This window comes from Bacteroides sp. 90-K9/2 (assembly GCF_047310725.1).
Taxonomy (GTDB): domain Bacteria; phylum Bacteroidota; class Bacteroidia; order Bacteroidales; family Bacteroidaceae; genus Bacteroides; species Bacteroides vicugnae.
This window is the reverse complement of the sequence record NZ_JBCGVL010000006.1, coordinates 150,119-207,789: the sequence shown is the minus strand read 5'-3', so window position 1 is coordinate 207,789 and position 57,671 is coordinate 150,119. Positions and strand designations below refer to the sequence as shown.

At 41.4% G+C, this 57,671-nt stretch carries 37 protein-coding genes (1 of these 37 cut by a window edge); 27 read left to right on the top strand and 10 right to left on the bottom strand.

All coding sequences use genetic code 11. The features are described 5' to 3' along the window. Together ahpF and AAHJ11_RS15365 are read left to right on the top strand one after the other, a co-directional pair. A protein-coding gene (ahpF, locus tag AAHJ11_RS15370; protein ID WP_148365588.1) for an alkyl hydroperoxide reductase subunit F crosses the window boundary here: on the top strand, positions 1-1,449 show its 3' portion. The gene continues 102 nt to the left of window position 1, outside the view; only the last 1,449 of its 1,551 coding nucleotides appear in the window; the start codon falls outside the window, past its left edge; the stop codon is at positions 1,447-1,449. A gap of 135 nt (positions 1,450-1,584) precedes the next feature. Further along, positions 1,585-3,411, top strand: a complete 1,827-nt coding sequence (locus AAHJ11_RS15365) for an endonuclease/exonuclease/phosphatase family protein (RefSeq protein ID WP_167511800.1) — start codon at positions 1,585-1,587, stop codon at positions 3,409-3,411. A gap of 67 nt (positions 3,412-3,478) precedes the next feature. On the opposite strand, the gene AAHJ11_RS15360 is transcribed toward AAHJ11_RS15365, so the two are convergent. The 10 genes from AAHJ11_RS15360 to rbsK are packed head-to-tail and all read right to left on the bottom strand — an operon-like array spanning position 3,479 to position 19,204. Continuing rightward, complete coding sequence (locus AAHJ11_RS15360; RefSeq protein ID WP_148365586.1) at positions 3,479-4,456, bottom strand: fibronectin type III domain-containing protein; 978 nt, start codon at positions 4,454-4,456, stop codon at positions 3,479-3,481. Between the two features lie 24 nt (positions 4,457-4,480). After that, entirely contained in the window at positions 4,481-5,488 is a 1,008-nt protein-coding gene (locus AAHJ11_RS15355; RefSeq protein ID WP_009001002.1) for a GRP family sugar transporter, read from the bottom strand. Positions 5,489-5,506: 18 nt separating this feature from the next. Continuing rightward, positions 5,507-7,027: an alpha/beta hydrolase gene (locus AAHJ11_RS15350; protein ID WP_148365585.1), complete on the bottom strand. Its 1,521-nt coding sequence runs from the start codon at positions 7,025-7,027 to the stop codon at positions 5,507-5,509. A gap of 1 nt (position 7,028) precedes the next feature. Next, positions 7,029-8,624 (bottom strand): alpha/beta hydrolase, encoded by a 1,596-nt coding sequence (locus AAHJ11_RS15345; protein ID WP_148365584.1) that lies wholly within the window; start codon positions 8,622-8,624, stop codon positions 7,029-7,031. A gap of 11 nt (positions 8,625-8,635) precedes the next feature. Next, a complete protein-coding gene (locus AAHJ11_RS15340; RefSeq protein ID WP_148365583.1) occupies positions 8,636-10,183 on the bottom strand; it encodes an ADP-ribosylglycohydrolase family protein in 1,548 nt (515 codons plus the stop codon). Positions 10,184-10,189: 6 nt separating this feature from the next. After that, a complete protein-coding gene (locus tag AAHJ11_RS15335; RefSeq protein WP_259021670.1) occupies positions 10,190-11,797 on the bottom strand; it encodes an ADP-ribosylglycohydrolase family protein in 1,608 nt (535 codons plus the stop codon). A 10-nt stretch (positions 11,798-11,807) separates the two neighbouring features. Further along, positions 11,808-13,772, bottom strand: a complete 1,965-nt coding sequence (locus tag AAHJ11_RS15330) for an ADP-ribosylglycohydrolase family protein (RefSeq protein WP_320975075.1) — start codon at positions 13,770-13,772, stop codon at positions 11,808-11,810. A 19-nt stretch (positions 13,773-13,791) separates the two neighbouring features. Continuing rightward, on the bottom strand, positions 13,792-15,321 hold the full coding sequence (locus tag AAHJ11_RS15325) for a RagB/SusD family nutrient uptake outer membrane protein (RefSeq protein ID WP_148365581.1): 1,530 nt from the start codon (positions 15,319-15,321) through the stop codon (positions 13,792-13,794). A 14-nt stretch (positions 15,322-15,335) separates the two neighbouring features. Next, a complete protein-coding gene (locus tag AAHJ11_RS15320; RefSeq protein ID WP_148365580.1) occupies positions 15,336-18,269 on the bottom strand; it encodes a SusC/RagA family TonB-linked outer membrane protein in 2,934 nt (977 codons plus the stop codon). A 20-nt stretch (positions 18,270-18,289) separates the two neighbouring features. Further along, positions 18,290-19,204: a ribokinase gene (rbsK, locus tag AAHJ11_RS15315; protein WP_148365579.1), complete on the bottom strand. Its 915-nt coding sequence runs from the start codon at positions 19,202-19,204 to the stop codon at positions 18,290-18,292. A gap of 143 nt (positions 19,205-19,347) precedes the next feature. On the opposite strand from rbsK, the gene AAHJ11_RS15310 reads away from it, so the two are divergent. From AAHJ11_RS15310 to AAHJ11_RS15190, 25 genes are all read left to right on the top strand, one after another. Continuing rightward, entirely contained in the window at positions 19,348-20,364 is a 1,017-nt protein-coding gene (locus tag AAHJ11_RS15310) for a LacI family DNA-binding transcriptional regulator (RefSeq protein WP_148365578.1), read from the top strand. A 484-nt stretch (positions 20,365-20,848) separates the two neighbouring features. Beyond that, the gene (locus tag AAHJ11_RS15305; RefSeq protein ID WP_320975076.1) at positions 20,849-24,274 is read left to right on the top strand and encodes a TonB-dependent receptor; all 3,426 of its coding nucleotides are present in this window, start codon (positions 20,849-20,851) and stop codon (positions 24,272-24,274) included. A 20-nt stretch (positions 24,275-24,294) separates the two neighbouring features. Further along, complete coding sequence (locus tag AAHJ11_RS15300; RefSeq protein WP_148365576.1) at positions 24,295-26,028, top strand: RagB/SusD family nutrient uptake outer membrane protein; 1,734 nt, start codon at positions 24,295-24,297, stop codon at positions 26,026-26,028. 19 nt (positions 26,029-26,047) lie between these two features. Next, positions 26,048-26,839 (top strand): endonuclease/exonuclease/phosphatase family protein, encoded by a 792-nt coding sequence (locus AAHJ11_RS15295; RefSeq protein ID WP_148365575.1) that lies wholly within the window; start codon positions 26,048-26,050, stop codon positions 26,837-26,839. 27 nt (positions 26,840-26,866) lie between these two features. Continuing rightward, positions 26,867-29,023: an alpha-N-acetylglucosaminidase gene (locus tag AAHJ11_RS15290; protein ID WP_320975077.1), complete on the top strand. Its 2,157-nt coding sequence runs from the start codon at positions 26,867-26,869 to the stop codon at positions 29,021-29,023. A gap of 9 nt (positions 29,024-29,032) precedes the next feature. Further along, on the top strand, positions 29,033-30,175 hold the full coding sequence (locus AAHJ11_RS15285; protein ID WP_320975078.1) for a glycerate kinase: 1,143 nt from the start codon (positions 29,033-29,035) through the stop codon (positions 30,173-30,175). Positions 30,176-30,181: 6 nt separating this feature from the next. Continuing rightward, a complete protein-coding gene (locus AAHJ11_RS15280) occupies positions 30,182-31,438 on the top strand; it encodes a GntP family permease (RefSeq protein ID WP_217720975.1) in 1,257 nt (418 codons plus the stop codon). 13 nt (positions 31,439-31,451) lie between these two features. Then, complete coding sequence (locus AAHJ11_RS15275; RefSeq protein ID WP_234133070.1) at positions 31,452-32,537, top strand: acyltransferase family protein; 1,086 nt, start codon at positions 31,452-31,454, stop codon at positions 32,535-32,537. A 6-nt stretch (positions 32,538-32,543) separates the two neighbouring features. After that, complete coding sequence (locus AAHJ11_RS15270; protein WP_217720977.1) at positions 32,544-34,727, top strand: alpha-N-acetylglucosaminidase; 2,184 nt, start codon at positions 32,544-32,546, stop codon at positions 34,725-34,727. 118 nt (positions 34,728-34,845) lie between these two features. Next, complete coding sequence (locus AAHJ11_RS15265; protein ID WP_148365569.1) at positions 34,846-35,427, top strand: RNA polymerase sigma factor; 582 nt, start codon at positions 34,846-34,848, stop codon at positions 35,425-35,427. Between the two features lie 107 nt (positions 35,428-35,534). Further along, entirely contained in the window at positions 35,535-36,491 is a 957-nt protein-coding gene (locus AAHJ11_RS15260) for a FecR family protein (protein ID WP_258978618.1), read from the top strand. Positions 36,492-36,522: 31 nt separating this feature from the next. Further along, positions 36,523-37,296, top strand: coding sequence for an endonuclease/exonuclease/phosphatase family protein (locus AAHJ11_RS15255; protein WP_320975079.1), 774 nt, complete (start codon positions 36,523-36,525; stop codon positions 37,294-37,296). Between the two features lie 7 nt (positions 37,297-37,303). Continuing rightward, positions 37,304-38,083 (top strand): hypothetical protein, encoded by a 780-nt coding sequence (locus AAHJ11_RS15250; protein WP_148365566.1) that lies wholly within the window; start codon positions 37,304-37,306, stop codon positions 38,081-38,083. Between the two features lie 13 nt (positions 38,084-38,096). Next, positions 38,097-39,626 (top strand): hypothetical protein, encoded by a 1,530-nt coding sequence (locus AAHJ11_RS15245; protein WP_148365565.1) that lies wholly within the window; start codon positions 38,097-38,099, stop codon positions 39,624-39,626. Between the two features lie 321 nt (positions 39,627-39,947). Continuing rightward, the gene (locus tag AAHJ11_RS15240; RefSeq protein ID WP_320975080.1) at positions 39,948-40,934 is read left to right on the top strand and encodes a FecR domain-containing protein; all 987 of its coding nucleotides are present in this window, start codon (positions 39,948-39,950) and stop codon (positions 40,932-40,934) included. A gap of 162 nt (positions 40,935-41,096) precedes the next feature. Continuing rightward, the gene (locus tag AAHJ11_RS15235; protein ID WP_320975081.1) at positions 41,097-44,312 is read left to right on the top strand and encodes a TonB-dependent receptor; all 3,216 of its coding nucleotides are present in this window, start codon (positions 41,097-41,099) and stop codon (positions 44,310-44,312) included. A 20-nt stretch (positions 44,313-44,332) separates the two neighbouring features. Next, positions 44,333-45,811: a RagB/SusD family nutrient uptake outer membrane protein gene (locus AAHJ11_RS15230; protein ID WP_117610748.1), complete on the top strand. Its 1,479-nt coding sequence runs from the start codon at positions 44,333-44,335 to the stop codon at positions 45,809-45,811. Positions 45,812-45,834: 23 nt separating this feature from the next. Further along, entirely contained in the window at positions 45,835-46,911 is a 1,077-nt protein-coding gene (locus tag AAHJ11_RS15225; RefSeq protein WP_117936969.1) for a cellulase family glycosylhydrolase, read from the top strand. Positions 46,912-46,947: 36 nt separating this feature from the next. Further along, positions 46,948-48,825: a hypothetical protein gene (locus tag AAHJ11_RS15220; protein WP_217721034.1), complete on the top strand. Its 1,878-nt coding sequence runs from the start codon at positions 46,948-46,950 to the stop codon at positions 48,823-48,825. 26 nt (positions 48,826-48,851) lie between these two features. After that, on the top strand, positions 48,852-50,741 hold the full coding sequence (locus AAHJ11_RS15215) for a hypothetical protein (protein WP_320975082.1): 1,890 nt from the start codon (positions 48,852-48,854) through the stop codon (positions 50,739-50,741). A gap of 37 nt (positions 50,742-50,778) precedes the next feature. Then, complete coding sequence (locus AAHJ11_RS15210) at positions 50,779-54,033, top strand: DUF5107 domain-containing protein (RefSeq protein ID WP_320975083.1); 3,255 nt, start codon at positions 50,779-50,781, stop codon at positions 54,031-54,033. 226 nt (positions 54,034-54,259) lie between these two features. Further along, positions 54,260-54,781 (top strand): RNA polymerase sigma-70 factor, encoded by a 522-nt coding sequence (locus AAHJ11_RS15205; RefSeq protein WP_217721035.1) that lies wholly within the window; start codon positions 54,260-54,262, stop codon positions 54,779-54,781. Positions 54,782-54,809: 28 nt separating this feature from the next. Further along, positions 54,810-55,949 (top strand): aldose epimerase family protein, encoded by a 1,140-nt coding sequence (locus AAHJ11_RS15200; protein WP_217720986.1) that lies wholly within the window; start codon positions 54,810-54,812, stop codon positions 55,947-55,949. A gap of 116 nt (positions 55,950-56,065) precedes the next feature. After that, a complete protein-coding gene (locus AAHJ11_RS15195; protein WP_217720987.1) occupies positions 56,066-56,869 on the top strand; it encodes an inositol monophosphatase family protein in 804 nt (267 codons plus the stop codon). Between the two features lie 31 nt (positions 56,870-56,900). Next, the gene (locus AAHJ11_RS15190) at positions 56,901-57,608 is read left to right on the top strand and encodes a ComF family protein (protein ID WP_195650252.1); all 708 of its coding nucleotides are present in this window, start codon (positions 56,901-56,903) and stop codon (positions 57,606-57,608) included. Positions 57,609-57,671 lie beyond the last annotated feature (63 nt).

Below are 57,671 nucleotides of genomic sequence, written 5' to 3'. Positions count from 1 at the left end.
ACCGAACTGGTGGAACTGCTGGGAGATGTAGCGGATTGTTCCGATCACATCACTTGTGTAGTGAATGAGGGAGACGCGTTGAAGTTTACTTTACTGAAGAATGGCAACCGTACCGGAATCACATTCCGTGGTATTCCTAACGGACATGAGTTCACATCGTTGCTTCTGGCTATCCTGAATCTGGATGGCAAAGGAAAGAACTTTCCCGATGAGGCCGTTTGCAACCGTGTGAAAGCACTGAAAGGCCCTATACATCTGACCACTTATGTTTCGTTGACTTGTACGAACTGTCCTGACGTAGTGCAAGCTCTGAATGCAATGACTACTTTGAATCCGGCTATTACGCATGAAATGATAGACGGTGCGCTTTATCAGGATGAAGTAGATGCACTGAAGATACAAGGAGTGCCCTCTGTCTTTGCAGACGGAAAATTACTTCATGTAGGCCGTGGTGAATTTGGCGAATTGCTTGCCAAGTTGGAAGAACAATATGGTATTGACGAAACCAAAGCGAATGCAGAGGTGAAAGAATATGATGTGATTGTGGCCGGTGGAGGACCTGCAGGAGTATCGGCAGCTATTTATTCTGCCCGTAAAGGACTCCGTGTAGCTATCGTGGCCGAGCGTGTCGGCGGACAGGTGAAAGAAACGGTAGGTATTGAAAATCTAATCTCTGTTCCGGAAACGACAGGAAATGAACTTGCCGATAATCTGAAAACACATCTCTTACGCTATCCGGTGGATTTACTGGAGCATCGTAAAGTAGAAAAAGTAGAAGTGGTTGGAAAACAGAAGCAGATCACTACCTCTGTTGGTGAGAAATTCCTGGCTCCGGCACTGATTATTGCAACTGGTGCAAGCTGGCGTAAACTGAATGTTCCGGGAGAAGCCGAATATATAGGTCGTGGTGTCGCTTTCTGTCCTCATTGCGATGGTCCGTTTTATAAAGGAAAGCATGTAGCAGTAGTAGGTGGAGGAAATTCCGGCATTGAGGCAGCCATTGACTTGGCTGGTATCTGCTCCAAAGTGACTGTTTTTGAATTTATGGATGAGTTGAAAGCAGACAGTGTACTTCAAGAGCGACTTAAATCATTGCCGAACGTGGAAGTGTTTGCAAGTTCGCAGACTACGGAAGTGATAGGAAATGGTGATAAGCTGACTGCCCTGCGCATCAAAGACCGCAAAACGGAAGAAGAACGTTTGGTTGAATTGGATGGTGTATTTGTACAGATCGGGCTTTCTGCGAATAGCAGTGTGTTCCGCGACATAGTGGAAACTAACCGTCCGGGCGAAATCATGATTGATGCACATTGCCGTACGAATGTGACGGGTATCTATGCAGCCGGAGATGTTTCTACGGTTCCTTATAAGCAAATTATTATCTCTATGGGCGAAGGGGCGAAAGCTGCGCTTTCTGCATTTGACGATAGAGTGAGAGGGATTATTTAAAATGTACAGATAGAACTGGACACACACAAACAATTCATGGTAAAGGCAATAAAGGTATGAATACATATTTTTGTTGCCCTTTATTTTTTTTCTTACCTTTGGGGCACTTAACATTAACCCCCAAAAATGAGAAACATGAAAAAGATCTTTTTACTAATTTTCGTTATCCTATTTATTTTTCCGGTACAGGCCCAGCATACATTGAGACTGATGACTTATAATATTAAAAATGCGAACGGCATGGATGATATTTGTAATTTTCAACGGGTAGCCAATGTGATAAATAATGCTTCTCCTGATGTTGTGGCTATACAAGAGGTAGACAGTATGACCCGTCGGAGCGGACAGAAATATGTGTTGGGTGAGATAGCTGAACGTACACAGATGCATGCTTGTTTTGCACCTGCCATAGAGTTTGATGGAGGTAAATATGGAATCGGACTGCTGACAAAGCAAGTTCCGCTACGTTTACAAGCTATCCCTTTACCTGGTAGAGAAGAGGCTCGCACCTTGATTCTGGCAGAATTTGAGGATTATATTTATTGTTGTACTCATCTGTCATTAACGGAAGAAGATCGCATGAAGTCTCTGGAAATAGTGAAGTCATTTACTGCTTCCTATAAAAAGCCTCTTTTTCTGGCTGGGGACATGAATGCTGAACCGGAATCCGACTTTATAAAGGAGTTACAGAAAGACTTCCAGATACTCTCCAATCCTAAACAATCTACTTATCCGGCTCCTGATCCCAAGGAGACTATAGATTATATTACCGCATTGAAGTCAAATGCTAATGGCTTCGCTTTTATATCCTCCCAAGTGTTGGATGAACCGATGGCTTCTGATCATCGTCCTATACTCGTAGAACTGCGTACCGCTGAAAAGGCGGATAAAATATTCCGTACTAAACCTTATTTACAGAATCCCATAGGTAATGGTATGACAGTTATGTGGGAAACTACCGTTCCAGCATATTGTTGGGTGGAATATGGAACAGACACTACTCAACTGAAACGCGCTCGTACAATTATTGACGGGCAGGTAGTCTGCAATAATAAACTACATAAAATACGTATCAACGATCTAATACCGGGACAGAAATATTATTATCGCGTATGTTCGCAAGAAATATTGCTTTATCAAGCATATAAGAAAGTATTTGGAAATACTGCCCAGTCAGATTTCTCAGAATTTACGCTTCCGGAAACGGATACAGATTCTTTCACTGCTATTGTTTTCAATGATTTGCATCAGCATACAAAAACCTTTCGTGCTTTATGCAAACAGATACAGAATATCAACTATGACTTTGTAGTTTTCAATGGTGATTGTGTAGACGATCCTGTCGACCACGAACAGGCAACGACTTTTATTAGTGAACTTACCGAAGGTGTATGCAGTAATCGCATTCCAACTTTTTTTATGCGTGGCAATCACGAGATTCGCAATGCTTATTCTATCGGTCTGCGCGACCATTATGACTATGTAGGGGATAAGACCTATGGTTCTTTTAATTGGGGCGATACCCGTATTGTCATGCTTGATTGTGGAGAGGATAAGCTGGATTCTCACTGGGTGTATTACGATTTGAATGATTTCACACAGTTACGTAATGAACAAGTCGATTTTCTGAAAGAGGAGTTATCTGCCAAAGACTTCAAGAAAGCGAAGAAACGTGTTCTTATTCATCATATTCCGCTTTATGGTAATGATGGAAAAAATCTCTGCGCTGACCTATGGACTAAATTATTGGAAAAAGCACCTTTTAATGTGAGCCTGAATGCTCATACTCATACGTATGCCTATCATCCGAAAGGTGAGTTGGGAAACAATTACCCGGTCATTATTGGTGGAGGATATAAGATGGATAGCGCTACGGTGATGATTCTGGAAAAGAAGAAAGATGAATTGAGGGTTAAGGTGTTGAATGTGAAAGGGGAGGTTTTGTTGGATATTACAGTTTAAAGTTAAAAAAATGGAGGTGTATCAGACTTTTAGACACACCTCCATGAAATAATTGTTTCATAAAATGTTATTCGGAGAAATATGTATAATAGAATTTCTCAATATCTCCGTCATAGTTCTTGCTTTCTTCTTTGATACAACTATTTTCATCATATTCGAATGTGTAAGTAGATGCAACGGATGAATGCTGCCAGCCGCTACTCGTATGACAATTAGCTGAAGCTTTTCCAAAGAGGCCTGTTTCAACCAACCAACGGCTTAGCCCACTACCTTCTGCATAAATACAATGTGCACCGCCAACATTAGGTACAGCAGAATAAGTCTGAACTTTGAACTGCTCTACTCCATCAGAGAATCTGGTCCATTGCGTAATATTGCCATTCTCTATTGTGATGTTAGATGCGATATTGCCATTCTTTTCAGCTTTTGTCATGTAGCCATTCTCGTCGTAAGTATATTCATATGTATTTGAACCGTCTACAAAGGTGGCGACATAGCCTTGGTCATTTAAAGTCATTGTATATGCGTTCTTACCTGTTACCGTAATATTGTTTCCTTCGTAAGCAAAGAGCCATTCTCTATCTAGTTCTCCTTCATATAATCTGTAGACACGTTTAACTGTACCGTTGTCATTATATTCATAATACCATTTATCCCAATCATCAGCAAAAGTAGCTATCCGGTAGACTGTTACTTCAGAAGTCGTTGTAAAAGTGATTTCTGCGTATTCTGAATCTTCAAAATAGATCGATCCGGTTTTTTGAGCTTTCACTTTGAATGTGTAACTTTTCTCCGGCTCTAGACCTGTCAGTTGAATGGTATTCTGGTCGGTACTTTGTTCACTACCGTTATTCAAACTATAAATATAAGCTGTTGCATTTCCTATAGCTTTCCATGTAATAACGGCCGAGCTTTCTTTTACATCAGGAACGGTGACTTCTGGTTTATCCAACACATTTGTACTGGGATGATTGTCGTCATCACTACAAGCAACTGTACTTAGTACTACTGCCAGCATGGTTAATAAATAAAAATACTTTTTCATGTTGTTCTATTTAAGGTTAATAATTTAATTTCCAGCAACTACTATCATTCCTAAGCCAATCAGGAAGAAGATAAACATCGAAGCCAGCAACTGATTAACAGATTTGGTTGATCCCTTAAACTCTTTCCAGATAAATACTCCCCAGATAGCAGCGATAAGCGGTGCGCCTTGTCCTAACGCATAAGATACCGCCGGACCAGCTTCACCCGATGCAATATAGCTGAATGCGGAACCAAGTCCCCATATTGCTCCACCAAGCATTCCGCATATATGAGTTCTTGCATTTCCTTTAAAATACTCGGAATAGCTGACTTTTTCCCCGACAAAAGGATATTTCATTACTAATGTGTTGAAGATAAAGTTACTTAGTAACACGCCGATTGAAAAGACAAAGATGGCAGAATAAGGAGTCATCATTCCTATAGCGGGAGAATTGAAGTTTTCCACGTCCATACCTTTCACTACGAACCTGTAGAATAAAGACATCAATACACCGGCAATTAATGCAATGATAATTCCCTTTTTGTTGTTTTTCTTGCTCTCTTCACCCTTTTGCATCTTTCCGGAGGCCACTCCGTTACAAATGATAGCAATGACAATGAGAGCTACACCACCGAATAAAAGCATGGGATTGCCGGTAGGAATTCCCAGATAGTTGACAATCACCCCTAGTACCAATGCGATACCGACTCCTAAAGGAAATGCTACCGACATTCCTGCTAAAGAAATGGAGGCTGAAAGGAGAATGTTTGAAGCATTAAATATCACACCACCCAAGATGACCCAGCCGATGCTGTCTCCTGATGCTTGTCCCAGATCTTCAAGGAACGGACGTCCGGTATCTCCGTGGCTACCCATCGTGAAGCCCAATAAGATGGTGAACAACACCATTCCAATCACATAATCCCAATAAAAAAGTTCATAACGCCAATTCTTGGAAACCAGTTTTTGGGTATTACCCCAAGAACCCCAACAAATCATGGTTACGATGCAGAATATAACTGCTAATAAATAACTGTTTACTGTAAACATACTATTAGTATTTAATTGTTAAACATGGATTCTGTTATTTAAATAGATAATCCAATCTTCCCAATAAGTGAAAGCATTGGTTTCTTTATATTTCCTTGACCGGAACTCATGTTCCAGATTTGATGCTTTCAAAAGGATATGAATATTACTACTAAGACCATATTCCTTTGATTCGGGTAGTACTTCTATCCAGCATCTGGGATATCTTTTATGAGAGTTAACTGCTTTTATAAAATTGGAAGCGTCACTTTCATCACCAGTGGTATTTACACAGACTATACCGGTAAACAGGTTCTCTCTCCGAATAGTTTCTATGCTTTCTTTGATATGATTTTCCCAAGTGATTAGCGCCCTCATGCGTTGAGAACCTCTGATCCCGGAGCATTGTTTCTCCACATCGGAAATTGTTTTTGACAGATCTACATTCTCTTTTACGAAGCAGAGAACAGCAGGCCATGTTTTGTTGTCATTCACCAGTTGATGAAACTGACTGACGAGAGCCTTTTGTTGCTGCCCGTTAATTTCTCCCTGTACATAGATAATAGGATATTTTCTAATGCTTCCTTGAGCCTGTTCCGGATAATAAATCGTTGTATTACCCATTTTTATAAATGGAGTCTCATTCGGAGAGTTTTTCTCTCTATTTTTTTGTTGATTTTCATTGAAATATCCGTTGATGAATCTGAATGCTTTTGGCAGTGCTGCATTCCAGCAGGTAAAATCATGTCCTCCTGAACGAACTTCCCATTCATGAGGTATTTTCCTTTCTAACAATAATCGGTGCAATTCTTCATTACTTTCGCATAGAGTACCTTCTTTATCTCCGATATCCAACATGATGCCAAATTCTTTTAAATCGGAATTACGGAGAGTGGAAAGAATGTGGTAGGGTGAATGTTGTTTATAATAACTGGTTAGGCGTTCATTGCCATTCTTTCCTACTCCTCCGAAAATCCGTCCCCATTGACTGTCCCATCCTATTTGTGGTCCCTCTTCTATATATTGTTTTTCTGTGCGGATAGATGGTGATAAAGCAACAACAGAACCGAACAGGTTATGATTGCGCAGGCTAACGGACAAGGCTCCGAATCCTCCCATGGAGAAACCGGCTATTGAACGTGCATTAGCATTTTTGCGGGTGCGATAGTTAGTGTCAATGTAGGGAACCAGCTCTTTAGTGAAGAAAGTTTCATAAGGGAAACTGCCATCATAAGTATCACTATAATAAGACAGATAACCGTCGGGAATGACTATGATGAAAGGTTGAATTTCTCCTTTCTTTGTCATTTGGTCCATAATACGGGCCACGTTGCCATATTCAAGCCAACTGGTATAATCGCCTCCTATTCCATGAAACATGTACAGGACGGGATATTCCATATCTGAATGCTCATAACCTTCCGGCAAGATGATAGAGTAGGAGACTTCTTTTTTTAAAGCCGGACTATAAATGCTCATTCCTTCTTTTTCTATGGGAAGTGCCCGAACTCCATCTATACTTGATAGGAACAGGATGATATATAGCAGTATCTTTCTCATATCATTTCTTTATTAACTGTTCACCAATATAATAACTCATTGAATAAATACCTGTTTGGGCAGACTGTGAACTATCCACTCCGTTTCTGACACGATATTGCACTGGAGCTTCCGCTTTCCGCAATCCATTGAATAGCGTGAACATACTGTTGTAGTTAGTGCCTTCGTCTGTTATATCCAGATAATAGATTTGGGTCTGATTCTCATCAGAAGGGTTGGCAATATCCGCATCTTCAGCGAAGAAGAAATGGATGGCAGGTGTATTACCTGTTGATTGATGGTATAAATAATCGGCGCCTGAACCGTATGCCAATCCTAATCTGAAATCTGCATTATTTTCAGTATGAATTGTTTTCTCCACTGCATTGGTGATAGCTGAAAAACTTATTCCATTTTGAATGATTTCCTTCACATCAAAACCGGCAATTATCATACGTTTGATTTGCATAAGAGAATCCAATGCTACGGCTACCTGTTCTGTTGTAAGGTTAGTATTGCCTTCTCCTTTACTATAATAAAGGACTTTGTAGGTTAAGGTAGAATTGTAATCGTCCGGTATGTATAGCTCGATATTGGAATTACCGACTTTAATGTTTTTAGTTGTAGAATGTAATTCCTCCGTAAACTTCTGCAGCGTTTCCTGCGGATAACTTTCTCCTTTGAATGAACGTTCGATAAAAGGTAGTGCTTCTTTCATGGATTCACGCCAATAACTGTCAGTATGAGCACCGTTCCGTACGCGATATTCGTGTTGGATATTTTTGTCCCGTAATAGAGAATGTAATTCACCGTTGCCTGCATATAATCTCTCTTCATCATCACCACAGTCTATATAATAACGTATGGCTTGAAATGTGGAGCTTGATTTATCTTTGAAAAAGTGCAGAGGGCATTGGCTTTTATAATAGCTTGTCAATCTGCCGGTTCCTGCCTGACCACTTCCCCCGAAGTTGTTTCCCCATTGAAGATTCCAACCGTCTTGTGATAGGGAAATGTATTGTTCATCTGTATTTAGAGATGGGCTTAATCCTACTGACACAGAAAATGTTTCGGGATGTTGTGATGCGATGCTCAATGCTCCAAATCCTCCCATAGAGAATCCGGCAACAGCTCTTTCCGTCTTAATGGCTGTTGTCCGGAATCGTTTGTCAATCAGGGGTACTAGTTCGTTAATGAACATATCCATATAGTTGAATTTTCCGTCATAACGGTTACAAAAATAAGAGTTGAAACCTTCCGGCATGATATAAATCAATGGACGAACACTGCCATTGTTGGTTTGTGTATCGACTATGGTTTGAATATTCAATCCTGAAGGTCCCCATGAATTCTGGTTTCCTCCCCAACCATGCAGAAGGAAAACTACTCCATATTTAGCTGTGCTCTCCGATAGATATTCTTGAGGCAGTAATACTGAATATTTGATTTCTTGTCCTATTATTTTGCTATAAAAACTTTGGTCGGGATTATAACGTTTCGTGAACTGTTCCGGTGTTTCGGTTTGTTCATCTTCGGACGGGGGATTGTCATCGGACGAACATGATGACAATCCGTAGGAGAATAATAAGGCTAATAATATGAGTAGTTTTCTATTCATAGCTTTTTCTTTTATTTATAAGGATTGATAGGCTCTGCCGGTGTGGATGAATAAACCACCATGTCTTTACACTGAACAGCATATTTTTCGTTCGGGTTGATCCATTTGATGACCAGCTTGTGAGGTCCTTCCTCTAAATCGTAGTTATAGAAAATATCGTACTTTCTTTTTATATAGTCGTAAGGCATTTCTATCGTTTCTATTTTTTTTCCGTCAATGTAAGCCTCTAAAATGGCGATGTAGTTATCATTATTATCTTTAATATCCTGCCTGATTAGTCCCATTAGAACAACGCCTTTGCCGTTGAATTCAAAGGTCTTTTCTGTACCAAGGTCATATTTGATGACTCTTCTTTCAGAAGGATATAGACCTTCGAACGAAACTTCCCATGCTACGGTCTTTGGCTTTTGGATTGTGGTGTAGTATTTATCTCCTTTCACTTTACCTCCATTTGCTTTTAGTACATCGCTCAATAATTTGAGATTGATATCATAAACAGAGCTTAAAGAGATGTCAGTGTATGGAAATTTTATATTTTCACATCTTTCTAGTGCTGGTTTCCAGTATTCGGGGATAGCTTTGTAGCCTTGTATGACTCCAAGGATTCCTGCAGCAGTCGCCGGATTACAGTCGGAATCTTGCCCACAGCGAGTTGCTATATCCATTGTTTTGAAAAAGTCACCATTACCATATAACAGTCCCATAACGCAGTAGGCTGCATTGATCGTGGCGTCAATATTAAATGCATTGAATACTCCTTCCGGACAGCCGATCTCAAAAGCATGACGGTTTTCTATTTCCAACCAGCATTTACGCCAATCATCCGGATATTGTTTCCAATACTTAATTACGTCTGTGATGCAATGGTGGAATTTGCTTTGTTCAGGAATAGTTTTGAGGGCTTCTGTGACAATGGTATAAATATCGTTGTTAACATAAGCTAGTGCATACATTGCTCCCATATATACACCTCCATACCATCCGTCGCCGTAGTTCATGATATGTCCTATCCTGTCGGAAAAATCAGATGCGGTATTTACCATTCCCGGGCATATCATTCCAATGAAGTCTGCTTCAATCTGGAAATCAATATCGTCAGCGTGCGGGTTGTTTTTCCAGTGTCCGGATGCTGGTGGCATAATGCCATGTAATATATTGTATCTAGCTGCCTGGTTGGCATGCCATAGTTTGTAATCTGCATTTGCAAAGGCTTTGGCGAATGATTCGGCAGGAGCATTTATTCCTTCTTTCTGCATAACTTCCAGAAAAGTGAGATCCATATATACATCATCATACAATCCGGGATCTTCCGCAAAGATGTCTTTGCAATAGTCGTCATACCAGATAATTGGAATTTTCTCATGGATGATCGCTCCTCTGTATTTGAACTCTGTGGGACCGCCATAAGTGCATCCGATTGTTTGTCCGGCCCAACCTCCTTTAATCTTGTCGAGCAGTACATCTTTGCTTATTTCAACTGTTTTTCCATATTCTATTTGTGCCGTTCCCGATATGGAGAAAGCAAGTAGTAGAATCATGTTAATCAGGACTTTTTTCATCTTAACTTATTTATTAAAGTAAAATCTATCATGTTCTTTTTTCTCTGAATAATACATTATGTCGTTGATACGAATAATATAGTCTTTCTTACGGTTCAACCATTTCATTTTTACGTGGTGTCTTCCTTCTTTCATGAGGTATTTCCAGGCTGGTTCTACTTTCCGATCCGTGTTTTTCATGGGTAATGCTGCTACATGATCCAGTTCTCCATCTATCCATATTTCAACTTTAGCAACATAGGAATCATTAGGCTCTGCTAATCCAAAGACCTCGGAACCAATGTGGCGTGTAGACACACGATTGATATAATCTGGAGTAATATTTCTTGTGCAGCATATATTTCCCCAGATAACAAATCCATTGCCATTGAAATCGAATTCGAACGTATCTGTCAGGAAACAGTCTTTGCGCTCCCTGTAAAGTGGGTAGGTATTTTCAAAATTTTGTTCTAGAGGAAGGACGTCTGCTTTTCTGATTGGAATTTCTACTTCTCCACTAGATACAGTACCACCTGTTTTGACTATAAGCTGTTTGGCTTGTTCAAAACTCATGTTGTAGGCTTTAGCCAGGGACATATCGGTTCCTTCAAATGTGAGATCTTCTACTTCTTTCAGGGGATTCAGCCAGAATGAGGGGATGTTGTCATAGCCATACATGACCCCGAGTACACCGCCAACTGTAGATGGGTTACAGTCAGAGTCTTGTCCACAGCGTGCTGCAATATCGATGGAATTAGTAAAATCTCCTTGACCATAAAGCATAGCTAATGCCACGAAAGCGGAATTGAGCTTGGCGTCAATGTTAAAGTTAAGAAATACACCTTTTGGACACCCTACATCACAGTTCCATTTTTCTTGTAGAAAGTACCAACAATTTTTCCAGTTGTCCGGATGCAAAGAATGGAAATTGATTACATCCTGAATACATTGATGGAATGTGCTTTCTTTAGGAATGACAGAGATTGCGGTCCTTAGAATTGCTTCAGGGCTCTGTTCATAGAAAGCAGAACTGTAGAGAGCTGCTACGAAAGCACCACCATAGAAACCATCACCACTATTCATGATGTGACCTACTCTTGAAGCGATATCCAACGCCTCCGGCAGCATTGCCGGAGCCATCAGGCCAATAAAGTCTGCTTCAATCTGGAAATCCAGATCGTCTGCATGTGGGTTATTCAGCCAATGTCCGGAAGCTGGTGGCATGATGCCTTGACGGATATTATATCTGCCTGCTTGATTGGCATGAGCCAGGTGATAATCGGCAAATGCGAATCTTTTGGCAAGCTCTTCTTGTGAACAATCCAGACCGAGCTCATTGAACGCTTCGACAAACGTGCAATCGTTATAAATATCGTCAAACAGTCCGGGTTTCTTTTCCCACCAATATTTTACGTAGCCTTCCGCCCACGGAATCGGTTGGTAGTCTTGGATATACGTTCCCGTGAACTTAAACTCCGTAGGTGCTCCGAAAACAACACCAATGGTTTGTCCTGCCCATCCACCTTTAATCTTATCCAAAAGTTCTTTTTCAGATAATTTTAAAGTTCTTACAGGCTGGGCTTGTACGTTGAGAGCGAAAAGCCCTATGATACATATAGTAATTATTTTCTTCATTTTTCTTTCTTTATTTCTCATAAACTCCCAATTCGGTAATAGAGATGAATGAGGATACATTCTTTGTGTATTTATGCCAGTGCTCCTGTATCTTGGCATCCATTAGTACGCGTATTCCCTTGGTTTTAACTGCCGGAAATTCTAAAACATATTGTGCAAAGGGAGGCTGAAAAAATACAATATCAGTTTCAGGTAGTGCCGGAGTTGATTTGAATTTGCCTGCATCATACCAATGTCCGTCATTCCCAAGATACTGGATGCTTAGAGAAGTAAACCACCCTCCGAATTCCTCCAGGCACCCCATGTCTAAAACAACCATATTGATAGTATGCTCTTCTTTCCAGCCATATCCGAAATAGTCTATTTTAGGCAGGTTACTTTTGGCGGCCAATGAATAAAATACAGAGCCAACGCCATCTTTAATCCCGTCATTAATCACTTCCACATTGGTTGCGTACATCGGTTTTCCAAAGGTGATCCAGCAAGAATCGAGAACTTCCTCGTTCAGTTTGCGGACATTGGCATAAATAGTGTCGGCTTTTGGGGCTATATTCTTTGTTTTTACTAATAACTCAAAGTCTTTAGTAATTGCATTTTGGTTATTGGCACTTAACTGAAGGGTAATCGGGTATTTACCGGCTTCTGTAGGAGTTCCTGCCAATTTACCATTCTGGAATGTAACTCCTGCCGGGAGTATACCTTTTACCAAGTCCCATTTGAAATTAGCATTTGTCCTGCAGGCAAATGAATAATCCGTAGGCTGTCCGATTTCCAAATCCGGGTTTGGACCGACACAGAATTCCAAAGGAGGGATGAATTGTGCTTTTGGATTCACATATACCATGTCACCTTTTACTTTTCCTCCTTTTGCGCAAACTAGTTCGATTGCCTTGTTGTAGGTCCGTTCAATCATGTCTTCAATAGAAGCGTCAGGCATATCAAATCGGGTGATATTGATATATCGGTCGTTGAACGGCTTTTCCCATCCTTCGATAGGTTTGGTCAGACTTTCGGGAAGTGACTTTGCACCGTACATTACTCCCAGAAGTCCGGAAATGGTAGCTGCTTGATTATCGCAGTCAAATCCCATTGCGCAACTTAAATCCAATGTCCGTTGGAAATCTCCTTCACCGTACAGCATGGCCAAAATTCCGCATAATCCGTTCAGATTGGCATTCCAGATTGTTTTTGTCATGGCCGGTTCGTCTATATAGTATTTCTTAGCCATGATTTGACGTGCTTTTACCCAATCCTTGGGATACTTGTCGTATAAAGCGAGCATCTCTTTTACAGCTATTGCATATCTGTCATTAGCAGGCAGTTCTTTCAGGGCTCGTGTAATGAGCTTGCGGATATCTTTGCAGAAAAAGGCATCAGCATACATTGCACCGTATAGGACAGTGGGGGATACAGCCCACGAATCACTTGTGATACGGGCTGCCCAGTCACTTTTTCCTGCAGCATACGAGATCATGCCTGGTGCTGTATACGCCCATATTTCATTAATCAATTGAGGGTCGATTTGATACCAATGAGGATTTAGATTTTCATCACCAGTGAACGGAGGGGTAAATCCGAGATGCATTAATCCGAGTGCTGCCCTGTTAGCCAACCATACACGATCGCGGATATGGTACATCCAGCCTTCACGCATATTGGCATAAGTCGGTTCTACACCATATTTCTCCATTAATAGCAAATATATATACTCAACATCCGTATCATCATCAGAAAATGCACCATTATACTGCTGTAATTTATCTATGTTTTTGGTGTAACCGAATGGAAATCTGGATTCGGGAGCCGGTTCATCTACAAACTTGTTTTCGAAAGGAAGTCCATATATGTTTCCTACCATTTGCCCGATCCAGGCTCCGGCTATCTTATCTTTTAACTCTGCTTTTGAAATTTTCTGTGCAGAGATAAATAAGATGTTGGTGATTAATACAAATAAAAAGATAATTGGTTTTTTCATACTTATCAGGATGTTGTAGTTAATAATCTTTGTTTTGAGATAATTTCGGATTTGCGTTCAATATATCCGTAGGAATGGGGAATACATTTCTAAAGGTTTCTGAACTTTGATCGGGATGTGCCCAATATTTCTTCAAATATTTTCCGAAACGTATCATGTCTTCATGGCGCCATCCTTCCCATGCCAGTTCTCTGCCTCGTTCTGCATAAAGTTCATCGACTGTCAACTGGCTCGTGGTATATGCGTCAAGATTGGCTCTTGTACGAATTTTCTTAAAGTCTGCCAGTTGAACGGCTTCACTGGCTCTGTTTTGTCGTACCAAAGCTTCCACATACATTAATACAACATCGGCATAACGGAAAATAGCGAAATCGTTGTCCATGCTGACTGTATATTCTTTTAAAGAACCGTCAGTCTGATAATGCCATTTCCAGCAACGTGCACCGTCGTATGTTCTACGTCCTCCGTTGCTATTATAATATTTTTCCTCGGGGAAGTCAGGAGTATATTCGAACCCAAGAGCTTTTCCGCTTAAGTCTACCTGCGGACCATATAGCCAACTTTGGCTTCTGCGAAGATCCTTTTCATCGTATGTTTTGAAGAAGTCCGGTTGGCAGAGGAAACCTGACCACGGAGCTGCCGGAATATTAAATGTTGCTTGTGATGCAGCTTCCAGTGTCAGCGTATGCAGATAAAATGAATTGCTGTCACCGCTAGTATATACTCTGTCATAGAGGATCACAAAAATGTTCTCTTTGGAATCTTCATTTTTAATGTCAAAGTTGGTAGAATAGGAATCTTCAATGCTGTAAGCATTTATATCCATAATATCTTTGCAAGCTTTTTCTGCCTTGTCGTACATAGGAGTTCCGAACCATGCTTCTGCATTCAGATACATTTTCGCGAGAATACAATAAGCGGCCGCTTGTGTAGCCCGTCCGTAATTAGTGTCCGAAGGTTCTCTGTCCAGAAATTCGATATTGTCATTAATTTCTTTTTCCAGGTAGTTGAAAATATATTCTCTACTTTTTTGCTCCGGATATCCGGTTTCTGTATAGTCAGTTGTAAAAGGAACGTTACCCCAACAAGAAATAGCCTGATAATAGTAGAAAGCACGCAATATTTTCATTTCAGCTACAATCTTCTCTTTTCCTTCAAATTGGATAGGCGACAGTTCCGTTTCGTAAATAATTTCATTACATGCGGCAATGCCATTAAATATCCAGTTCCAACCTTTTGTCAATAATTTGTTTGCAGGTGGAATCTTATTCGTTTGGATTTCTTCATAACGTCCGTTACTGTACCAGGAACCACCACAAGCTGGAACGGCACATTCATCAGAGGCTTGTAAAAGTAGTGTCCATAGACTTTGTTCGGAATTGTAACCTTGTAATTTCGTATACGCTCTACCTGCGTTGGCTACTAGCTCTTTCTCATTCTTAAAGAAGTCATTCATAGCTACTCCTGTGTAGACTGTTTCGCCGAGATCGGTACATCCGTATGATAATATACAGATAACGAAACTTAATATTATATTTGTCTTTTTCATGGTAATCGTGGTTTTTAGAATACTATATTAACCCCAAAAGTAAATTCGGTAGTACGTGGATAATAACTTAGACTTTCCATACCGGGTTCCAGTCCGGAAAGGGCTACTTCAGGATCGACGCCGGAATAACCGGTGATGCAGAATACATTCTGTGCCGTGAGGGATAGTCTTAGTCTCTTGACCATTTTCGATGTGAAGTCCCAGGTATATCCGAAAGTAATATTATCCATTTTCAAATAAGAGGCATCCTCTACATATTTGGAGGAATATTTATAGGTCGTACTTGTGAAATTCGTTTGTGACAGCCAGTTGGATGAAATGTTTCTAAGTCCGATGCTGCTTAGATTTTCATATTCCATGGCGTAGTTGTTTAGAATTTCTCCACCGATAGAGGCGCGGAGCGAGAAACTCAAGTCGAACTTCTTGTATCTGAAAGTATTGCTCCAGCTAAGAGTGGCATCCGGGTAAGCACAGCCGATTTTCTCCCACTGCTCTTCCGGTACAGAGCCTTCTGCATTTTGTCCTAACAATACATCTTTTCCGTCTGTATCAGTTCCCAACCATATAGGACCATAGAAAGTTCCTAGTGACTGTCCTTCTATTAAGCGTTGAGTATAGCAGGCTGCACTGGTAGACCATCCTACTTTGTATGTTCCGTTAGTGAATTCATCATTGGTGAATTTTACCAATTTGTTTTTGTTGTGCGAAACGGTAAGTGAGGTGTTCCATGTAAAGTCTCTGGTGTTGAACGGTGTACCGGATATTGTCAGTTCCACTCCTTCGTTGGTTACTTTTCCAACGTTTGTGAACAGGGTATTATATACATAAGGAGGAGTCGGCACGATGTAGTCATATAGCAAGTTGGAAGTAGTCCGTTTGTAATAATCGAAAGTGAATGAGAGTCGGTTATTAAACATGGTCATGTCAACACCGACGTTAAACTCTGCTTTCTTCTCCCATTTCAAATCAGGATTTGCGTTACTCGCAGGTTGATAGGTGTTTATCCATTGACCATTATAGTAGAATTTACCGGCTGTAGTCATCATCATCAAAGATTTGTAATTTGAGAAATCCTGATTACCGGTCACACCGTATCCGGCTCTCAATTTCAAATCATTGATCCATTTGACATCCGAGAGAAACTTTTCCTTATTTATGCGCCAACCTACACTGACAGCCGGGAACCATCCCCACTTATTATTGTCACCGAAGCGGCTGGAACCGTCACGACGTAAAGAAGCGGATAAAAGATACTTATCATCGTAGTTGTACATGAACCGTCCGAAAAATCCGATATATGTATTATCTTCTTTATTGGATGACATACTGGCTTTGCCTTCGGTAAGATTGGTTCCTGTTCCGATGTTATGAGTCTGGTTGTCATCGAAGTCGAAACCGGAATTAGTCATGGAGGCAGATGTACTGTAGGTATACTGGTACGTATATCCAAGCAATGCCTGGATAGAATGTTTTCTAAAGTTGTTTGCGTAGTTTAGAGTAGACTCATATTGCGTATCATTTTCTTGATAGTTTTCAATATAAGCTTGTCCGTTTGTTCCTATTAAGCTTGGATAATAGTGTGTGTAATATTCACGTGTCTCATATTGTTCTTTATCGTATGAAACAAAGTTTTCCCATTTCAATCCTTTTATTGGCAATATGTTTAGAGTAGCGCGGATATTTGCACCATAATTATCATTCTTGCTTTCCATGTTTCTTTCGTTTATAATCGCTACTGGATTATAGTACTCCATTGCTTTGATACGACTATAACCTCCGGCATCCGGATCGCTGTCATCGTAAACAGGTTCTGTCGGATTATGTGTAAATGCCTGCATGAAAGCACTTGTAGAGGAAGGACTATATTTGCGATGAATGATATTCAGGTTATAATCCAAATCGACCCATTTGTCTAATAATGACTGGCGAATATTGGTACGTGCCATTAACTTTTCGGAGCTATTATGCCTTTGCAAGCCATCGCTCTTTTCATAATTGAAAGATGTGTGATGTGAGAACTTCTCGGAACCTCCGGATATAGACAAGTTGTGCTTATGGCTGAACGGAGTTTGCGTAATTTCTTTGAACCAATCGGTATCACTGTCAAAAATATAACTTTCCAATTCTGGGCGATACTCCTTGATAATAGATTTGTATTCACTTGCCGATAAAGGTTTTGCTCTGCGTGAAACGACTCCCACTGTGAGTTGCCCATCATAGGAAACTTCCGTTTTGCCACTTCTTGCACGTTTGGTTGTGACGATGATTACTCCATTCGTACCTCTTGTTCCATAAATAGCAGCTGCCGAACCATCTTTTAATACGTCTATAGATTCCACTTCCTGAAAATTGATATTTCTGATATCTGCACCTGCCACTCCATCGATAATAATTAATGGACCCTGCCCTGCGGAAAGCGTATTTGTTCCACGAAGTAATACTTCATATTTGGCTGTCGGATCAGCACCGTTCGGGTTGATAATTTGTAATCCTGCCACTTTTCCTTGCAGCATTCCCATGGCATTGGTGAATGTTCCGGGATTGAGATCATCTTTCTTCATACTGGTAACCGATCCTGTAAGCTCTTTCTTAGTGGTGGATCCGTAGCCAATTACTACAACATCATTAAGCACTTTCGAGTCTTCGCGCAGGTGTATTACAAGCTGTGTCTGATTTCCTACTTGTTGTTCAACAGTTGCATAACCTACATAAGATATAACCAATACATCAGAAGGATTCGCTTTTACATTGAAGGTTCCATCAACTCCTGTAATAGAACCATTTGTTGTACCTTTAACAAGGACACTGGCACCGATAATGGGTTCATTTGCTTCATCGAGGACTGTACCTCTTATTGCCTTTTGGGCAATAGCATCATTGCTCATCAAAGAAAATACTATTAACAATATGCTTGTCAATAGACCGTGGGTTGAACATAGTTTTATCATAATAACAGAATTAAGGATGATTATTGTATTTCTTTTCTCAAAGGTATAGATATTTGTGCTCCCATTCTGGTGACAGAAATAGAAGAGGCTCTACTTGCAAATATAATTGCATCTTTTAGATTTTTGCCTTCAGATAGAGCTACGCACAGTCCGCCACAGAATGTATCTCCGGCAGCGGTAGTGTCTACTGCTTTTACTTTGAAAGCTGGAATGTGAATAAACTCATCATTTTCATAAGCGAGAGCTCCTTTGGCTCCCATCGTAATAATGACAGTTTTTATGCCTTTCGAACTAATATAACGAATCGCTTCTTTTGCCGATTCATCATCTGTAATGTGCATTCCTGAGATGATTTCAGCTTCTGTGACATTAGGAATAAGAATGTCGACATTGGTTAATAAATCGTCAGGCAGTTGTTGGGTAGGGGCAGGTGCGGGATTTAATATAACAGTAATTTTATCTTTTTTCGCCATTTTGGCTGCATAAGTGACACTCTCGATTGGAGTCTCAAGCTGCATGATGACGATGGATGCCTGTTTGATGGCGGGTTCTGCATTTTGTATGTCATCAATAGATAAAGTCCCGTTGGCTCCGGAGGCAACAACAATACAGTTTTCCCCTTTTTGGTCGACATTGATAAGAGCTACTCCTGACGGTTCCTGCGGGGTAATTCCTACATAAGTAGTGTCGATTTTTTCTTTGTGAAACATTTCCAAGGTTTCATTTCCAAAAATGTCATTCCCTATTTTGCATATGAAAGTGACATCTCCTCCTAGTCTTGCAGCAGCTACGGCTTGGTTAGCTCCTTTGCCGCCATGATTCATTAAGAAGTTTCCTCCCAGAATTGTTTCTCCTGGTTTTGGTAGACGGTCTGATTTGATAACCATGTCCGTATTGCTACTACCTATCACTACGATTTTCTTCTTTGTGTCCATATAATGAGTATTAAGTATTAAGGTGAATTGAATTGTAAACGATGCGCAATCGTTTGCGCAAATATAGAAATATTTTTCAAAACAAAATATTTTTCTTGCTTTTTTCTCAAATAAAATGTTATTTTTGCAAAAAACAACCAGTAATGAAGAAAACTCTGATTGATGTATCAAAGAAAACTGGGTACTCTATCTCTACGATTTCCAGAGTGTTAAATGGGAAATCAGAGAAATATAGGATCAGCCAGTCTGCTAAGGAGGTTATTTTGCAGTCCGTTAAAGAATTGGATTATCAACCTGATATTGTTGCGCAAAGTTTGCGCAACAAGACGACATATACTATAGGCCTTCTTGTACCGCACATAGATAATCCTTTTTTTGCCAATATAGCAAGTGTTGTCATCCGTGAAGCACAACGTTATAATTATACTGTTATGCTTATCGATACTCTAGAAGATCCTGTTCAGGAAAATAAAGCTATCGATTCGCTTCTGTCACGTAAGATAGACGGAATTATTTTGGTTCCAACCGGAGAGAATCCTTCCAAACTGGAGGAAATTAGTACTAAAACTCCGATTGTTCTGATTGACCGTTATTTTGAGAAACATAATTTACCATATGTAGCTACTGATAATTATGTAGGAGCTTATCAAGCGACGAAATTATTATTAGAATCGGGACATAGTAAGATTCTCTGTATTCAGGGGCCGGATATCTCCATAACAACTAAGGAACGCGTGCGTGGTTATCTTGATGCGCTTCGTGAGGCTGGTTATCAGGATAATGTAATGATAAAAGGAAATGAATTTTCGATTCAAAATGGTTATATTGAAACCAAGTTGGCTTTGAACTCTACAACAAAACCAACCGCTATATTTGCGTTGAGTAGTACAATTCTTTTGGGAACGGTCAAAGCATTGAATGAGCATAAAGTGAGAATACCTCAAGATATGTCTATCATTTCATTTGATGATAACTTATATCTGGATTATCTGAATCCTCCCATTACGCGTATTGCCCAGTCATTGGAGAATATTGGCATTATTGCAGTGAAAATGTTGATGCAGAAGATTCTGGAAGAAACAGAACTTCATTCGGAGATTCTTTTGAAACCTAATATTATAAAACGGGATTCAATAAAAGTGTTAAGTGACAGAAAATAATATTCTCTATAATAGAAAAATCCGGTTTGAGTATTATCAAGCCGGATTTTTTATATATTAATATTGTCTTTATGCTGCTGGATACGGTACTTCACCACCGCTTTCGTTTCCGCCTTCTCCGTTACCTCCATTTCCATTGTCAGGTGTACTTGACACCATTGTCTTTTGACACCAACTATATGAATTTATAAGTATTAAGAGTTCTGGTGGAATCACTCATGCGTGAAGTGGAGGTTGCTCATTCTTTTTTAGGTAAAGACACTAATTGGTGTATTGAATGAGAACATACGATATATCCTTTTATTCTTGTTATTAAAAACTATATTCTCGAAGTGATTTCTTTTTTATCAGATAGGATTGATTTCCCGAAAATTCCTCATATAGTTTCAATTAATATTCATTAACTTATTTGTCGTAATACTTTTTATCACCTCTTGTGTATTAGCTAATAGATATCGAACTATAAACTTTAAAGACTAATATTATGGAAAAAGATTCTCCTTTTTCATCCACCGGCAGAAGGTGTATTGTAGCCCTAATGTGCATATTTGTCACAGCTCTTGTTTATGCACAGCAGCAAAAAATATCAGTTAGTATCAAAGAGCTTCCTCTTAAAGAAGCTATCAGTCAGATAGCAGAGAAGGCATCGATGAATGTAGCCTATAGCAAAGAATTTGTAGATACGAGTAGGAAAGTGTCATTGGAGGTGAAAAACACAGATGTAAACAAAGCATTAACTCTTTTGCTAAAAGGGACTAACATTGGGTTCCGTTTCTTGGATGACAGCATTTTATTTTATAATAAAGAATATCAAAATAAAAACACGTCCGAACCTGTTGATTCGCAAGAGAGTAAGAGAGAACTGTATGTGAAAGGTAAAGTTACTGATGAGAATGCGGAACCGATAATCGGAGCCACCGTGTCTGTAAAAGGATCGACTACGGGTACAATAACCGATATCAATGGTCAGTATTCCATCAGAGTACCCTATGGAAGTACACTTCGGTACTCATACGTCGGTTATCGTGAAGAAAGCATCATAGCGAAAGAAACGACAGTAAACGTAGTGATGAAAGAGAATGCTGTCAGCTTGGAAGACGTAGTAGTTGTGGGCTATGGCGTACAAAAGAAAGTAAACGTAACAGGTGCTGTATCTATGGTTAAAGCAGAGGCTATTGAGAACAGACCTATTACTAACGTAACTACGGGGTTACAAGGGTTATTGCCTGGAGTTAGCATCGTTTCTTCTTCGGGACAGCCGGGTGCTGTGCCCAGTATCAATATTCGTGGTACGGGAACCATCAACAGTAGTACAGCACCTTTGATCTTGATTGATGGGGTAGCTGGGGGAGACATCAATTTATTGAATCCTTCGGACATTGAAAGTGTATCAGTGCTGAAAGATGCCGCTTCATCAGCCATTTATGGAGCACGTGCCGCCAATGGTGTTATTCTTGTAACTACTAAAAAGGGAGAAAAGAAAGAACGGGTAGTATTCCAATATAACGGATATGCCGGATTTCAGACTCCCACAGCATTACCGGAGCTTGTTAACGGAAGGGAATACATGGAACTCTCCAACGAAGCCATGAGTGCTGCCGGATTTTCCAAACCTTATACACAAGAGGCTTTCGATAAATATGATTCGGGACTGTACCCCAATGAATATTCCAATACTGACTGGATTGACGAAATATACAAAAGCCGGGCTTTTCAGACGGGGCATAATGTGAGTGCACGGGGTGGAAGCGAGAAAACCGGATTTTTTATGTCGTATGGTTTCTTGGATCAGGATGGGCTGATTGTAGGTGACGGATATAGTTCCAAAAGACATAATGCGCGTATCAGTGTAAACACAGAAGTGTACAATCGTTTGAAACTGAATGGGCAGATGAGCTATGTCGATTTCTACAAGAAGGACTTAGGTTATAGCGGCACATCAGGGGTATTTCGCCTGTCACAGCGTATGTCTCCGCTACTTCCTGTCAAGTGGCAAATTCCTGACGAAAACGGCCGGATGGTAGATAGCGAGAATTGGTCGTACGGTTCGGTGCGTAACCCCTTGCAGGTAGCCTATGAGTCGGGAATGGAAGAACGGAAAACTCGTGTGCTCAATGGAATATTCAATGCAGATCTCAAAATTATAGACGGATTGAATGTCGGTATGCAGTATTCTGCTAATATATACACCCGCCAGGTGGATGAGTTTAACCCGAAGATGTTGTCTTATTACTCGGACGGTAGCCCGTTGAAAGCAAATGAAGATGCCAAGGACTATATTTCCCAAAGCCATCTCGACGTTATGACCCAAACGTTGCAATTCACCCTGAACTTTAATAAAACCATAGGACGCCACGAGTTGGGAGCGTTGTTGGGATTTTCGCAAGAGTGGGAGAACCGAAGCACATTGGGTGCTACGCGTGATAATGTGATGGTTGAAGATATTCACGTTATCAGCGCCGGAATGATTAATTTCATGAATAGCGGAACAAAAGATGAGTGGGCTTTGCGCTCTTACTTTGGTCGTGTCAACTATGCTTTTGACGGTAAATATCTGTTTGAAGCCAACCTGCGTGCTGACGGAACTTCAAGATTTGCCAAGGGCAATCGTTGGGGATATTTTCCATCGTTCTCGGCAGGATGGAACTTTTCACGTGAAAAATTCATGGAGTTTGCTACTTCGGTATTGAATTCGGGTAAGCTGCGTGCTTCCTGGGGTGAATTGGGAAATCAAAATATTCCCGGTAATTACTACCCCTACTTGTCACCTATCATTACCGAGGAGTCCTATCCTATCGGAGCTTCTAATACACCTGTTATGGGACTTTGGCAGAACAAAATAGGTAATCCCGATATCAAGTGGGAAACCATCCGCATGATTAATTTTGGAGTAGACCTTAGTTTTTTGAGTAATAGACTGAATGTGGACTTTGATTGGTATAAGAAAGAAAATATTGACGCGTTGGTTCGTCCCGATGTTCCGGCTATTGTCGGGGTCTCCAGCAGTAACGTAGGCTATGTCAATCTTGGTAAGATTGATGTCAAAGGATGGGAACTCAATTTGTCATGGCGTGATAAGATCGGAAATGTAAATTACAATCTCGGATTCAATTTGTCGGATGCCCGTAATAAGATCACCGATTTGGGCGGAACTCCGGAGTCCCTGACCAGTACGGCTTCCGGTTCGTATCGTCGGGTAGGTGATCCGATAGGTGCTTTCTATGGTTATCTTACGGATGGGTTGGCACAAGTGTATGATTTCGAATCGGTGAATACAACTACAGGTAAGTATCAGAAACCAAAGTTCCCTCTTGTTGCCTCACAAAATGGCATTGTACAGCCCGGAGATATTAAGTATCGGGACATCAGTGGTCCTGACGGTGCTCCCGACGGGGTGATTGATGACTACGACAAAGTGGTATTTGGCGAGAAAGAGCCCCATTACACCTATGCAATCAAGGGTGGTTTGGAATGGAAAGGTATAGACTTCAGTTTCTATTTGCAAGGTGTAGGTAAAGTTGCCGGTTACCTTGAGGATGAGGCGCGGCATGCGTTTATCAATGACTACTCGATCCCTAAAAAAGAACATCTTGACAGATGGACGCCTATGAATCCAAATGCTTCTTATCCCAGACTTTATCAGTCGCAGGAGCACAACAGGCTCTTCAGTGACTATTGGAAAGAAGATGCATCGTACTTGCGTCTGAAGAATATTCAGATAGGTTATCGTTTTCCTGTCCGGATGGTGGCACCTCTTGGCATTAATAGTCTTAGAGTATATGCTTCGGCAGATAACTTGTTTACTAAAACCAATTACTTCGGGGCTTATGATCCTGAAGTGAGGACCACCAGCGGAGATGTCTATCCGCAAGTAAAAACCTATGTTTTTGGATTATCAATAACATTCTAACCTATTAAACGACTATAAAGATGAAATACTCAAAATACTTTTTAATCATTGCTTTATTTGGTATAGTTACCTCATGTAGTGATTTCCTGGATAGAACGAACCCTAACGAGCCGGACAATGTGACATTCTGGGTAAATGAAGAGCAGCTTAAAAATGCTTTGCCACCCTGCTATGAAGCTTTACAAAAGGACTATCTTGTGAATTGGAGCGAATCGACGGCCGAAACAGTTATGTGGGGGAATATTACCAGTGGACTAAGTAAGGTTTCGGGAGGCAAGCACTCTTATACTGACGGCTTTCCTTTCACTACCTATTGGACAGGAGCGTATAGCTATATTTATCGCTGCAATAATTTTTTAGACAATTATAATAAAGCTCAAGTGGCTCAAAACAAAAAAGACGTTTATGCTGCAGAAGTAAAAACTATCCGGGCGCTTATGTATTTTTACCTCACGACATTTTGGGGAGATGTACCTTGGGTAGGAGAAGTCATCCAGCCCGAAGATGCATATATCGAACGTACTCCCAGAGAGAAAGTCATTGACCAACTTGTCGAGGATTTGAAATGGGCGGCAGAGCGTATGCCTGAAGAAAGGTATACAGGCGATAAACTGGGAAGACTTGACCGCTGGGGCGCTTTAGCCATATTGGCACGTATCGCCTTGCAGAACGAAAGGTGGGAACTGGCTGCAAAAACGAGTGAATATATCATCGAAAACAGTCCCTATGGCTTGTATGAATACGAAAAACTATTTCATCACGAAGGGGATGTCGAGAATGATCCGAAGAATATCGAAGCCATCGTATATAGCCTTTTTGTACCCGAAGTCCGTACACAAAGTCTGCCCAATGAAACTTGTAGCCCGACAGACTATATACGTCTCAATCCAACGAAGTCGTTGGTAGATGCTTATCTGTGTACAGACGGTAAACCAGCAAAAACCGGATTGGAATATTATAAAAAGATTGGTGTGCAGACCTCATCATTATACAAGTCGCCTGAAGAGCATTATGCTGATTATTTCCAAAACCGGGATCCTAGAATGAAGATGACTTTATATGCTCCGGGTGACAAATGGCCGGGAGGAGATGACGGTGACCCTGATACAGATAAGGCCAACGAGATATTTAATCTACCTCGTTTTGCTTCATTACAAGATAATAATCGTGTGGGGGCAAATAGCCGTACAGGTTTCTATCTGAAAAAGTATAACGATATTGATTTGGCCGGCTCAAGTATAGGTGGGCACGGTAATCTCAATGTCATCCGTTTTGCCGAAGTCTTGCTGATTTATGCGGAAGCCACTTTCGAACTACAAGGTAAGAAACTGACACAGACACAGGTTGATTACTCCATCAACAGACTTAGAGATCGTGTGAATATGCATCGTATGAACCTTGACGAACTTAGTGCATGGGGGATGGATCTCGAAACTGAATTGAGAAGAGAACGTCGTATTGAGTTGGCAGGTGAAGGTACAAGATATGCCGATGTGATGCGCTGGCGTGAAGGTGAACTTCGTTTTGGACGTGCCATCACCGGTCCCAGCCTGAAAGTATGTATGAACGATTTGGGTGCCAACCCATATCCCGATACCGGTGTAGATGAATTTGGCGATGTAATCTACGAAAAGTCTACCGCAGAAGGTGGAGCACGCTACTTCGACGCAACGAAACATTATTTGTGGCCTGTGCCTAATCCCGAACGTCAGAAAAATCCTCTGTTGGGACAAAATCCAGGATGGGAAAAGTAATCATTAAAAAATAGAAACCATGTATTCAATGAAGAAATATTTATTATTGTTTTTATGCCTGACTTTGGGCGTTGCCTATGCACAAGACACTCTACGAGTGCGGGTAATGACATATAATTTGAGGTTTGGCGAACTGGCATCTTTAGAAGAACTTGCTCATCACATCAAATCCTTCAAACCTGATTTTGTGGCGCTTCAGGAAGTGGATAGCAAAACAGACCGTAAGCGTACCCCGCATCAGAAGGGGAAGGATTTTATATCCGAACTCGCCTATTATACGGGAATGTTTGGGCTTTACGGAAAAACGATTGATTATTCTACCGGTTATTACGGTATTGGAATGTTAAGTAAATATCCATATATTTCTGTTCAAAAGACAATGCTGCCCCATCCGGTCAAAGAACATGAGAGACGGGCTATGCTAGAGGGATTATTCGAAATGGGTAATGATACTATTGTTTTCACCTCTACGCATCTGGACGTTAACTCTCAAGAAACACGGGCGGAGCAAATAAAATTTATTACCGGACATTTCAAAAATTATAAATATCCTGTAATTTTGGGAGGCGATTTCAATGCGCGTCACTACTCCGAGGCCATACGTGGTATGGATAGTTGGTTTGCCGCGAGTAACGATGATTTTGGAATGCCGGCATGGAAACCTGTGATTAAGATAGATTACTTGTTTGCTTACCCGCAAAAAGGATGGCGTGTGATTAGTACACAAACTGTCCGGTCGCTTTTGTCAGATCATTTACCGATTATTACGGAACTGGAATATGTGAAAGAAGCATCGAAAAAGAAATATTGATACTCACTTATAACATTTTGATTTTTTATGATACATACGATAATCAAGTATTTATTAATTTCAACAACGCTTTTTTTCTGCTCATGCCACAAGCCTAAGACGGATATTATCACCCCCGCCAAGCAGTTAATAGAACGTCAGATTGGGGAAAGAGCAAAGTCTATCCACTTTGAATATATCGAACCATCCGAAGGTAAAGATATATTTGAAGTGATAGCAAGCGACGGCAGGCTTACTTTAAGGGGAAGTAGCTCCGTTGCTATTTGTTACGCTTTTCATACGTACATGAAAGAAGCTTGTAAGAGCATGAAAACATGGAGCGGTGAACATCTAACATCAGTGATGCCGTGGCCCGATTATGAATTGTATGAACAAGTGTCCCCTTATGAGTTGCGTTACTTCCTGAATGTTTGTACATTCGGCTATACTACTCCTTACTGGGACTGGGAGCGTTGGGAAAAGGAAATTGACAGGATGGCTCTTTATGGTGTAAATATGCCCTTGGCTACAGTGGCCAGCGAAGCTATTGCTGAACGGGTGTGGCTGCGTATGGGATTGACCAAAGAAGAAATCCGTGAATTTTTCACAGCTCCTGCACATCTTCCTTGGCATCGCATGGGTAATCTGAACAAGTGGGACGGTCCCTTATCTGATGCTTGGCAACGTAACCAAATCGGCTTGCAGCACCAAATCCTGACCCGTATGCGCGAGTTGGGAATGCAGCCCATAGCACCTGCGTTTGCCGGTTTCGTGCCGGAAGGATTCGTACGGAAACATCCCGATACACAATTCCGGCATATGCGGTGGGGTGGTTTTGATGAACAGTATAATGCCTATGTACTGCCACCGGATTCGCCTTTCTTCCAAGAAATAGGTAAACTGTTTGTCGAAGAGTGGGAAAAAGAGTTTGGAGAAAATACTTATTACCTGTCGGACAGTTTTAACGAAATGGAACTACCTATAGATAAGGAAGATAAAGAAGTGAAATACAAGTTATTGGCCGAGTATGGAGAAACGATTTATAAATCAATTACAGCCGGAAACCCTGATGCCGTTTGGGTTACACAAGGATGGACATTCGGATATCAACATTCATTCTGGGATAAAGAATCGCTTAAAGCCTTGTTAAGCAATGTACCTGATGATAAAATGATTATCATTGATTTGGGCAATGATTATCCCAAATGGGTATGGAACACCGAACAGACATGGAAAGTACACGATGGGTTTTACGGAAAGAAATGGGTATTCAGCTATGTACCCAACTTCGGTGGGAAAAATACAATGACAGGAGATCTGGGCATGTATGCTAGTTCCTCGGTCAAAGCGTTACGTGCTGCAAATAAAGGTAACTTGATTGGGTTCGGTTCTGCCCCTGAAGGCCTCGAAAACAATGAGGTTGTTTACGAACTGTTAGCCGATATGGGGTGGACTTCAGACAGCATTGATCTGGACGATTGGATGAAGATATACTGTGAGGCCCGCTATGGGGGATATCCCGATGCTATGAAAGAAGCTTGGAAACTTTTTCGGAAAACAGCATATAGTTCTCTCTATTCATACCCCCGTTTTACCTGGCAAACCGTAGTACCCGATCAACGGCGGATCAGTAAAATCGACCTTAGTGATGATTACTTGCAGGCTATACTTTTGTATGCCAGTTGCGCTGACGAACTGAAAAACTCTGAATTATACAGAAACGACCTCATTGAGTTTGTTTCGTATTATGTAGCGGCTAAAGCTGAAAATTTTTATAAGCAGGCGCTGAAAGATGATTCGGAGAATCGTGTTCTCGCAGCGCAGCGTAATCTGCAACAAACTGTTGATTTGTTGATTGACGTTGACAGGCTGTTGGCTTCTCATCCTTTATATCGATTGGAAGAATGGGTGGAACTTGCACGTAATAGCGGAACAACTCTTCAGGAAAAAGATGCTTATGAAGCAAACGCTAAACGCTTGATTACAAGTTGGGGTGGTATTCAGGAAGATTATGCAGCCCGTTTCTGGAGCGGGTTGATTAAAGATTACTATATTCCTCGTATACAGCTCTATTTCACAAAAGACCGGAATAAAATTCGAGAATGGGAGGAACAATGGATTACATCTCCCTGGAGCAACAGTACAACTCCGTTTGATGACCCGGTCAAGGCTGCATTGGGTTTAATAGAGAAAACAAATAAGTGATAGCTTTTTATGAAAAAGATTGTATTGGCATTCGATTCGTTTAAAGGTTCGGTCAGCTCTTTTGAAATAGCGAAAGCTGCCGAAAAAGCGATTCAGGAGGAATTACCTGACTGTCAGATTATACGTTTTCCCATAGCTGATGGTGGCGAAGGGACTACAGAAGCCTTATGTTCTGCTCTTAGTGCTCAAACGGTGTCATGTCGGGTGCATGATCCATTCATGAAGCCAATCGATGTATCGTATGGTATCGCGAACAATGGTGCGATGGCTATTATCGAAATGGCTTCAGCCTGTGGTCTTCCATTGATTGATTCAAACCGGAGAAATCCAATGAAGACTACGACTTATGGAGTTGGAGAAATGGTTGCTGACGCATTAAAACGAGGGTGTCGGGAATTCATTATCGGGATTGGCGGAAGTGCAACAAATGATGCGGGAATGGGTATGCTGAAGGCTTTAGGGGCACGTTTTCTGGATAGAGAGAACAGTGAACTGGAACCTGTCGGCGAAAGTCTGATAAAAGTCCATCAAATAGATATTTCTCAATTAAATCCGGCATTGAAGGAGAGTAATTTTGCGATCGCCTGTGATGTTAGTAATCCATTTTATGGAAAAGAAGGTGCGGCCTATGTATATGCTCCTCAAAAAGGGGCAACTATGCTGCAAGTGATAGAGTTGGATAATGGGTTGCGGCACTATGCACAGGTGATAAAGGAATATACAGATATGGATATATCGCAACTTCCCGGTGCCGGAGCAGCCGGAGGAATGGGAGGCGGTCTGCTTCCGTTTCTGAATGCAAAATTGCAATCCGGGATAGAAGTTATATTGAAAACGCTTCGTTTCGAAGAAGTCGTTCAACAGGCAGACTTGATACTGACTGGAGAGGGGAAACTGGATTGCCAGACTTGTATGGGAAAGGCGCTGGACGGAATCTTACGTGTCGGTGACAGATGTCAGGTTCCGGTGATAGCATTAGGAGGAGCGGTCGAAGCCGCCGAAGCACTTAATAGGATGGGTTTTACAGCCGTACTTCCTATCCAACCTTTCCCGGTAACACTTGAAGAGGCGATGCAACCGGAGTTTACGAAAGAAAACATAGAGAGAACGGTGCGACAGGTGGTGAGAATCATCAAACAATTTACTAAATAATACTCAATGACAGCGATAGGCGCATTAATCGGGCTTTCATTATCCATACTGTTAATCATAAGAAAGCTTTCTCCGACATACAGTCTGATTATCGGAGCGATAGTTGGAGGATTGTTGGGAGGACTATCTTTAAATGAGACTGTAACGGTGATGACCGAAGGGGTGAAAGAGATCACTCCGGCGGTATTGCGGATTCTGACGGCCGGAGTCTTATCAGGTATATTAATACAAACCGGAGCTACCACTGTCATCTCCAATGCAATTATACATAAAATGGGTGAGAAGCGGGTATTTATGGCATTGGCACTCGCAACTATGTTACTTTGTACTGTAGGTGTATTTATTGATGTGGCTGTGATAACTGTTGCACCGGTGGCTCTTTCGATAGGTAAGCGTTTAAACCTGTCTCCATCCGTGTTACTTATTGCTATGATCGGGGGAGGTAAGTGTGGAAATATCATATCACCTAACCCGAATACCATTATAGCAGCCGGAAATTTTAATGCAGATCTATCGGCTGTAATGTTTGCCAATATTTTACCGGCAGTGATCGGTTTGTTTTTCACCGTTTTCGTTATTGTCCGTCTAATGCCTCAAACAGTAAAAAACAAAAAAGAGGTGATACAAACTGTGAATAAAGAGGAAGAGAGAAATCTGCCGTCGCTAAGAGCCAGTCTGATTGCTCCTGTTGTTACTGTTGTTTTATTGGCATTACGCCCTATAGCAGGAATCAATGTTGATCCTTTGATAGCTTTGCCGGTAGGTGGTTTGTGTGGCGCTATCTGTATGAGACAATGGAAAAATATTCTTCCAAGTATAGAGTATGGACTGCAGAAGATGTCTGTGGTAGCTATTCTGTTGATAGGAACCGGAACTATTGCCGGTATCATAAAGAACTCTTCTTTGAAAGACTGGATTCTTACAGGATTGGATCATGCTCATATTAGTGATGTGTTGATTGCTCCTATATCAGGCGCATTGATGTCAGCGGCTACGGCATCGACAACAGCCGGAGCGACACTGGCTTCTTCTTCGTTTGCTGAAACAATATTGGCTATAGGGATTTCTGCGGTTTGGGGGGCAGCTATGATTAATTCGGGGGCTACAGTTCTTGACCATTTGCCACATGGTTCGTTCTTTCATGCAACAGGAGGCGTATGCGAACTCAACTTTAAGGAACGTCTGAAGTTGATACCTTATGAATCGCTTATAGGGATAGTGTTAACTGCCGGGACGACTATTTTATATATAATAAGTAATTAAAAGAATAAAATATATGAATCCGAACAAACGGTTACTTTCACTTGATGTACTTCGGGGTATTACTGTTGCCGGGATGATCCTGGTCAATAACACAGGAAAGTGTGGGTATAACTTTGCTGTTTTTACACACGCCAAGTGGGATGGCTTTTCGCCAGCCGATCTGGTATTTCCGATGTTTATGTTCCTGATGGGTATTTCGACCTACATCTCTTTGTGTAAGTATAACTTCCAGTGTCGACCGGCTATTGCGAAAATCATAAAAAGAAGTCTCTTGTTAATATTTATAGGTCTGGTTATGGAGTGGTTCATTACATCAGTAGATGGTGGTAACTATTCTGATTTGAGTCAGCTCCGGTTAATGGGAGTGATGCAACGGCTTGGAATTTGTTATGGCATTACAGCCCTGTTGGCTGTAACAATACCGCATAAGCGGTTTATGCCATTAGCCATCATCTTGTTGGCTGTCTACTTTATTTTTCAGTTATTTGGAAACGGATTTGAGAAAAGTGCGGATAATATCGTCGGGATTGTTGATTCGGCTATTTTAGGGTCTAATCACATGTATCTTCAAGGCCGGCAGTTTGTCGATCCGGAGGGGATATTTAGCACGATTCCCGCTGTATCTCAAGTGATGATAGGTTTTGTTTGCGGAAAAATAATCATCGACATTAAAGACAATGACCGCCGGATGCTAAATCTATTTCTTATAGGTACCACTCTGTTGTTTGTCGGCTATTTGTTAAGTTATGCCTGCCCTTTGAATAAACGTTTGTGGTCTCCTTCGTTCGTTTTGGTCACTTGTGGGATCGCAGCATTGTCATTGGCTTTGCTGCTCTATATCATTGATGTGAAGCAGAATAAAAAGTGGTTTTCATTTTTCGAAGCATTTGGAGCGAATCCGCTTGTAATCTATGTGTTTAGTTGCATAGCCGGAGGATTGCTTGTGCATTGGCATATCCATACGGCTGTATTCAGTAATTTGCTTAACCCATTATTCGGAAATTACTTCGGTTCATTTATGTATGGTGTGTTTTTTCTGTTGTTCAATGGGCTGTTGGGATATGTTTTATTAAAAAGAAAAATCTATATAAAATTATAAATCAGAATGAAGAGAAAAAGTGTATACATGTGTCTGGTTATGTTTTTTATGTCGTTGGCTCTTCAGGCTAAAGACAAAGACGTAGCTGTTGCCGAAGCATTAGTGAAACGTTTGCTGCCGTCATACATCGAGAGTTTTCAGTTTCAAAAGTTAAAAGGGGAGAAAGACTGCTTTACGGTAGAGTCAGTCAAAGATAAGATTGTAATCGGTGGAAACAACGCCAATTCAATGGCGATGGGACTGAACCATTACCTGAAATACTACTGTCTAACTACGGTATCGTGGTATGCGGATATAGCCGTTGAAATTCCTGATGAATTGCCAATGGTTGGCGAGAAGGTCGTTTCGGAAGCGAGAGTGGATACTCGCTTTTTCCTGAATTACTGCACGTATGGTTACACGATGCCTTGGTGGCAATGGAAAGAATGGGAACGCTTTATTGACTGGATGGCTCTTAATGGCATAAATATGCCTTTGGCAATCACCGGACAAGAAGCTGTGTGGTATAAAGTCTGGTCGAAAATGGGAATGTCGGACATCGAAATACGCTCTTACTTCACGGGACCGCCGTATCTGCCCTGGCATCGGATGGCTAACATAGATGGTTGGAACGGTCCGTTGCCGATGGAATGGCTGGAACATCAGGTAAGTTTGCAGAAAAAAATACTCGCACGTGAGCGTGAATTGAATATGAAGCCCGTATTGCCAGCCTTTGCCGGACATGTCCCTGCCGATTTAAAGCGGATTTACCCCGAGGCCGATATTCAGCATTTGGGCAAATGGGCAGGTTTTACTGATACATACCGTTGTAACTTTCTGAATCCTAACGACGCTTTGTTTGCGAAAATTCAGAAACTATTTCTTGATGAACAAAAAAAACTTTTCGGAACCGATCATATTTATGGCTTAGATCCTTTCAATGAGGTTGACCCGCCAAGTTTCGAACCCGAATATTTGCGGAAGATAGCTTCGGATATGTACGCCACGTTGACGGCTGCTGATCCCAAAGCCCAATGGATGCAAATGACATGGATGTTTTATCATGACAAAGAGAAGTGGACATCTCCGCGAATAGAAGCTTTACTGACGGGTGTTCCGCAGAATAAGACGTATCTGCTCGATTATCATTGTGAAAATATTGAACTTTGGAAAACGACTGATAAATTTCATGGACAGCCTTATATCTGGTGTTATCTGGGCAATTTCGGAGGAAACACAACTTTGACAGGTAACGTCAAAGAAAGTGGCGCACGACTTGAGAATGCTCTCATTAACGGTGGAGACAACCTTAAGGGAATCGGCTCTACACTGGAAGGATTGGATGTTGTACAGTTCCCTTACGAATACATCCTTGAGAAAGCATGGAACTTGAATGTAGATGATAACAAATGGATAGAATGTCTGGCTGACAGACACGTAGGATGTGTATCGCAACCTGTGCGCGATGCTTGGAAAATATTATTCAATGATATTTATGTACAGGTGCCGCGTACATTGGGCACTTTACCCGGATATCGCCCCGTATTGAATAAGAATAGTGAAAAACGGACAAGTAATGTGTACGGTAATGTTGAACTATTAGAGGTTTGGAGAAAACTGAACGACGCGCCTTCTGACCGGAGGGATGCTTTTCGTCTGGATTTGATTACTGTAGGCAGGCAGGTGCTTGGAAACTATTTTCTTGATGTAAAAATGGAGTTTGACAGGATGGTTGAAGCTAAAGATTATCAGGCTTTGAAAGCTTGTGGCGAAAAAATGAAGGAAATATTGAATGATTTGGATAAACTGAATGCCTTTCATCCTTACTGTTCTCTGGATAAATGGATGGATGATGCGCGGAAGATGGGGGATTCTCCCCGGTTGAAAGACTATTATGAAAAGAACGCTCGCAACTTGATTACTACTTGGGGAGGAAGCCTGAACGATTATGCCAGCCGTTCATGGGCAGGACTGATAAGTGATTATTATGCAAAACGTTGGGAAGTGTATATCAATACATTTATCAATGCGGCTGAGAAAGGTGTGGAAGTGGATCAGCAACAACTTGAAGATGAGTTAAAAGAAATAGAAGCTGGTTGGGTAAATGCAACTGATAGGAAAAATATTCGGAAAGATGTTCATTCAACAAATGACGGATTGCTATCATTCTCAACCTTTTTATTCAGCAAATATCAAAGACTGGTGAAATAAACAAGAGGCCTGTTTCATTTATTGTTTGCGATTCATGCTATATCAGAAAGAATTAATATATTTGAAAATAAGGACTTGATATCATAAGCTTCTTGTTTTCATATTTAAAATGATTAAGATGTTCCAGAAATACTCACAGGATGAAGCCCAAGCTTTGGTTAAGGCTCTGAAAGAGGGGAACCAGCTGGCATTTAGTATTGTATACAAGACATATGCGGCGCAGACCTTTTCTTTGGCATTTAAATATTTGCTGAATAAGGAATTGGCTGAAGATGCTGTGCAGAACTTATTCTTAAAACTCTGGCTGAAAAAAGAAGAGATCGACGAAACAAAACCTATAAACAGATACCTTTTTACGATGTTGAAGAACGATCTGCTCAATACGTTGAGAGATTCAAAGAAAAATATCTATTTACTTGAGGATTGCCTTTCAATGGTTTTGGAATTGGAAGACAATTCTCAAAACGAAAACCTTAAGCAAGAACAAATGAACATTATACAACAAGCTCTTGAGCAACTTTCGCCGCAACGTCGTAAGGTTTTTGAAATGAAAGTTTCAGGAAAATACTCCAATCAGGAAATAGCTGATAAACTTAATCTTTCGATAAATACAATTAAATTCCAATATAGCCAATCTTTAAAGCAGATTCGCTCGACAGTGGGAGAGCTTAGCCTACTGTTACTTTATTGTATGATGTAGTTCTATCACTTTTACGGATATGGAACGTTCTTTTGAATTAACACGGTTTAACGTAGTCTGTATAATACTTTTTTGTAACAGTGTGTATTACTAATAGATATTGAAATATGAAATCAAAAAAGAAACATACAAGTCAGGACTTTGAAGTGGTTGACGGCATCGGAAAATATATTGATGACGACATTCAGAGGATAGTAGAAGGCAAACAGCTCGAACTGGGTGGCAGAGAACTGCCTCCTTTTGATGAATATCGCATTTATAAGAATATTCAGGAAGCCGTAATGCAGGAAGAAAAACGAAAGAACAGGAGAATCAGAATGCCATTGTTATTTAAGTGGACGGTGGCTTGTGCTATTGTTTTGCTTGTGATAAGTGTGGGATATAATTATTATCAAAGCCACAGTGAGGCAAATCTTGTTTATCGTGAAGTCTGTGCTGTAAGAGGTGAAAAGCTGCTTGTATTACTTCCTGATGGTAGCCGGGTGTGGTTAAATGCCGATTCTAAATTGACTTATCCGGAACAGTTTGCGAAATACAACAGGAATGTTATGCTGGAGGGAGAGGCTTATTTTGAAATAGCAGAAAATAAAAAATCACCATTTCAGGTACTTGCCGAGAATGTAAAAATACAGGTGACAGGAACGTGCTTCAATGTAAAAGCGTACGCTTCGGATAAGGTAGTAAAAACTACACTCGACGAAGGAAGTATCAATATCGGACATGTGCAAAGCCGTAGACCTATGCAGCAAATGCTTCCCGGGCAAACGGCCGTTTATGAAAAAAGGAGTAATGTAATAAAAATAAAAACTGATAGATATCACGATGATGCTTCGAGTTGGAAGAGCAACCGGCTTATTTTCAGAAATGCATCACTGAAAGAAGTGCTTACAACACTTTCGCGGCATTTTGATATAGAGATTACAGTTAAAAACGAAAAGATTGCTTCGTTTACATACAACTTCGTTTGTAAAGGGAACGACTTGAACTATGTGTTGGAGGTGATGCAATCAATAACACCGGTTAGCTTTAAAAAAATATCAGAATATGCATATACGGTTGAATAAGTAAACTTAATCTAATAACAAAAACAAATTTATGAAAGCACTTTTAAAGCCCATTGTATGGGTATGCCTTTTCTTCTTTGCGTATCAAAGTACGTATGCGCAGGCTCTTAAAATAATGAGCTATAATTGCCGGATGTCCGGTGAGATGACTGGTTACTCGGTGAAGGAGTATGCTGTATTTATCAGGAAATACAATCCGGATGTTGTAATGTTGCAAGAGATAGATTACAACACAAAAAGGAATAAAAATCAAGATTTCACCACTCAACTGGCCGCGGAGTTAGGGTTGTTTTCCGTATTCGGGAAAGCGATGGAGACTGGTGGTGGAGAATATGGAGTAGCCATACTTTCAAAATATCCTTTTGTTTATATCAACAACAAGCCTTTCGAAGGTATAGACGGAGCCAAAGAACCCCGGACGCTATTATATGTAGATATTCAGCAACCCGGCACTTCAAATGTAATCAGGATAGGAACGACTCATCTGGATCATTCGACGGATCTGATAAGGAGCGCAATGGCCGAACAAATTAATGAGCGGATTGGTACGGGAGATACACCGACGTTGCTGGGAGGAGATTTTAATGCCAGAACAGACTCTAATGTGATTTGTGAAGTAATGAAAAACTGGCAGAGAATCTGCGATGATACATTCACCTATCCGGCAGATCAGCCGGCAATCAAGATTGATTATCTATTCGGGCTTCCACAGAATAAGTGGAAGGTGAAGTCGTTTGAAGTTTTATCTAATCCGGCGGTATCTGACCACAGAGCTTTGTTTGCCGAAGTTGAATTTGTAAAATAAGTGAAATATGAAATCAAACTATCTATATCTGCTATTTATATGTATTACCTCTTGCCTGTTCGTTTCATGTAGTGATGAGGATAACAAGAGAGAAGAAATCCCTGAATGGAATCGGTTCAGAACAACTAACGTGTTGGTTTATGCACACTTGTCAGAGCAAAATTTATTTAGTTCTTGTAGTTATAAAGAGGTGGCGGCGTCTATCAGGAACACTGTTCATGCAGTGGCATTGTTGGATAGAACGAACGCTATTTATGGGCAAACTGCAATCATAAATACGGGTACGGAGACTGCTAGAGAGAGTAAAAAAGTGCCGGTGTTTGTACCTGTCAGCTATAGTAGCGGAGAAAAAAAGATAATCGGTAGTACTGTGCTTTTTCCTTCTACTATTTCCGAGATGACACAATATGTGGTAAAAAACGATTGCAGATATCTTGAAACAAAAACAGAAGCAGTGAACGGAATAGATATGCTCTTCTGTTCTGTGTCACTAAATAGTGAAGATCTGATAGCTCCGGCCGTTGATGTATTCAAGAAAAGAGTAAACGAACAGACAGTTCTGGTGGGCACTGTTAAACGTGCGTTGTTGTCTAATCTTGAGTCGGCAATTACTTCTAACTTAACTTCTGATACTTATTTTTTCTCGGAAGTGGAAAATAGAAATAGAGACTCCGAGTATTGTATATTTGTCCTGACTTCACACAAATGGGCTTTTAGGGGGGTAACCGAAACAAGTGTAAGCGGGGATTTACATTGTTTTCAATTACAAATCGAATCTTTAAAATAAAAAATGAACAGTCATGAAGCAATATATCAAAAACACAATGATCCTGATGCTTGCCCTGTCATGGGGCTTGCTATTGACAAATTGTAGTGATAGTGAAGCCGATTATTCGGATGACAACGCATATCCGCCACCTACTGTAGAACTAACTTCTCCTTCCGAGATAGATGTGGTGGAGTATAATTCTACGGTGACTGTATCTGCCAGAAGTTTCTCTGCTGTGGGGATACATAGTATATATGCTACCTTGTTGAAGGTGGATGAAAATGGAGAATATGAAGAGATAAATGCGAATGAACGCCAACGTTTAAAGATAGATACTCTGGAAACTGATATGACACTTGAATTTGATTTGAATGTCAAGGTCAACACGCGTGAAGCAGCCGGAATACTAGTGACATCGACAGATGTTTTGACAAAAACGGCACAAAAGGTAATACCGATTAAAAAGATAACCAAACTTCCGTCCCAGATATTTACAGAGCCATCAGATTTACCAGTTTTAGTACCCGATGAAGAGGTTTCTCTGTCTGTAATGATCCGTTCTGCAGTGGGTATTAAGTCCGTAAAACATACTTTGTGCAATAAGGTACTGGGTGATCTGAAGGATTATACAACTATTCCGGTATCAGGTAATCCATTGGAAATGGAATTTATCTTGAAAACTGTCGTAGACAATAAGGATACTGATGGAATCAAGATTGTGGTGGAAGATATAGAAGGGTTGAGAGAGGAGAAGATTATCAATATCGAGGGCATTGAGGGTGTTGACAATAATGTCGCGCTTGTTTTCAACGATATTGAAATGGCACCCGAATGGGAACATTCAATAGAACCGGATCAACCTTATATTTTCTCCATAGAGGGAATAATGATACGCGGTGTGCAGAAGCATGTGTTAAGCTTGAAGGAAATTAAAGGATATGGCTCAAAGGCAAACGGCGTAGACTTTGCTTTCATTAATATATGGAGAAATCCAAGCTTTGTTGCCGTTAAAAACAGAGGTTTCTCTTATGTCAGTGCGTCAAGAATTAGTGGAGGACCAATAGGGAGAGCTTACGATGTGAATGACTGGATTAAACCGGCCGGTGTGGCCACCAACAAAACGCTGTTTACTCTTATACCTGATGATAAGGTTGCTGACCTTGGTATTGATGTGATGATGGCGAACGCGGCTCCGGACGTCAAGACTTTTGAGGCGTTGAATGTGTTGGAAAGTATAGCTAAAGGAGGTGCTGATATGTTAATGCAAAGAGTCAATGCGTCTGACGGGTATCCGGATGATCCTTGTAGCTTGCAGATAAAAGACAATACTTATATTGCTTTTGTTACCGCAATGGGTAAGTATGGTGTGATTCATGTTATTGAAGCCGCAAACGATATGGATGCATTAGTTGCCGGAGGATGTAAAATTGCTACTCCTACAGGAGTGGTGGGAAGCCAGGGGCCAGCCTACTCGGGAGCTGGCATAACCGGACTCACTTATGATGGCGTAGCATTACTCTATGGGCGTACATGCAAGTTGAAAATTGTGGTTCAGAAGTAAAGTTGTTATAATGAAAGAATGAAGAAATATGTATTTTATATAAGAATCAAGAGAGGTTGGCTCTGAATTTGAGATGCCTCTTTAATATTGGCTATAGTTAAAGCAGTCCGAAAAGCCTTGAGCTTACTGAAATCACCTTTACTACAAATATATCGTAGTAAGGGTGATTTTTCTTTTTAGGGTAAAGTCATTGATTTGTGCATTAAATGAGAAAAAATAGAGTTGTTTAGTGAGTGTTATAAAAAAAATGTCGGATGCTTTCAGGGTAATTTAAAAGTTATGGGTCTATTTAATAAAAGAGCTTATAAAACACATTTAAATATGGAAGACATTTATATTATCATATCTAAATATCTATTGGGAACTGCTTCTCCGCAGGAGGAGAAAGAAATCATGGAATGGCGGAATGCTGATGCTGGGCACGAACAGGAATTTCAGGAACTGTGTGAGAGCTGGCAGATAACTCATGCGGGAATACATCCGGTAATTCCTGATAAAGAACGTGTGTGGGGAAAGATAATGAGTAATCTGAATCTGGTGAAACCTGTGAAGATGTACACGCGGCGGTTGTTGTATCGAGCAGTGGGAATTGCTGCTATGTTGGCGCTGGCGTTGGGCTTCTCGCTTTCTCTGCTGGTTTCGGAAGAGGAAGAAGTAGGATTAGTCTCATTTACAGCTCCTGTTGGTCAGAAAGCAGAAGTCAGTTTGCCGGATGGCACTAAAGTTTGGTTAAATTCTGGTTCTACTTTGACCTATTCTACGGATTATGCCAAAGATTGCCGTTCTGTAAAATTGAATGGACAGGCTTTTTTTGATGTGGTGCGAGACAGTAAGAGACAGTTTGATGTATCGGTAGGTGATGTGAAAGTGTTGGTTCATGGTACTGCATTCGATGTCAATGGATATGGAGACCATTCAGAATTGGAAGTTGTACTGCTTAGAGGGCACGTGACGGTTGTCTCGGCTTTAACGGACAAGCTGTTGGCAGATATGAAACCCAATCAGAAAGCCATTATTCCTTTGCGTGAAATGGAGAAGTGTAAATTGGCGGCTTGCGATGCTGAAGTAGAATCCGTATGGCGATTGGGCAAGCTGAAAATTGAAAATGAGAATCTGAAGGAAATAGTTCAAAAAATGGAACGATGGTATGGCATCAAAATTCAATTGCATGATGTACCGGAAAATAAACGTTATTGGATGACAATTAAAACAGAATCTTTGCGAGAAATGCTTGAGATCGTTAATCGGGTGACTCCGATTACATACACTATTAATGGAGAGGAGGTGAGCATAACCGGGAGAAAGTAATCGAAGAATAAAAAAGGACGCAGAAGAGTGCCATCTTCCACGTCCGAAGAGCAAAACCTGCGTATGTATGCTATCCGTCGGACGGATGGCACAGGTATAGCCTTGCTTTATGCAGACAAAGGTAATAATTAATTCCTTTATTTAACCTTAAATGAGTTTACAATGTTGAAGCTAAAACAAATATTATGTAGCATTCTTGTTTTGGGCAGCCTGCTTTCCAGCCCTTCGCTATGGGCGCAGAAAGAGACTAAAGTCAATATCGCTGCCAAGCAGATTTCTTTAAAGAATCTGATACAAGCTGTTGAAAAACAGACAGATTATACTTTTGTGTTCGATAATTCTATCCCTCTGTCACGTATTGTTTCCCTGAAAGGAGGTTCTCAATATCTTTCGGATGTGCTGAAACAGGCCTTTGATAAAAGTGACATTGTGTATGAAATAGTAGGCAAACAGATTGTTTTACAAAAGGTGCAGGCGAAGACCAACCGGACGATTTCGGGTGTGGTGAAAGATGAACAGGGAGAAGCAGTCATCGGAGCAAGCGTGCTGGTAAAAGGTACCACCAACGGTACGGTTACCGATTTTAACGGAAAGTTTGAGTTGCAGAATGTACCTGAAAGTGCCACTATTGATGTGACGTTTATAGGTTACGCCCCACAAAGCAAAAAGGTGGTGGCAGGAGTACGTTCAATGAATTTCGTTCTTGAAGAAGATACAGAGACATTGGATGAAGTAGTAGTGGTAGGTTACGGTGTACAACGCAAACGGGACCTTTCCGGTTCGATAGCTTCCGTCAAAGGCGATATCATTACTGAATATGCAAATACTTCTGTTGCGTCAGCATTACAGGGACGTGTGTCAGGCGTACAGATTCAGCAAACTAATGGCCAGCCGGGAGCCGGAATACAAGTGAGGGTACGTGGTTCCAATTCTATTCGGGGTGACAATGAACCGCTTTGGATTATCAACGGATTTCCGGGTGATATTAATATGATTAATACGGCCGATATCGAATCTGTTGAAGTGATGAAAGATGCTTCCGCAACTGCTATCTATGGTTCGCGTGGTGCCAATGGTGTCATCCTGATTACGACGAAGCAAGCTAAAGAGGGGAAGATTACCGTGGAATACAATGCCAGCTTTGGTGTACAGAGTCTGGCTAAAGAACTTGAGCTGCTCGATGCTTGGGAATATATGAACTATCTGAATGAAAAAGCAGCGATCAATAATCAGCCTACGATATATACCGATGAAGAGATTAAATCTACCCGGCATAGTACCAACTGGCAGCGTGAACTGTTTCGTAATGCACTTGTTACCGACCACTCTGTGAATGTCTCTGGTGGTACGGAAAAGGTTCAGGGAACGTTAGGAGCCAGCTATTTCGATCAGCAAGGTATCGTGAAGGAAAGTGGCTATAAACGTATGTCTATCCGTTCGAGCCTGAATTATCACATCTCAAAATATGTCACCGTGTCGAGCAACTTGATTTTCAGCCGGTCCAATCATAATCAGATGAATTCACAGGGAGGTAGCCGGGGAACGTCTGTTATCGGTTCTACACTGATTCTGCCGCCAACAGCGACACCTCATTATGACGATGGAACCTGGAATGACTTCCAGACACAACCGATTGCACCGGTAAATCCGTTGGCTTATGTGAAAGAAGTGGATAATAAATGGTACGCCAACCGGATTATGGCAAATGCTTCATTGACAATAAAACCGATAGACGGACTTTCAATTCAGTTATCTGCCAACGTAAACAATAACCAGAACCGCAAAGATTATTACAAGTCATTACAATACCCTAATTCACAAGGGGCTGCCTCTATTACATTTGGAGAAACAGTCGGTATCACAAGTAATAATATCATAACCTATAATAAGAGTTTTCTAAAAAAACACCATTTGAGTGTGATGGGTGGTTTTACCTATGAACAGAGTACGTCGAAAACTGCGGGAACGGGTACGGCCGAAGGTTTCTTGAGTGATGTGACTGAAACCTATGACATGGATGCAGCTACCGTTAAAGGGCTGCCGACATCTTCTTATTCAGATTGGCGTTTGTTCTCATTTCTGGGACGTGTCAACTATAATTATGCTGATCGCTATCTATTGACTGCCAGTCTTCGTGCTGATGGTTCCTCACGTTATAGTAAAGGAAACAAATGGGGATACTTCCCTTCAGCGGCAGCGGCCTGGCGTCTTTCGCAAGAGTCTTTTTTGCGTGATGTAGAGTGGCTTTCGGATCTAAAGTTCCGTTTGAGTTACGGAGTGACTGGTAGCACTGCCATCTCACCGTATTCTACACAGAACACATTGAGGACGGAAAATGTAGTATTTGATAAGAATACAACAGTGGCGTATGTCCCGTCAGATACCTACACCGGCGATTTGAAATGGGAAACAACCTCACAGTTTAATGTGGGGGTTGATCTGTCCCTGTTTAATAATCGCCTCCGCATGACTGCGGATTACTATCGGAAGAAAACGACTGATTTGCTGAACAATGTAGAGATGCCTCGTTCAAGTGGATACACCACTGCCCTGCGTAATATCGGTTCCATCCGTAACTCGGGGTTTGAGTTGCAACTCGACGGGCGGATTATTGATCGTGCTGTGAAATGGGATTTGGGTGTCAACTTCTCGCTTAATCGCAGCAAAGTGTTAGTCCTTTCGGAAGATAAGGATATTTTCGGTGGCGAATTGGATAACACCATTTTGAAAGACCAGCTCAATCTGATGCGTGTGGGTGAGCCAATGTATGTTTTCTACGGATATGTTGAAGATGGATACGATGAGAACGGTCATATCGTATATAAGAATATGGATGATGATCCTGCCATCACAGCAGCAGACAAGACCATCATCGGTGATCCTAATCCTGATTTTCTGGTCAATCTAACTACAGCAGTCAGTTATAAAGGGTTTACGCTAAGCGCTTTCTTCCAGAGTTCAATAGGTAATGATATATATTCGCTTAGTATGGCTGCACAAGCTTATGATTATGGATATAACGGGAATACGTTGCGCGAGGTGTACTACAACCATTGGACACCCGAGAATCCTACCGCAAAATATCCCAATCTCGACCAGACTTCCTATAAAATGTCCGATCGGTTTGTTTATGACGGCAGCTTCGTCAGACTGAAAAACCTCGAATTGGCCTACGATGTACCTTGTGCCCGTAGCAAATTCATCAAGCGCGCCCGTGTCTATGTGAGTGCCCAAAACCTGTTTACTATTACGAGCTACCCTTTCTGGGATCCGGATATAAATGCCAATGGTGGCGGAAGCTCGATGATTCAGGGGGTAGATTCGTATTGTTATCCTAGTGCCCGTACTTATACGATTGGATGCCGACTCACTTTCTAACATATAAAAACTGATGTCTTATGAAAAAATTATTGATATATATTGCCGCTTTTGCTATGATACTGGCAATGAACACATCCTGTGAAGATATGGGCTCTTTGGAAGAACATCCGAAGAAAGTGGATGCAACGACTTTTATGGCGAATGCCAAAGAAGTGGAGAGTGTTATCAATTCCATCTATTTCCAACTCCGTCGTGATCCGGGATTCAGTCGTTATCTGATTGTTCTGGAAGAAGGACTGGCGGATTATTGTATTGGAAGAGGTAACTATGCCACAGCTTATGATACCGGGCTTACCAGTGGTGGGGTGGGCTTCTCCAAAGATAGCTGGGCGGTGTTGTATCGCGCCATTCGTTTTGCCAATAATATTCTTGACGGTATAGGTAATACTCCACTCTCGCAACAGGAGTATAACAACCTCACCGGGGAAACACGTTTTCTACGTGCATTCGCCTATTCATGGCTGGCACGAAATTGGGGCGCCGTTCCTTTTTTTGATGAACAGAACATGAATGACTTTAATAAACCCCGTACTCCGGAAGCTGATATCTGGAAGTTTGTGATTGATGAGGCCGATTATGCTGCATCCAATCTGCCGGAAGTGGCTAAAGCTGCCGGACGTCCTTCGCGTTATGCCGCATTGGCATTGAAAACAGAAGCTTGTCTTTATGCCGGTCGCTATGAAGAGGCGGCTGAAGCAGCCGGTTTAATTATTTCATCCAAACGATATTCTCTGGTTGAGGTTGGCAAAGCGGATGATTTCCTCGACCTTTACGGTCATACAGCTAATGCCACTTCTGAAGAAATTTTCTATATAAAGTTCAACCGCGATAGTGGATCGACCATCGCCTATATGTATCTCTGCAAGCCCAATCCTTTCGTGAATATGGGAGCTGTAGGGATTTATACCGATTATCAGAAGAATAAATTTATTCAGAATTGGGACCAGAATGATTTACGCTATCAGTTCGGATTGTATAAACAAACGCAGAATGGAACACTCAATGCACTGACTAAAACGGGTATGATTTGCTCGAAATTCAGAGATTCGGAATGGACAGGGAGCAGTACAACTCCCAATGACAACCCGGTATATCGTTATGCTGATATTCTGCTTTATTATGCAGAAGCTGTTTGTCGCTGGAAAGGAGCTCCTACCGATGATGCCATGGAAAAATTGAATATGGTGCGGCGACGTGCTTACGGACAGAAACCGACACAAGCATCTTCTTCAGACTACAAACTGACCGATTATGCAAGTAAAGATGCTTTCCTTGCGCTGGTGTTGCAGGAGCGTGGCTACGAAACGATTTTTGAAGGTAAACGCTACAATGACCTGAAGCGTTGTGGAAAGCTTGCAGAAGCAGCTTTGGCTGCCGGACGTATTTCGGCTTTATCCGAAGTGGGAGATGCAGCCTACTGGTGGCCTATCCCTACCGATGAATTTAATTATAATATGGCATTGGATCAGACAAAAGACCAGAATCCTGGGTATTAACAACTTAATTAATTTGATTTCTTATGAATAGATTGAATATATTGATTGCAACAATTCTCTTTTTATTGACAACAACCGGCTGCGCCCAACAGACTGAAAGATGGTCGACGGAAAAAGCAAACGCATGGTACGCATCTCAAAAATGGCCGGTGGGTATCAACTACGTTACTGCTACGGCAATTAATCAGTTTGAGATGTGGCAAGAGGAGACTTTTGATCCGAAAACCATGGAGTTGGAGTTGGGACGTGCCGGGGAACTCGGATTCAATACGGTACGCATATTCCTGCATGATATGGTGTGGGAAGCGGATCCGGCAGGGTTTAAACAACGACTGGATACATTTCTGGGTATCTGTCAGAAACATGGTATGCGTGCCATCGTCACTTTCTTTACGAATGGTGGGCGTTTTGAGAGTCCGAAACTCGGTGTACAACCGGCTTCTGTACAGGGTGTTCATAACTCTCAATGGATACAGAGCCCCGGAGCACCATCCGTCAATGATCCGTCAACGTATCCGCGTCTGGAACGTTACGTGAAAGATGTGATGACTACCTTTAAAGCAGATGATCGTATTTTATTGTGGTGTTTATATAACGAACCGGAAAACTTCAAGCAGAAAGCACATAGTATGCCATTGTTGCGCGAAGTGTTCCGTTGGGCACGTGAGGTGAATCCCTCGCAACCGCTGTCGTCTCCGATATGGATTTATCCCGGAGGACATGGCACACGCAGTAATTTGCCGATTATCAGTTTTCTGGGTGAGAATTGTGACGTTATGACCTTTCACTGTTATTATGGACCTGAAGAAATGGAAAAATTCATCGCTTTCATGAAGCAGTTTGATCGTCCGGTTATCTGTCAGGAGTATATGGGACGTCCTCGTTCAACTTTTGAAGAAATAATGCCGATTCTTAAACGTGAAAAGGTAGGTGCCATCAGTTGGGGATTGACAGCAGGAAAGTGTAATTTTCATTTACAGTGGTCGAGCAAAGCCGGAGATCCGGAACCTGAAATCTGGTTTCATGATATATTCCGTCTGGATGGTACACCTTATAGTCAACAAGAAATTGATTTTATAAAAAGTATGACTTCAAACTGATCGATAACGGATTGAACAAATAAAAGAATGAATATGATGAAAAAGTTAAAAACTCATAGATACCTTTTGGTAACAGTGATGGGGCTTCTCGTTGCTTGTACATCTTATACCTCAACGGATGAGTGGCCTAATCCGCGTCCTAATTCAAATCCTGACCCTGAACCGGTCACCGGAGAGATTACCTCTATTCAGTCGCTCAATAAAAGTGAAAATGTAGCAGTGAACTCTCATGCGGACGAATGGGGGAATAGTTCTCTCGAGTTAGACTATCGCCGGTTGCTGACTTTGGAAAGTCCGGCACTGTCGGCAGTGAATGCTCTTTATCCCCGTATCAAGAAATTGGGTGACGGGACCTATTTGCTACTATACCAGCAGGGACCACAGGCTTGGAATGTCTATTATGCTTTAAGTACTAATCTGATTACATGGCAGAATGCATCTAGTCCTCTGTTTCAGAGCGAAAGTGCCCAGCAAACTTCCGGTGCCAGTGATACACGCTGTTTCTCATCATGTGATGCAGTCGTTCTGGCAAATAAGGATATTTTGGCCTTCGCTTCCTTTCGCTTGAATCAGGGATACAGGGTCGATCCGCAGAGTAATGGTATTATGATGAGGCGTTCTTCCGATAATGGACGTACTTGGTCGACTGCCCAGATTATTTATCAGGGAACGACTTGGGAACCTTATGCATTACAACTTCGTTCGGGTGAAATACAGGTCTATTTTACGGATAGCGAGCCTCTCACAGCCGATTCGGGGACTGCCATGCTGCGCTCTATGGATAATGGGCGGACATGGACGGTCGTTGGAAAGGTGATCCGTCAAAAGACTGGACTGGCTATAGATGGTTCGGGCAAACAAATTTATTCGGATCAGATGCCTTCTGCCCGCGAATTAAATAATTCGACGAAGATTGCAGTAGCTACAGAAACACGTTTCAGAGATGAAGGCGACGTTTATCATATTTCAATGGCGTGGAGCTCCGACAACTGGGCTTCGGCTCCATTGACCGGAGATGAAGTAGGGCCTTCGGACCGTAAACTCAATTTTGTGCAGAAGGCTGCAGCACCTTATCTGGCACAATTCCCTTCGGGAGAGACTGTTTTGTCGTACAATGCTTCTTCTCTCTTTACCATGCAGGTGGGTAACACAGAGGCTTCCCAATGGGGAGAAACGTATCAGCCATTCAGTGGAAAAGGGTATTGGGGAGCGACGGAAATTATTGATCCGCATACTCTTGTAGCTGCCATGCCTGCTACTTTTGTCAATAGCGAGAATAAAGATGCTGCCCGTATTCAGATTGGACAGTTTGTTCTGAATCATCGGATTAATGCTTCCGGAATGACACCGGTGATAGACGCTGACAATTCGGATTGGAGTGCAGTCAGTGATGCACTATTTATCGGAAGTGTGTCCACTACACAAGCCGTGTTCCGCTTTGCTTATGATGCAGAAAATGTATATTGTCTGGTGGAACGTCTTGATAAAGACTTGACTACAGACGACAGCATGGAATTGATTTTTCAGGGTGGAGATGCTACCGGAACTCCTCTTAAAATCTCTCTTATTCCGGATGCAGTTCAATATACCATTAAATGTAGTCATTCTTCAGTAACTTGTAAAGGTGCGGTTCACGGAACTTTTGGTGATACGGCAGCCGATAAGGGATATGTAGTCGAAATGGCTATTCCACGGACTTTACTTCGGGTGGTGGCCGACCGTTTGATGTTTAATGCTACCTTATACGATCAGAATGGTAGTGATACCTTTACTGGACTGACTGCTACGAATTATGAGAAATGGTTGCCAATCGTTTTAAAAGCTGCTACGGACCCTGAACCTCTACCGGGGGAAGGAGATACCGGTACTGGACCTTCCTGGAATAATGGCGATACGGAAGGTACATGGAAATAATGATAACATTTTAAATTTGCGAGACCATGAAAAAAAATAAAATTCTGATTCTTCTGGTAATTGGTTTATCATTGGGTAGTTGTGTGCAAACTGATGACGAGGCGTTTTCTCCGGAACCGACCGTAAAAGGAGGAGAAAAATCCATTACGGCAATTTGTGCTGTTACCGCCACAACACGCACGTCGCTTAATGCATCCATGAATGTGGTTTGGACCCAAAATGATGAGATACGGCTGTTTGGCACTTCAACGCCGAATGGAGCTGTTTATACTACTGCTGCCAATAGTGTTCGTACCGCTGTTTTTGATCCGGTGGACGCTCCTGTAGATGATGCCATCCGATATGCTATTTATCCGGCGTCGGCTGCGTCAGGCAGCCAGCTTGAAGGTACGACACTTGCTATTGACTTTTCGGCACTTGCCGGACAGAAATGGATGGGTGCATTTAATGCCGATAGTGAAATATCATCTTTGCCGATGGCGGCAGCCTCTGATGGTGAAGCCTTTTCTTTTAAGAATCTGTGTGGTGGAGTACGGATACAATTGACTGACTATCAATTAATGGGGATTAGTATTAAGTCTGTAGCTGTACGCGGTAATGACGGAGAACAGGTGTCGGGTATAGCTGATGTCAATGCAGCGGATGGAATCGTATCACTTCGGAAGTCTTCCACTCCTTCTGCTGCGGCTACTGCATTGGTTACTTGTGATACAAGTGTACCTCTTTCTGCTGATAATAATCCCTCAGCTCATACTGACTTTGTTTTATTTCTTCCTGCGGTAAATTATACCAAAGGGTTGACTTTCGTCATAACGGATGCTGCCGGACGTATTTACGAACAAGCAACTCCGGGTGCTTTCACTATTGAAGCCGGGGTTGTCAAACCGATGGAATTATTGCCGGTGACGTTGTATTATGGTAAGGCAAACTGTTATCGTACGGCATCTGCAGGAACACTTGAAATAGATGTCACACCTTATTATTCATTGGCAGGAGATTATACTTATGAAAATCGCCCGAGAGTGAATGTCAATGGGGAATTAGTAGATAAGGCTGTGTCTGCAACTGTTTTGTGGACACAAACGAATTCGTCTTCATCAGGAGATGTTCTTTCTGCTGTTCCTGCATTGGAGGGAACTACTTTAAAAGTTCCTGTAAGTGGCGTGAAAGGAAATGCCCTTGTGGCTATTCGAGATGCATCGGGCAAGAATGTATGGTCTTTCCATATTTGGGTGACTGAAGCATCGGATCTTACCTATATTAATGAGGAACGGGGAACATTCAAAATGCTGGATCGTAATTTGGGTGCAACTTCTGTTACTCCTAAAGATCAGAATGCTTATGGTGCATGGTATCAGTGGGGGCGCAAAGATCCGTTCCCGCGTCCGCTTGATATTGTCCGTTCGAGTGCGACAACTGTGGATAATAAGGAACTGACCGCAAATGCAACTACTTCTGCTGAAGTGGGAACAGTAAGTTATACCATATCCAATCCTGATATAAGAATTTTTTCTGCGAATGACTGGCATAATGAATGGCGGAATAACGGACTATGGGGAAATTCTGATGGTCTTACTAAGAATGTAAAGACTGTGTATGATCCTTGTCCGGAAGGCTATTGTTTGCCCGATCAGAATTGCTATCAGGGATTCACCTTTACTTCAAAAACGGAATGTGATAACAATTACGGGCATCTGTTTGTGATTGATGGTTCGCAAACTTCTTACTTCCCGACAGGAGGTTATCTGGATAAAGGATCTAATAAGATTGCTTATCAGGAATATCGGGGGTACCAATGGACTAGTAATCCAGGGACAACAGGAGCTTATTACTTCTATTATAATAATGCAAATCTTAATTTTACAGGTCTGGACCGTGCTTCGGCAGCATCTGTCCGTTGTGTCAAGATAGAGTAAAATGAAAGATCTTTTTTTAATCATAATACATACACTCATGAAATATTTCAATATTTTATTTTTGATTTTGTTTCTCACTACAAGCGCGAAAGCACAATCGGTCAAGGTGTCTGTAAGTAAAGTCAGTATTCCGACATACACAGAACCCGAACGTGAAGAACTGCCGATGTTTGCCGAAAACAGGGTACACCAGCGGTCGAGTGGCAATCCTTATCCCAATAAAATTGTTTTGAAAGTGAATCGGGAACAAAAGGTGGATAAAGAATATACGCTTATCAAATTGGAGAATGAATATTTGGAACTCCAAATATTGCCGGAAATCGGTGGGAAGATATATGCAGCCAAAGATAAAACGAATGGATATGATTTTTTCTATAAGAACCATGTCATAAAACCAGCTCTTATCGGTGCTTTGGGCTCGTGGATTTCCGGTGGACTGGAGTTTAACTGGCCTTTTCACCATCGGGCTTCATCTTTTATGCCCACTGATTATGAGATAGAAAAGTTGCCGGGCGGAGGAGTGATCGTTTGGGTTTCGGAACATGATCCGACAGACCGGATGAAAGGTACGGTTGGTATTGTGCTTAACCCCGGTGAGTCTATCTTTGAGACAAGAGTCAAATTGTCGAATATCACCCCGTTAAGACATTCGTTTTTATGGTGGGAGAATGTGGCGGTACCTTCGAATAAGAATTATGAGATATTCTTTCCGCACGATGTAAGCCATGTGTTTTTCCATTACAAACGTTCGGTTACCACTTATCCGGTTGCAACAAATGCGGCGGGAATATTTAATGGTATTCGTTATGATGGTGCAGTTGATATAAGCAAACATAAGAATACGATTCAGCCTACTTCTTATTTTAGTGCTGCATCGCAGTATGATTTCTTTGGCGGTTATGATACCGGCAGGAAATGCGGGGTTGTGCATATCGGAGATCATTATGTGTCACCCGGTAAGAAGATGTTCACATGGGCTTACAACCAGTTGTCCCAGTCTTGGGAAAATGCTCTTACGGATACAGATGGAGCCTATTGTGAATTGATGGCAGGCAGCTATTCTGACAATCAGCCGGATTTTACATGGCTTGAACCGATGGAGACTAAAACTTTTTCGCAATATTGGTTTCCGATCGGAGAGATAGGGGTTCCGGACTTTGCAAATACGACAGGAGCTATATACGTCAAGGATGCGATTAAAGTGCAGTTGAATAAGACTCGTAATGTGAAGATTACGGTCAAAGGGGATGATCGGGTTCTGTTTTCGGGAAATGCGACGATCAAGGCGAGAGAAGAATATTCGTTGCCTGCGGATGTAAGAATGCGGTTAGGGTATTCAATAGATGTCACCGCTAATGACGGAACTGTTCTAATGTCTTATACAGTGAAGAAACACGATACTTTTAATATTCCTCATACAACACAGGATATGCCGAATATCAAAAAGGTTGAAAGTCCGCATTTGTTGTATCTTGAAGGTTTGCATGTTGATCAATATCGTGATCCTGCCACTAAAGGCGAGAGCTATTATAAAGAAGCTCTTGAACGTGATCCGAATTTTGCTCCTGCATTGATCGCTTTAGGAGAAGCAAAGTTACGCAATGCTTTTTATAGTGAGGCTTTGGAATATCTTTTGAGGGCGGAAAAAGTGTTGACACGGTTCAATACGCGTCTTGAAAATGGGAAACTGTACTATTTGTTAGGGCATGTCTATTTAGCGCTCGATGAGCAGGAGAAATCCTATGATTATTTCCAGAAAGCAGCATGGAGCAGTGCTTATGTTTCTTCCGCCATGACTTATGTGGCTATGCTTGATATACGTAAACTGGAGTATGACAAGGCTGTTCAACATCTTACTACTGCCATTACTTATCATAAAGATAATGCTGTAGCCAATGCGTTGATGATATATGCTTCTTATTTGCAGGGAGATAAAAAAGCATCGGAACGTCAATATCTGTCTGTAGAAGCGAATGATAAACTTAATCATTTGGCGCGTTACTTCGGTGTGCTGACCGGTAAAGTTAGTACCCGGGATTTTATGGAAAAGATACGGACGGATAAGAATCAGGTATGTCTCGATCTTATAGAAACTTTGCTTGTCGCTGATCTGCAGAAAGAGACTGTTTCCCTGATAGAGATGTTGCAAACACACGAGCCTCTGATTTTTAGTCTGTCTGCCATATATGCAGATATAAAAGGCGGTTCTCCGAATGATTCGGCAACGGAAGGGATTGCTTTCCCAAGCCGGCGAATTGAAATGAACAGTTTGTCTCATTGGGCAAAACAGGGAAGTCAGAAGGCACAGTTGCTGTTGGGATGTGCCCTTTACGCTAAAGGACATTATGAGAAGGCAGTCGCTCTTTGGGAAGGCTTGTCCAGTACTGATTATCGTGCTGCACGAAATCTGGCTGTCGCTTACTATTCACACATGAATCGTAAAAATGAAGTGTTACCCTTATTGAAGCAGGCATTATCCCTGAAGCTGAATGATGAACAGTTGATTTTTGAAACGGTCTATGTAATGGGTAAGTTAGGAGTTGCTCCTGCTGAACGCATTTCTTTCCTGAATAATCATAAGTCTGCAATTAGCCGCGATGATATTATGCTTGAATGGGCACGAGCTTATAACATGGCAGGACAGGAGGATAAGGCAATAGAACTTCTTAGGGGGCGTAACTTTGTCCCCGCTGAAGGTGGGGAGCATGCAGTTGCAGAACAGTATATGTTTGCTTATTTCCTGAAAGGGCGTAGATTAATGAAAGAAAATAAGATGCAAGAAGCGGCTGATTGTTTTAAGGCTGCGCAAACTTTACCTCAAAATCTGGGAGCAGGTTTGTGGAATATCGTTAGATTGGTTCCATTTAAATATTATGAAGCAATCTGTTTGAAATCTTTGGGGCAGGAAGACAAGGCCAATGAGAATTTTGATTTTATAACGGGTATTGAGGTCGATTATTTTAGTAATATGAACTTACCGGAATTGCCGTTTTATCAGGCACTTTGTTATCGTGAAACGGGTATGCCTTTCAAGGGGGATATGCTAGTCAATTATAAACTGCAAGATTGGAAAGAAGGCATGAAGACTGTTGATGCGGGTTATTTTGCCACTACTCCTTTCTTTATAAGTTTCTGCGATCGTGCCGTACAGCAACGGAGTGCTTATTATAGCTATTTACTAGCTCTGGCCTATCGCTACACTGGTGATACGAAGCAGGCACAGAAATATATTGAGCAAGCAGCGGTGAGTGATCCTTATGCTCTGAATATTTTTGCAGAAAGACAATTCTGAATGATCTTGTAAAGCTCATTTGGACGCGGATTCATACAGATTTATATGTAGAAAGAATCTGTATGTTCCGCGTCATTATCAGCATTTTTGTTTAGTGTAATTAATGTGATTTCGGTTTTAGTATTAGAAAGTGTTTTGAGGGTATGGTTCTCTTTACGAAAATGTATTCCGAAAGAAGATTATTTTTTGTAGATTTGTGAGACTGATAAACACAATTCCGGGAACGATGGATATTCAAGCCTTTCGAAATTATTACGATACATACTATGAACAACTTTGTTGTTTTCTCAACTTCTATACGCATGATGTTGCAGTCATAGAAGATGTTGTTCAGGAAGTGTTTCTCAAACTATGGGAGAATAAAGATTGTATTGAAATAACCTATATCAAAACCTATCTTTTCCGGGCTGCCAAAAATCGGGTATTAAACTATCTTCGTGATGAGGAAAACAGGCATCAGTTGTTGGAAAACTGGTTTAATCAGCAACTGGAAGAAAGGAAATATAAAGATTGTTTTGATATGGATGCTTTAACAAAGGTGGTGAATCAGGCAATTGAACAACTTCCGGAGAAATGTAGAGAAATATTTTCCTTGAGTCGGCAGGAGGGGCTTTCTTATAGACAGATTGCCGAACGTCTCGGAATTTCTGTGAAAACTGTGGAAACGCAAATAAGTATTGCACTCAAACGAATAAGAGAGATATTGTCTTCTTCTGCATTTGCATTTTTGTGGCTGTTTATTCGATAAATGTTTATTCCTTAATATTGAATATCAAATGAATCGATTTTTGGCTTGTTTGTCTTTAGCCGTACTTGTTACTGCTTGTGCGGAATGTGGCTCCAGTTCTGGAGTAAAAGAAGCTTTTTACGGTGTTACTCTTGACGGTGATACTGTTACCCAATATACTCTGACTAATGCTTCAGGTGCTCAAATCAAAGTAATTGACTATGGTTGTCGTATAACGAATATTATAGTGCCGGACAGAGAGGGGAAAATGGCAGATGTAGTGCTTGGATATGAGAATCTTAAAGATTACGAGATTGGAGCTGAGCGGTTTTTCGGGGCTTTATTAGGACGTTATGCCAACCGTATTGCCGGTGGTGATTTTATGATTGACTCGGTTCGGTATCAGCTATCGTGCAATGAATCTCCCAACGGACATCCGGGGCATTTACATGGTGGTATGAAAGGATTTGATCGTGTTATGTGGAAAGCTATGCCGATCGATACTCCTGATACGCTTGGAATTGTTTTTACCCGCCGTAGTCCTGACGGAGAAGAAGGATATCCTGGTAACTTAGATTGTAAGGTCACTTATTTCTGGACTCCGGATAATACTTGGCGTATAGAATATGAGGCGGTAACCGATTTACCGACTATCGTCAATATGTCGCAACATTGCTATTTTAACCTTCAGGGGTATGACGGAGGTTCGGTTTTAAATCATATTGTGCAAATTAATGCGGATTCAGTCACGGTTAATACTCCGTGGTATGTGCCAGCTTCGGTAGAAGCGATAACAGGAGGCCCATTGGATTTTCGTACTCCTCACAGTTTTGCGGAACGTGCCAACTCTCCCAATGAGCATATGAAACTTATGGGTGGTTATTCTGCCAATTGGATACTTCGTGATTATAATGGAGATTTGCGTTATGCCGCAACGATCACAGAACCTCAAAGTGGACGTCGAATAGAAACTTACACAACAGAGCCCGGTTTACTGATTTATACCGGCATCGGACTCTCTGAAAAGATTGTGGCTAAAGGTGGTCCACAACAGAAATCTGGTGGTTTTATATTGGAAACCATCCATCATCCGGACACGCCACATCATCCTGAATTTCCATCCTGTGTGTTACGACCTCATGAGAAATATCATTCCGTTACGGAATATAGGTTTTCTGTGCAAAAGTAATTTAATAGAGTATGCTCTGGAATTACTTATCTTTTTCCTGTAAAACTCTTATTTCTATCAAAAAAAGTGATAATTTTGGCATTGATTTGCAGATTGCCTAAATTACGAAAGATAGAATGTTAGATTTAAAGCAACTTACCACTGATGTATGCCAGATTGCTACAGAGGTTGGACATTTTTTGAAAGAAGAACGGAAGAACTTCCGTCGTGAGCGTGTGGAGGAAAAACATGCACATGATTATGTGTCTTATGTAGATAAAGAGTCAGAGGTGCGAGTGGTGAAAGCACTTGCTGCTCTACTGCCCGAAGCGGGATTCATAACAGAAGAAGGCTCTGCCACTTATCAGGACGAACCCTACTGTTGGGTCATTGATCCGTTGGATGGAACTACAAATTATATTCATGATGAGGCTCCTTATTGTGTATCTATTGCTTTACGCAATCGCACTGAACTTCTTTTAGGTGTCGTTTATGAAGTTTGCCGGGATGAATGTTTCTATGCCTGGAAAGGTGGAAAGGCTTTCATGAATGGTGAAGAAATTCATGTATCGAGTGTTGAGGATATCCAAGATGCCTTTGTTATTACAGAATTACCTTATAATCATCTGCAATATAAACAGACCGCTCTTCATCTCATCGATCAACTTTATGGAGTAGTGGGAGGTATTCGTATGAATGGTTCGGCTGCCGCTGCAATTTGCTATGTAGCTATTGGGCGTTTCGATGCGTGGATGGAAGCGTTTCTCGGAAAATGGGATTACTCCGCAGCGGCATTGATCGTCCAGCAAGCGGGAGGAAAGGTAACTAACTTCTATGGCGAAGATAACTTCATAGAAGGACATCATATTATTGCAACGAACGGAACTCTGCATTCTTTCTTTCAGAAACTTCTGGCAGAAGTCCCTCCATTGAATATGTAAGTGGTATTGCAACTTTAAAATCTCTATTATGATGAAACACACACTTCTTGTAAAAGACTGGCTTAGTTCTTTTTTATCTTTACTGTTTCCCCGTTGCTGTGTTGTTTGCGGCCGACCGTTAGCAAAGGGTGAGGAATGTATTTGTACGGTATGCAATATCAAACTACCTCGTACGAACTATCATCTTCGAAAAGATAATCCGGTAGAGCGGCTTTTCTGGGGACAAATTCCTTTGGAACGGGCTACTTCTTTTTTCTTTTATGAGAAAGGAAGCGACTTCCGGCTGATTCTTCACCGTTTGAAATATGGTGGACAGAAGGAAATAGGTGCAATTATGGGACGGTATATGGCAGCAGAACTATTATCTTCCCATTTCTTTCAAGGAATTGATGTTATAATCCCTATACCGCTTCACAAGAAAAAACAGCAAATCCGCGGTTATAACCAGAGCGAATGGATTGCCCGTGGAATCACTGCCGTAACTGGAATACCTATAGATACAGAATCCATATTGCGTAAGAAAAATACGGAAACGCAAACACATAAATCCATACTTGAACGTCGGGATAATGTGGAAGGTATCTTTGAACTTCAACGTCCCGAAATACTTGTAGGGAAACACATACTGATCGTTGACGATGTATTGACCACCGGTTCTACTACGCTGGCATGTGCTTCTTGTCTGGTGAATGTGGAGGGAATACGGATTAGTATATTGACGTTGGCAACGGTGGAGTGATTATATACGAATAAATGATATTAAATAAGAAAGCCACCCATTCAGGTGGCTTCTTTTTTGCTC

What these genes read in the sequence shown, in the direction of transcription:
- AAHJ11_RS15365 (WP_167511800.1), top strand. Translation starts at nt 1,585, where the DNA reads ATGAAAAAGATCTTTTTACTAATTTTCGTTATCCTATTTATTTTTCCG.
- AAHJ11_RS15360 (WP_148365586.1), bottom strand. Translation starts at nt 4,456, where the DNA reads ATGAAAAAGTATTTTTATTTATTAACCATGCTGGCAGTAGTACTAAGT.
- AAHJ11_RS15355 (WP_009001002.1), bottom strand. Translation starts at nt 5,488, where the DNA reads ATGTTTACAGTAAACAGTTATTTATTAGCAGTTATATTCTGCATCGTA.
- AAHJ11_RS15350 (WP_148365585.1), bottom strand. Translation starts at nt 7,027, where the DNA reads ATGAGAAAGATACTGCTATATATCATCCTGTTCCTATCAAGTATAGAT.
- AAHJ11_RS15345 (WP_148365584.1), bottom strand. Translation starts at nt 8,624, where the DNA reads ATGAATAGAAAACTACTCATATTATTAGCCTTATTATTCTCCTACGGA.
- AAHJ11_RS15340 (WP_148365583.1), bottom strand. Translation starts at nt 10,183, where the DNA reads ATGAAAAAAGTCCTGATTAACATGATTCTACTACTTGCTTTCTCCATA.
- AAHJ11_RS15335 (WP_259021670.1), bottom strand. Translation starts at nt 11,797, where the DNA reads ATGAAGAAAATAATTACTATATGTATCATAGGGCTTTTCGCTCTCAAC.
- AAHJ11_RS15330 (WP_320975075.1), bottom strand. Translation starts at nt 13,772, where the DNA reads ATGAAAAAACCAATTATCTTTTTATTTGTATTAATCACCAACATCTTA.
- AAHJ11_RS15325 (WP_148365581.1), bottom strand. Translation starts at nt 15,321, where the DNA reads ATGAAAAAGACAAATATAATATTAAGTTTCGTTATCTGTATATTATCA.
- AAHJ11_RS15320 (WP_148365580.1), bottom strand. Translation starts at nt 18,269, where the DNA reads ATGATAAAACTATGTTCAACCCACGGTCTATTGACAAGCATATTGTTA.
- rbsK (WP_148365579.1), bottom strand. Translation starts at nt 19,204, where the DNA reads ATGGACACAAAGAAGAAAATCGTAGTGATAGGTAGTAGCAATACGGAC.
- AAHJ11_RS15310 (WP_148365578.1), top strand. Translation starts at nt 19,348, where the DNA reads ATGAAGAAAACTCTGATTGATGTATCAAAGAAAACTGGGTACTCTATC.
- AAHJ11_RS15305 (WP_320975076.1), top strand. Translation starts at nt 20,849, where the DNA reads ATGGAAAAAGATTCTCCTTTTTCATCCACCGGCAGAAGGTGTATTGTA.
- AAHJ11_RS15300 (WP_148365576.1), top strand. Translation starts at nt 24,295, where the DNA reads ATGAAATACTCAAAATACTTTTTAATCATTGCTTTATTTGGTATAGTT.
- AAHJ11_RS15295 (WP_148365575.1), top strand. Translation starts at nt 26,048, where the DNA reads ATGTATTCAATGAAGAAATATTTATTATTGTTTTTATGCCTGACTTTG.
- AAHJ11_RS15290 (WP_320975077.1), top strand. Translation starts at nt 26,867, where the DNA reads ATGATACATACGATAATCAAGTATTTATTAATTTCAACAACGCTTTTT.
- AAHJ11_RS15285 (WP_320975078.1), top strand. Translation starts at nt 29,033, where the DNA reads ATGAAAAAGATTGTATTGGCATTCGATTCGTTTAAAGGTTCGGTCAGC.
- AAHJ11_RS15280 (WP_217720975.1), top strand. Translation starts at nt 30,182, where the DNA reads ATGACAGCGATAGGCGCATTAATCGGGCTTTCATTATCCATACTGTTA.
- AAHJ11_RS15275 (WP_234133070.1), top strand. Translation starts at nt 31,452, where the DNA reads ATGAATCCGAACAAACGGTTACTTTCACTTGATGTACTTCGGGGTATT.
- AAHJ11_RS15270 (WP_217720977.1), top strand. Translation starts at nt 32,544, where the DNA reads ATGAAGAGAAAAAGTGTATACATGTGTCTGGTTATGTTTTTTATGTCG.
- AAHJ11_RS15265 (WP_148365569.1), top strand. Translation starts at nt 34,846, where the DNA reads ATGTTCCAGAAATACTCACAGGATGAAGCCCAAGCTTTGGTTAAGGCT.
- AAHJ11_RS15260 (WP_258978618.1), top strand. Translation starts at nt 35,535, where the DNA reads ATGAAATCAAAAAAGAAACATACAAGTCAGGACTTTGAAGTGGTTGAC.
- AAHJ11_RS15255 (WP_320975079.1), top strand. Translation starts at nt 36,523, where the DNA reads ATGAAAGCACTTTTAAAGCCCATTGTATGGGTATGCCTTTTCTTCTTT.
- AAHJ11_RS15250 (WP_148365566.1), top strand. Translation starts at nt 37,304, where the DNA reads ATGAAATCAAACTATCTATATCTGCTATTTATATGTATTACCTCTTGC.
- AAHJ11_RS15245 (WP_148365565.1), top strand. Translation starts at nt 38,097, where the DNA reads ATGAAGCAATATATCAAAAACACAATGATCCTGATGCTTGCCCTGTCA.
- AAHJ11_RS15240 (WP_320975080.1), top strand. Translation starts at nt 39,948, where the DNA reads ATGGAAGACATTTATATTATCATATCTAAATATCTATTGGGAACTGCT.
- AAHJ11_RS15235 (WP_320975081.1), top strand. Translation starts at nt 41,097, where the DNA reads ATGTTGAAGCTAAAACAAATATTATGTAGCATTCTTGTTTTGGGCAGC.
- AAHJ11_RS15230 (WP_117610748.1), top strand. Translation starts at nt 44,333, where the DNA reads ATGAAAAAATTATTGATATATATTGCCGCTTTTGCTATGATACTGGCA.
- AAHJ11_RS15225 (WP_117936969.1), top strand. Translation starts at nt 45,835, where the DNA reads ATGAATAGATTGAATATATTGATTGCAACAATTCTCTTTTTATTGACA.
- AAHJ11_RS15220 (WP_217721034.1), top strand. Translation starts at nt 46,948, where the DNA reads ATGAAAAAGTTAAAAACTCATAGATACCTTTTGGTAACAGTGATGGGG.
- AAHJ11_RS15215 (WP_320975082.1), top strand. Translation starts at nt 48,852, where the DNA reads ATGAAAAAAAATAAAATTCTGATTCTTCTGGTAATTGGTTTATCATTG.
- AAHJ11_RS15210 (WP_320975083.1), top strand. Translation starts at nt 50,779, where the DNA reads ATGAAATATTTCAATATTTTATTTTTGATTTTGTTTCTCACTACAAGC.
- AAHJ11_RS15205 (WP_217721035.1), top strand. Translation starts at nt 54,260, where the DNA reads ATGGATATTCAAGCCTTTCGAAATTATTACGATACATACTATGAACAA.
- AAHJ11_RS15200 (WP_217720986.1), top strand. Translation starts at nt 54,810, where the DNA reads ATGAATCGATTTTTGGCTTGTTTGTCTTTAGCCGTACTTGTTACTGCT.
- AAHJ11_RS15195 (WP_217720987.1), top strand. Translation starts at nt 56,066, where the DNA reads ATGTTAGATTTAAAGCAACTTACCACTGATGTATGCCAGATTGCTACA.
- AAHJ11_RS15190 (WP_195650252.1), top strand. Translation starts at nt 56,901, where the DNA reads ATGAAACACACACTTCTTGTAAAAGACTGGCTTAGTTCTTTTTTATCT.